This window comes from Marinitoga sp. 1155 (genome assembly GCF_001021175.1).
In the GTDB taxonomy this organism is placed as follows: Bacteria; Thermotogota; Thermotogae; order Petrotogales; family Petrotogaceae; genus Marinitoga.
The window spans coordinates 57,672-115,342 of the sequence record NZ_AZAX01000015.1; the positions used below are offsets into that span (position 1 = coordinate 57,672).

Consider the following 57,671-nt stretch of genomic DNA (forward strand, 5'->3'; position numbering starts at 1 on the left):
AAAAGCTGATAAATACTCGGCTTCAATGGATAGAATAGTTGATGATGAAAGTTTAGATGCCGAGTCTTTAGAAAAATTAGAAAAAATTTATGGAAATGAAAATACATATAAAAAAATCAGGCAGCAATCAATTTTTGATAAGGTCGATCTTTATAAAAAATATGATAAAGGGAATTTTAATGAAGAATTAAAAGGGAAAAATAAGATCGAATTAGAAAAAATTGATTATGAAAATTTGGAAGAAATATTTCCAAAGTTTATTGAATCTGAAGAATTAATCCCTAAAGAAGGTAATTTATTAACAGATAAATATAATTATCTATGGAATGAATTTTTAAAAGAATATAAAGAAATAACTAAAATTGAAAATTTTGATACTTTTTATAATCAACTTTCCTACTTATTACAAAAGTATACTTCCAATATACCTAGCTCTACAATTAATTATCCTGATATCTCCCTTTATGATCATCTTAGGACTACTGCCGCAATTGCTTCTTGCTTAACTAATAAAAACGATAAATTTATATTACTAGAAGGCGATATTTCGGGTATTCAAAAATTTATATTTAAAATAACCGATTCTGAAGATAAAAGTAAAGTTGCAAAGAGATTAAGAGGAAGAAGTTTCTATATTTGGTTACTTACTGAGGTAATAGCGAAATATATTATAAGTTATTTTGATTTAACAATATCAAATATTCTATATTCTGGTGGCGGTAAATTTCAAATACTCTTACCAAAGAAACTAAATAGAAATGATAAAGAAATAGATATTTCAAAGGAATTGAAAGTTTTGGAATATTCTATAAACAAATGGCTATCAGAAAAATTCGATGGATTAATCTCTATTGTTTTTGGTATTTTAGTTGAAGATTTTAATATATTAGATAAAAGAACAGAACGAAGTTATTCGGATTTGTTATATAGAATGAATAATAAACTTCAAGAAAAAAAGCTCCAAAAATATGCAAATGAAATAATTTCTGAAGAAGATTTTTTTGTTAACCAAAAAGAAAAAAAAGAGCCAATAAAAAAATGTAGGATTTGTGGAATTAAATTAAAAGATAACGAAGAATATATTTGTAAAGAATGTCAAATCCATGAGAAATTAGGAACTCATTTAGCTAAGGATAATAAAATAATAATTTTTTCAAAATCAGATATAAAAATTGATAATAAAGAAATTAAAAATTTGGTAAAAGTTGATTTTGATGAATTTGGAAAAGTATATATAGCCAGAAATGAAGATCTTGAAAAAAATATTATTAAAGTAATGAGTGATGAAAACTTACTAGATATTTTAAAAGTAAATAATACTAAAAATGAAATAATAAAAGGATTTAAATTTATTGGAGATACTGTTCCTAAAGCAAAAGAAAAGATTTCTAAAGAAAATCTTGAAGATTTAGAATTTGAAATTGAAAAAGAATCACCTTTAACCTTTGAAGCTATATCAAAATTATCTATAGGAGATAAAAAACTTGGGGTATTAAAGATGGATGTTGATAATCTTGGAATGATATTTGCTATGGGTTTTGAAAAAAATAAAAATAACTCTGAAAAATCTATTTCAAGGATAGCTTCTTTAAGTAGAAATTTTGATTTATTTTTTGGAGGATATTTAAATAAAATATGTGATAAAGTTTTTGAGAATTGGAAAAAAGAAGTAAAAAAGTTAGAAGATCAGAAATTGATAAATATCGTTTCGAAAATAACCAATATTTTTTACATTACATATTCAGGTGGAGATGATTTGTTTATAGTTGGACCATGGGATTATACAATTGAATTAGCTCTTAAAATAAGGAATGAATTAAAAAGATTTACCGGATATAATCCAAATATTGAAATTTCTGGAGGTATTGCTATAGTAAAAAATAAGTATCCAATATCAAATGCTGCTGAAATTGCAGAAGAATATCTTGAAAAGTCTAAAAATCTTTCAACACAAAAAGGAATGATAAATGTCTTTAATACTTCTTTGAGTTGGGAGGAAAAAGAAATAAATGGAGTAAAATATAAAAAATTTGAGGATGTATTAAATAAAGCTAAAGAATATACAGAATTAGTAAGAAATGATTCTATAAATAGAGGATTAATTTATTATATTTATATGCTGAATAAAGAATATTGTGATGAAAGGAAAAATGTTAATCCATTATATATACCAAAATTATTTTATAAAGTATATAGAACAACTGAAAAATCTTTAGCAGATAAGATAATTGAAGATTTAGTTACAAATGAATATTTTAAAGAATTTAAATTCATAGGTAGTTATATATTAGAAAAAACTAGAGGAGGGATGTAATATGCCGGGAAGAAATAACTCTAATAATTTTGATATTGTATCAGAACTTAAAAAAATTGAAGGTAATGAAAAAAGAAATTTATCAGATTTCTTAAAACCAGAGAAATATGCGACAACAGAAGGTATTGCTTACAAATATGCTAATTTTTTAAAGAATAAGATAAAAACTGTTCAAATTAGAAATGTGTTTGCAACATTGAAAGAATTCGAACAGGCAAATAGAGGGAAAGCAGGAAATGAATTTGATGATTCAAAGAAATATATTTTATTAACTCAGACTGCTTATGCTGTAGGAAGAAAAGTAGTACCAAAAAACTTTTATAAGTTTATGGAATATTGTATAGAAAGAATAAATAGTCCAGAAGATTTGGAAGTTTTTGTTAAGTTTTTTGAAACGATAATAGCATATTTCAAATATTTAGAAATTAAAAATCAGGAGGGATAAAAATGGATAATATGACTTTTGAATTTATAGGAAAACATATAATAAAAGGAAAGATAAAATTATTAACAGGATTACATATAGGTGGAACAAATGAAGGTTTTCAAATTGGCGGAATTGATAATGTGGTTATAAAAAATCCATTGACAGATGAACCTATAATACCAGGGTCAACATTGAAAGGAAAAATGAGAAGTTTATTAGAATGGAAATATGCAAAAATAGAAATAGATGAGATAGAAAGAGATGAAAAAGAGAATATAAAAAAACTAAAAAGCAAAGTACAAAATGATGAAAATAGTGAATTTATTCTAAAATTATTTGGAAAATCTAATGATTTGGAATCGAAAGAATTTTCAGGTCCTGTAAGATTGATATTCAGAGATGCAACTTTAACAGATGAAAGTAAAAAAGAATTAGAAAGATATTTAGGTAAAAATATTTATACTGAAGTAAAAGCGGAAAATTCTATTGATAGATTGACCTCTGTCGCAAATCCAAGATTTATGGAAAGGGTTATTGCTGGTAGTGAATTTGAATTTGAAATAGTTATGGATAATTATACAGAAGAAGATTATAAAAACCTCAAATATTTATTTGAGGGATTATTAATGTTAGAAGATAGTTATCTTGGTGGTGGGGGAAGTAGAGGAAATGGTAAAGTTGAAATAGAAATAGAAAAAATTATAAAAAGAAAAAAAGAATATTATGAGTCTGGGGAAGAAGAAATAGTAGATAAAAATTTTGAAGAAAAAGAATTAAAAAAACCTCTTGATTTTCTTAAAAATTTTAATAATATTAAATATAGATTTATTCTTAATAAAAACAGATAATTTAGGATGTGATATAGTGAAATATTATCTAATAAAGTTAAAACCAAAAGATTTTTTTTCAAAAATACCATCGTCTTATACACTTTTTGGAGCATTTTGTTGGGCTATTAAGGATTTATATAATCTGGATATAAAAGATTATATAAAAAAGTTTTCTAAAAATCCAGATTTTTTTATTTCAGATGTTTTTTTATATGATGAAATAAATGAAGAATATTTATTACCAAAGCCTCTTTCAATGAACATTGATGTAAAAAAACATATGGAAAAATTTGAGGATAAATCAATTAAGAAAATTTTTGAAGAAGAATTTCAAAATTCATATGATAAAGATTTATACGAAAAATCGTTTAAGCTTTTTTTAGTTAATAAATTTAAGAAGTTCAAAAAAATAAAATATATTAATAGTAAAGATTTTTTTGATTTTATAAATGGAGAAAAAACAAAAATTGATATATTTAAAGAATACATAAAAAAAGAAAAAGAGAAAAATTTTGATAGAAATAAACCAAAATTGGTAAATTTTCCAATACAAAGAAACAATATTGATAGACTAACAATGAGTGTTAATGAAGAATCAGGTGGAACTTTTTATGAAAATGTTATTTCTTTAAAGGGTTATGATTTATATTTTATTTTAAAGACTAAAAAGATAGAATGGTTATTACCAATTTTAAAATTTTCTTTTGAAAAAGGTATAGGTAAGAAAAAAAGTATAGGAAGAGGTCAATTTAATTTAGAAATAATAGAAGATAATAATGCAAGGGAATTTTTGAAAAATATCGAAGGCAATGTAAAAAAAGATTCTGAATACAAAATAACATTAAGTAAATATATTCCATTAAAAAATGAATTTGATGTTGGAAATTCCTATTATCAAATAGAAGGGTTTAGAGGAATTACAGAAGATAGAGAATATTTTAGCGGGAAAAATATTTTTAAAGCAAAGGTTAGCTATATAAAAGAAGGTAGTGTTTTAAAAGTAAAAGAACAAAAGGAATTTTATGGTGATATCCCTATTGTGAAATACATTGATGATAAAGAAATTTATCATTATGGATATGGATTTTTTTTAAACTTTAAGAAGGTGAAAAAATGAATTATAATGCAAAATTAGAAATATTATCACCTCTTCACATTGGTGATGGGAATGAAATATTTCCTATAGAATATTTTAAATATAAAGGATTTACTTATTTTATTAATGATGAAATATTGATTAACTCTTTATCTAATATTGAACAAAAAGGATTTTTAGATTGGATAAAAAGTGATTCACTTAAAAATCTAAATAGTTTTTTAGATAATAAAAATATAAGTGACAAAACAATTGAACAATTGATTAAAAAATCTATTAGAATAACAAACGAAAATGTAGATAATAATGTTAAAACTATTATGAAAATTAAAGAAAAACCATATATACCTGGCAGTGAAATAAAAGGAGCTATTAGAACAGCTATAATTTTTTATATTTTAAAAAATAATGAAATGTTATATAATAAACTAAAATCTGAAATATTAGAATTGCAAAGGAAATTTGAGTTTCTTGTAGAGAAAACAAAAAATAAAAAGGGTAATTTAATTTTGAACAAAAAAGATATAGAAATAATAAAAAAAATATCTTTTTATTTATTTAAAAAAATAAAATATGATCATAGAAAAAAAACAAATATAATAAAAGTAACTACAATAAAGAATTTTCTTTCAAAAGAAGTTCAAAAAGTGTCTAAGTTTGTGGAAAAAGAGATATTAATTTTAGATACACAACGAGATGCAAAATATGATATTTTAAAAAATTTAATTATTTCAGATACTTCCCCAGGTAAAAGTGAAATTAAATATGGGAAAATCAATACGTTAAATATGAGTAGAAATGGAAGTGAATGGATAGAATATATAGATAATGGAATTTTTGAATTCAGTATAAATTTGAATAATGAATCTCATGAAAAATTATTGGATATTACTAATGATAATCAAAAAAAAGAAATATTAAGTTTAGATTTCATAAAAACTGCATTATATGAATATAGTAAAAGTATTTTAAATACAGAAAAAGAATATTTTATTAAAAATAAGAGTGAGATTATATCCAAAATACAAAATTATGAAAGACTAAATACTATAGAAAGTCCTTTAATAAGATTAGGAAAATATAAAGGATATTTATCAAATACAATTTCAATAATTATAAAAGAAAAAGATCCAGAATTATATGATAGTTTTTTGGTGCACTGCACAAAAAATACAAGTTATATAAAAAAAGAGGTTAATGAATATTTTCCAAAAACTCGAAGGATACTGAATAATGATATTATGGGATGGTGTAAATTAGAAATTAATTAAGAAGGTGATACTATTTTCTATAGTGTTGTTGTAGAATTAAAAGCTTTGGAAACAGGTGTTATACCTACTTATCCAGGGAAAAAAATTCATGGATTGTTTTTTAATGTATTAGAAAAAGCAAATGCAGAAACATCTAAAAAACTTCATCAAAACTTTAATAATAAAGCTTTTACTGTTTCATCTTTTTTAGGAAAAAAAGTAGACGAACCAGTCTCTATTATGAAAAACAAAAGATATTATATAAGATTGACGTTTTTGGATGAAAAGATTTTTAATTTATTTACAATTACAATGTTTAAAAATAAAATATTTAAAAAGGAAATCTATATAGAAAACATTAAGTTTTCTATATTAAGAGTGATTTTTGATGAAGAGCAAAGTAAATGGGCAGGAGTTTTGTCAATTGATGAATTATTAAGTAAAAAAGATTATTCAAACAAAATTAAACTTAAGTTTTATACCCCAACATTATTTAGAGTGGGAGACAAGCACTTAAGATATCCTGATGCAAAAAAAATATACACTGGATTATTAAATAAGTTTAATAAATATAGTGAATATAAATTTAATGAAAGTATAAAAGAAGAATTTTCAAACATAAAAATTATAAATAAGCGCATAAGAAAAAAGAGAGTTTTTATAAATAATTTCTACTTAGAAGGGTTTGTTGGTGATGTGGAATTTGAAATTTCTCGGGGAAATAATGAATTATTAAAAATAGTTAATATTTTATCAGAATTTTCATTTTATGCAGGAGTTGGATACAAAACCACAATGGGAATGGGTCAGGTAAGGAGGGAGCATAAAGAATGTATAGCAATATAGTATTAACAGGTGGTAAATCAGCAATTGTTGGTAAAAATGTTTGTGCAAATTATATAAAAGAAAATAACATAGAAAATATTAATAATATTGAGATAGAAAAAATAAATGAATGGGTAAATAAAGTAAAAGAAGCATTAAAGAATCATAATAAGGAATATACAAATATTAGTGTTGAATATTCTTTAATAAAAAGATTGAAGGATAATAATGAATTAAGCAATAATCCGAGAATATCTTTAATTCATACAAACACTAAAGAAGGAATTGCTGCAGCTAAAATTAATAAAATAGCTTTTGAAAGAGACTTTAATGCTGAAGTAACACTAAAAGATGTTGATTTTGATATTGATGATAGATTTAATTTAAACAAACAATTAGGGGAATTTATGGATATTCTTGTAACTGAGTTGCAAAAAGGTGCAGTATATGACACATTCTTTTCACCAACTCCGGGTTATAAAGTAATGTCGTATTTGGGATATGTGGCTGGATCATTTTATGGATATAGAATGGGATATTTGTATGAAGAGAAACCAGTATTACAAGAAATTCCACCAATGCCAATAAAATTTAACGTAGAGGAAATCATTGAATTTTTACCACTTATAAAAAAGATTGAGAATACAGAAATTAAATTAAACGATTTAACTTATTCAGAGAAAAACTTCATTGAAGAAAATATATATCTTTTTGATATTATTGATGATTTCATTGTTTTAAATGCATTTGGTGTGTTTTTATTAAAAGGAATATTAAAAATTGAAGTATATATTAGTGATTCTATTAAAGATATGTTAAACAAAAAACCTGATAAAATAAAATTTATAAAAGGTCAAATTCTTGAAATGATAAGAAAAATTCAAAAATTTAAATCAGATAACAATTCATACAAAGGTGAATTAATGCACAATAAATCATGGAAAATTGATAAACCTTATTTATATAAAGCATCAAGAGACCCATTTAGAACTATTTGGGACATTAGAGATAATAAAATATATTTATATTACATTTGGTTTGATCATGATAAATATGAAAGGGAATATACAAATAAAAATGAAAACATATTAAATAATACAAAATTCTCATTATTTGAATTATAGGAGGTAAAAATGAAAAAAATACTAATAGTTTCTTTTTTAGGTAAAGGCAGATATTATGAAACGTTCTATTATTCTATAGAACATTCTGAAAAAATGGTAAAAAAAAGATTAAGTCCTTTGGCGAATGCAATTTTAGAAAAAGAAAATGGAAATGATGTTGAAATAATATTTTTTGTAACAAATGAAGTGAAAAATGAATTTTTATATGATGAAAATAATGAATATGCTAAAAATATATTGAATGAATTAAATGAAATTAAAAATTATGGAATAAAAGTTTCTTATAGAGATATACCAAAAGGAAAAAATTATGAAGAATTAGAAATAATTATGGAAGAAATAGAAAAATTATTGTTAGATTTTAAAGGGAATAAAGTTATATTTGATTTAACGCATGGTTTAAGACATATGGCGATTTTTACATCCAGTACAGTTTTTTATTTTAAAAATTTAATGGAAAAAGCTAATAAACTAGAAATGAAAATAGTTTATGGTGCATATGAAATAGGTGAGGAGATAGAAAAAAATTTAAAAAAAGTTCCTATTTTGGACATTACTCAAACGCTTGAACTTTCAGATTTAACTATTGCTTTAGAAGAATTTGAAAGATATGGAATAACTGAAAGAATGATTATAGTTTTAAAAAATATTCAGAAAATAGTTGCTAAAAATAAGTTGTGCAATTTAAATGAATTGAAATTTTCATCATTATCAAGAGAATTGAAACTTTTTGAAGAATTATTAAAAATACCTTCACCTCCAGAAAAGATTGCTAATAGTATATATAAAATAAATGATATACTAGAAAGTAGTATTAGAGAATTTAAACTATGTTCTAAAAATTCAGAAAATCTTTTTTTTATAAAGCCAATTCAGAAATTCTTAGTAGATTTTCAAAAGATTGTTTTAGAGAAATTACCTTTAGACAAAAAAATAAACAAATATTCTAATATAGCAACTTTGGAAAAAGTTGAATTTATGAAAAATATAATAAAACTATTAATTAACTGGAAAATGTATTCTGAAGCTGTAATTCATTTGAGAGAACTTCTTATTGATATAAAATTAATTGAGAACGGAAAATATTTCTATTATAACAACAAAGATTTCAGGGAAAAATATTGGATGTATTCATACAATATAGTTGATACAAAAGATAAAGAATTACCGAAAAAAATTGAAGAATTATTGAAAAATGTTAAAGGTTGGAGGAATAGTGTAGCCCATGGAGGAAGAGCAAATACTTCCATAAATCAAAAAACTCTTGAAGAAAATTTAGAAAATGCTTTATCAATGATAGATGAAATACTTTTAAGTATGAAAGATTTAAAAGTAAATTCTAAAAAAATATATTTATTAAACTCTACAATAATGCCAATACCAAAAGATAATCAAGAAGGGAAATTTTATATATTGAAATTAACAAAAAATGAATTTAAAGTAATATTGGAAAATGCAATAAAAGATGATGTTTTAGATTCTGCAATTGGGCATGAGTCTGTAATAGAATTCATAAAAGATAAATTTGAATTGACTGTACCTTTGAAAAGAAAAGAAATATATTTTGAAAAAGGTGAAAGTGCATTAGTTATAAAATTAGAAAAAAGGCCTGAAGAAGGTAAAATATATACTAAAGAAGAAATGGATTTTATGGAAGAAAATAATTTGATTGGTTATTATTATATATATAGAGAAGGATGAGCATATAAAAATATGTATTTAATTTTAGAAGTTATATGAAATTTTTATATAGAGATGAAGAAGTTAGAAGATCTTTTATAAAGAAAGTTAAATGACTTAAATAAAAAAGGAGTGGGGGAATGGGTGCTACAACTGTACAAATAGATATTTTAAAGGATTACAAAATAAAATATAAAATTTATTAATAAGTAGTGCGAACATTCAAATAATCCCTATATATTCTGAACGCACAGAATGTATAGGGATTTATTGCAATTAAAATATAAACTATAAAATTATAAAAAAGATATGAAATAAAGAGGTGAGTAGAGAGTGGGACGAAAAAGAAATAAAACATCTATTATGAGAATTAATTGGTGATACTATGAATTATAAAAAATTAGCGTTAGAAGCAGAAGAAAATTTTGAATTTGAAAAAGCTTTGGAATATTTTGAAAAAGCAGAAGATGAACTATCTGTAAAAGATAACTCTTTAGTAAAATATGGAGAATTACTTTTTGAATTTCAAAATTATAAAAAAGCAAAAGAAATATTTGAGAAAATAGTTAATACAAAACCAGAAAAAGAATATTTATTAAAATTAGCACAAATATACGAAGAAATAAATGAAATACAAAAAGCATTTGAGTTGTATAAAAAATTAGAAATAAAAGAAAAAATACAAGAACTTCAAGATAAAACGAATTTGTTTTCACCATCTTCAAATTTAATAAGAAAATTTATAGAATTATTTTCGGGAAGAGAAGATGTATTTTCAATTCAATTTGAAAATGGATACAGGCCAATAAGGCGACCATTAAATTATAAAGATGTAAAAGAACATTTAAAAGGTGAAAAAACAATTGGAATATATCAATTAAAGAAAGATAATTCAATAAAATTTGCAGCATACGATATAGATATTAAAAAATCTTATCTACATGGTGATAACAGATACATTTATGAAGAAAATAGTAAAAAAGTAGCAAAAAAACTTATTACCGAACTTGAACAGGAAAATATATACAGTTATATAGAATATACAGGAAATAGAGGATATCATATTTGGATATTCTTTGATATACCAGTACTTAGTTATAAAGTAAAAATAATAATGGAAAAAATATTAGAGAGAATAGATTTAGAGGAAGGGATAGATGTGGAAATATTTCCAAAGCAAACAGAATTAAATGGAGGACTGGGAAATTTAATAAAAATTCCTCTTGGAATTCATAGAAAAACAGGGAAAAAATGCTTATTTGTAGATGAGAATTTTGAAATTATATCAAATCAAACAAAATTTTTGTTTTCAATAAAAGAGAATACTAAAGAGCAAATTGAAAGATTATTCAAAGATTTTACCGACGAAAATTATGAAGTGTATGAAGAAACACTTACATATAAACGTTCAAATAATAAAATAAAAAAATCAAATAAAATAAAAAAAGAAATTAGAAAACAAATAATAAAACAAATATCAGGCGAATTTGATACAATCATTAATGGTTGTAGTATTTTAAAACAAATAATAAACAAAATAGAAAAAGAAGCATATATATCAGAAGAGGAAGAGAATATACTAATTAAATCAACTATAAATTTAAAAAACGGAAAAAGGGAAATTTTAAATATTCTTAAAAAAACTATAAATTTTAATCTAAAAAGATTTGAAATGATTGAAAAACAAAGCAAAGGAGTTCCAATAACCTGTGAAGAAATAAGAAAAATAATATTAAACAAAAATTTATCGCTAAATTTAAAAAATTGCACGTGCAAATTCCCAGGCAATTACAACACACCTTATGCAATAATAACAAATGTAGAAGAAATCTTTATTGATAAAATAGATATAAACGATATTGCAAAAAAGATAGTGGAAAAAAATTCTGAAAAATTTGAAATAGAAAAAGAAATAAAAAATCTTAAAAATATGATAGCAAAAAAAATGGGTGAAAAAAAAGAGTTGCGAGTTGAAATAGGAACAATAAAACGAAATGGTGATGATATTGAAATTATATTATAGGTGATAAAATGGTAATTTATATAACGGAACAGGGCGCGGTACTTTCGAAAAAACAGGGGCGATTAATAATATCAAAAAACAAAAATATTATATCAGAAATACCATTAAATAAAATAGAAAAAGTAAATTTAATGGGAAATATTTCTTTGACAACACCTATAATAAACTATTTTTTAGATAAAAAAATAGAAGTAATTTTTATGACACAAACTGGAAAATATCGAGGAAAATTATATACAGATGAATATAGAAATGTATTGTTAAGATTAGAACAATACAAACGTTCTCAAGATGAAGAATTTAAATTAAAAATATCAAAATCTATTGTAATTGGCAAATTAAAAAATTCATATGATTTTTTATTAAGCAGAAGCAAATACCTTCCAAAAGGTGGATTGAGTAAAGAATTAGCTGCAATAAGGAAAACAATTGAGAAAGTAGAAAAAGGAAAAAACATTGATGAAGTGAGAGGTTTTGAAGGAATTGGAACAAAATATTATTTTCAAGGATATAAAAAGTTAATAAAAAATAAAGATTTTAAATTTGAAAAAAGGACACTTCATCCTCCTCGAGACCCGATTAGCGCAATGTTATCATTTGGTTATTATTTTCTATATAACGAAGTAATGGCAGCGATAAATATAGTGGGATTGGACCCATATTTTGGAAATCTTCATACAATAGATATTTCAAAAAAATCATTATTATTTGATTTAGTTGAAGAATTTAGAAATATAATAATAGATAATTTCGTTTTAAATTTAGTAAATAGAAATGAAATAACGATAAAAGATTTTAAGAAAAAGGAAAAAGAAATAATCCATTTTACAGATAATGGATTAAAAAAATTTATCTCAAAATATGAAACTGTGCTTTCACAAAAAATGAAATATCATTTAGACGATGAAGTAAATTATATAAGAACAATATTTCAAAAGCAAGCAAGGCATTATGCAAGAGTAGTTCTTGGAGATGAAAAAGAATATATACCTTTTTACAGGGTGGGGATATAATGTTTTATGTTGTTAGTTATGATATTACAAATGATAAAAGGAGAAGAAAAGTAGTAAAATATCTTGAAAGTTATGGAATAAGAGTTCAATATAGTGTTTTTGAAACAGAATTAAATCAAGACCAATTAAAATCGTTAATAAAAGGATTAAAAAAGCAGATAAACAAAAAGGAAGATACTATAAGAATATACCCTATTTCAAAAGAAAGCAGAAAATATATAGTTACTATTGGCATTGATAAAGGCAAATTTTACGATAAAGACTTTTTGATAATATAAAAAATGGGGGGATAAAAATGTATCTAAATCTTTATGAAATTAAAACACCATACAGAGTAAAAAGACTATATTATTTTAACAAAGATAATGATCCAAAAGAATTTGCCAGGAATTTGAGCAGAGTAAACAATATTAGATTTAATGATTCAAACGATTTAGTATGGCTGGAAATACCAGATATAGATTTTAAAATTACTCCACAACAAGCAGAAAAATATAGGATAGAAAAAAACGAAATAATAGAAGAAAAAAAAGATCCAAATCTTTTTATAAAGACAATATACAAATACTTAAAAAAGAAATTTATAGACAACAATTTTTATTATAAAAGAGGAAATAATTATATTTCAATAAATGACAAATTTCCGTTAGATAGTAATACTAATGTAAATGCACATTTGACTTATAAAATTAAACTCCATAAAATTGATGAAAAATATTATATATCAATACTTCCAAAATTCACATTTCTTTCTGATAAAGCAGCGTTAGAGTCTCCAATTAAAAGTGCCTACCTATTTAATATAAAATCCGGAAAAAGTTTCCCTTACATATCAGGATTAAATGGAATATTAAAAATAGATCTTGGGGACAATGGCGTAAGAGAAGTGTCCTTCCCGGGAAATTACTATTTTAATTTTACATCAAAAGAAGCAGAAAAATTTGGTTTTTCGAAAGAAATACATAATATATATAAAGAAAAATTACTTTCAGGATATAAAAAAATTAAGCAGAAATTATATTTTTTAGAAGACATCATAAATATCAATAATTACAACTTAACCATGGACAAAAAAACATATGTAAATATCGAATATGAGTTTAAAAAAGGTAAATCACGAAATATAAAAGATGTTTTTAAATACTCATTTTATAAAAACGATCAGAAAATCAAAATAGCATTCTTTTTTAGTTCTAAAAAACAAATATATGAAATCCAACATTCTTTAAAAATATTATTTCAGAATAAAAATTCAATCTTTTATCAAACAATATATGAAATGGGTTTTTCAAAAGTAATATTTTTAAGAGAACCAAAAACAAAAAGTTCTGCTTTTATGTATGATCCTGAAACATTTGAAATAAGCAACAAGGATTTTTTTGAAAATTTAGAAGGAAATATAATGGCTATAGTAATACTTGATAAATTTTTAGGAAATATAGATCCTCTTATACAAAAGTTTCCTGAAAATTTAATTTTACAACCAATTTTAAAAGAAAAATTAGAAAAAATACAGCCTTATATAATAAAAAGCTATGTATATAAAATGGGAAACTTTATACAGGAATGTCAGCCATATGTTATAAGAAACTTAAAAGATAAAAATAAAACACTTTATATTGGTATAGATTTAAGTCATGATAATTATTTAAAAAAAAGCAATTTAGCAATATCAGCAGTTAATAATTTTGGGGATATTATATATTTAAATAAATATAAAAATTTAGAATTAAATGAAAAAATGAATCTTGATATAGTTGAAAAAGAATATATCCAAATATTGAATGAATACTATGAAAGAAATAAAAATTATCCTGAAAATATTATTGTATTGAGAGATGGGAGATATTTGGAAGATATAGATATAATAAAAAATATTTTGAATATAGAAAACATAAAATATTCATTGATAGAAGTTAATAAAAGTGTAAATATCAATTCATATGAAGATTTAAAAGAGTGGATAATAAAACTTTCTGATAATAATTTTATTTATTACCCTAAAACATATTTCAATCAAAAAGGCGTGGAAATAAAAATAATAGAAAACAATACAGATTATGATAATGAAAAAATATTAGAACAAGTATATTCATTAACAAGGGTAGTCCACCCGACGCCATATGTTAATTATAGATTGCCCTATCCACTTCAGGTAGTAAATAAAGTAGCCTTAACAGAATTAGAATGGAAATTGTATATTCCGTATATGAAGTAACTAAAATTTAACAAAAACACACTTGATATATGTTATCATAGCGGAAAGAAGAAAAAAAGATTATTTCAAAAATTCTGGAGGGGAATAAAATGAAAAGTTACAAAGATCTAAAAAAAGAATTGTTAAAAAAAGAAGGAATAAAAGAAATATATTATAAGAAAGAAAAACTCTTTCATTTCTTAAACTCGATAATACAATTAAGAAAAGAAAAAGGATATTCATTAAGAGACCTTGCAGAAAAAACAGGAATTAAATACTCAAATCTTTCAAGAATAGAAAATAGAAAACAAAATATAAGTTTTGAAACTATGTGGAATTTAACAAGTGCATTAGGTGGTGAATTGTTTATAACAGCTAAAGGTAAAAATGTTATAGAGTTATCTGATGAAAGTGTTGAAAAATTAAAAAAATTATTGATTTAATTTGTTCAAATCAAGAACAAATTGAGAAAGTAAAAAATAATTTTGAAGTAACGTTTGATGAAGCAATAAAATTACTTTTAAATTCTGGAGTTAATACAGATATACTATAAAATTAAGAGAGAAAAATAAGATAATATATAAGCAAGAAACAGAATATATTATTGCACTTAATATAAAAAATATAGATAAAGTATCTGAAATTATAAAAAATAAAAAAATTTATACATTTTTTATAGAAAAACAATTAAATAAAATTGTTTGGCCATTTTTAAGAGTTGATTTTCATAATAACTTAGGACGAGTTGGAATTAGACCGGTGACTTTACCATTATTAAAATAAAGTAATTATATTATTTATGGTTCTAAATTATAAAAATATCTGAAGATAACTATTTGAAAGTTTTTTAATGAACAAGAAGCCTTATTAATAAAAAAGTAAGATTTAAGAAAAAATAATTTAATAATATTATAACTTTTAAAAATAGCTTAAATAAAGATTTTGATATCAAAAATCGCACGGAAAACATTAATGAAACATTACAACGTCTAAAACAGGCTTGACAAAAGAAAAAGAGAAGAGTATAATTATATTGAAAAAGATTCCGGACCTATGTTAAAAAATGCAAAATCTCGCAAAACCGCATGAATAAAGGAAAGTTAAAAAACAGGTCCGGAGGTTGATTATAAGCGGTTTTTAGAAAATTTTTTACAAAAAGCAAAGAAAAAATTGAAAATAAAAAATAGGTCCGGAAAAACGGCCTCTAAAAGCAGCTAATAATAACTATTCTAGAGACCAAGTCTCGGAAAGAAACTACTCTCTGAAAGAGATAGAAACTAATTCAATTTTAAATTTAGAGTATTTAAGTTCTTCTACTCGGAAAGAAACTACTCTCTGAAAGAGATAGAAACCATAGTTGTCAAATTCTTTTTTTATTGTTTCTAAATTTTTCTCGGAAAGAAACTACTCTCTGAAAGAGATAGAAACGCCGCCATTTTCGGTTAAGGAAAACCTTACTTTATCACTCGGAAAGAAACTACTCTCTGAAAGAGATAGAAACCATTTATAATGTTCCTCGGCTTCAACTAAAATTCTGCCTCTCGGAAAGAAACTACTCTCTGAAAGAGATAGAAACAAAAGAGACTAATTTACCTTTTAAAAAACCTGATTCATGTACTCGGAAAGAAACTACTCTCTGAAAGAGATAGAAACTAATTGTGATTTGATAGTTATTAAATCAATTATGCTTTCTCTCTCGGAAAGAAACTACTCTCTGAAAGAGATAGAAACGTTTTGGATTTTCAAAAGGATTATATTCACTCATTTTATGTCTCGGAAAGAAACTACTCTCTGAAAGAGATAGAAACTCTTGAAGCCCCCATTCGAGGGCTTCTTCAAAGAAATCCATCTCGGAAAGAAACTACTCTCTGAAAGAGATAGAAACTCATCATCAATTAACAATTCTAATTCAACGTTTACATCAACCTCGGAAAGAAACTACTCTCTGAAAGAGATAGAAACTGTTTTACATTATACATAAATATTCCTCCTTTAATCTCGGAAAGAAACTACTCTCTGAAAGAGATAGAAACGCAATAGCAAAAGGCTTCAATAATTCGATAAAATCATCTTTCTCGGAAAGAAACTACTCTCTGAAAGAGATAGAAACTCTACTTTTACATATCCAGGTTTTTTCCCATTCAATTTTAACTCGGAAAGAAACTACTCTCTGAAAGAGATAGAAACTATAATCCAGACTATTAAATCATCCGCTACTAAATCACTCTCTCGGAAAGAAACTACTCTCTGAAAGAGATAGAAACTTGCCTTGCAATAATTCAATATCTTTCCAAATTATCGGTATCTCGGAAAGAAACTACTCTCTGAAAGAGATAGAAACTATAATAATCTTTTCCATGTCTTGATTCAAAATCCTCTTCTCGGAAAGAAACTACTCTCTGAAAGAGATAGAAACTTATTTCGATTATTTCTTCTTTGGTATAATCTTTTTTAAAACTCGGAAAGAAACTACTCTCTGAAAGAGATAGAAACCCATAATTATTTTGTGGAAGATTATTTTTTCTTATAAAATCCTCGGAAAGAAACTACTCTCTGAAAGAGATAGAAACATAACCAATTGATATTGAGGCTGAGAACCACCGTATATTACTCGGAAAGAAACTACTCTCTGAAAGAGATAGAAACTATATTTTTATTATATATTTCCATAATCTCGGAAACCAAACCTCGGAAAGAAACTACTCTCTGAAAGAGATAGAAACTTGAAATATCTTTCGAATTCTTCATACTTGCTTCTTTTATCTCGGAAATGTATTTGTCAAGTGAACAGTGGACATGATTACAATTGAAAAATGGTCCAAAAAAATAAAATGTTTAATACATCAATGTTTTGAATAGTATTAAATTTTGGTTAAGAATTATACCTCCTTTCAATTGTTTGATTTTTACTTGTTTTTATTTGATTTTATTTGATTTAACTTAATTTTATTTGTTTTGAATTTATTTGATTTAGTTTGTTCTAACATGATATTATTATTATTGTTATTATTGTTATTATTGCAATTTTTAGTTTTTTATAGTTTAACATGTTTTTATTTTAACCGCTTTTGATTTTTGGTTTTATTTGTAGGTTATTATTATAATTGTTATTGCATTATAATTTCTTTCTAACAATTGATGTAAGTCAATTGATAAATATTTAATTTAAAGAATTAATGAATTCCTCTGTTTCTTTAAACCTATAACTATTACCATTCATATTAATCATATAAGCCTTATGAGTTAGCCTATCAATCATTGCTGCAGAGAGTACTGGATCATTAAATATTTCTTCCCATCTTTCAAAAGATAGATTTGTTGTTATTATTGTTGTTGATTTTCTTGATGCTCTTAATGACAATAATGAAAATAACAATTCTGCTCCTTCTTTGTCAAAAGATATATATCCCAATTCATCACATATTACAAGGTCATACTTTCCAAATTTATTCTGAAACGTTCTCAGCGTTTTTGAGGACCTCGATTCTTTTAATTGTATGATTAACTGTGGAACTGTTGTAAATAATACTTTATATCCCTCGATAGAGGCCTTCATTCCAATACCAATAGCTAGATGTGTTTTACCTGTACCTGGATTTCCATACAAAATTACATTTTGCTTTGTTTTTATGAATTCTAATGATGATATTAATTTTAATTTTTTTCTCGCATCTTGGGGTAAATATTCTATTTCTAAATCTTCTAAATATTTTTTTTGTGGAAAATTTGCTAATCTTATTCTGCTTTTTAATCGTGAATCTAGTAGTCTTTCATATTCTTTTTTTAATATTTCATGTAAAAAAGTTGTATAACTTATCTCTGTATTTTCTGCTTCTTTTATATATTCTTTAAAATGAACTTTCAGTCTGGATAGTTTTAATTCTTTTGAATATAATTCTATTTCTTCATATATTTTATTTATTTTATTTTTCATGAATTGATCATCTCTTTTAATTTAATGAGTTGTCTTCTTGAATAATCTTCAATTGCTCCATGATATTCTATTTTCTTATTTATTCTTTTATTTTCATATAATATTTTTACTTTTGCAAAACTTATATCTTTTGGACTTAATTGTTCTAATTTTTTTAATATTTCTTCTATTTCTCCAACATTTATTTTATTTTCATATATATATTCCAATAACATTATGAATTCTTTAGGTTTTGTGATAAAATAGTGTTGGTAAATAGTTTTTATTTTTTGTGGTGCCTGATGCAGTGCTAAGCTATTATGCAATGCACCAGGCTTTCTTTTCAATAATCCCAAATAGTGTTCTATTTTTATTTTCCATATATTATTTCCATATACCCTTTCATGTTCTTCTATAGCTCTTCCATCATATATTACTATCTTTTCAGGATATAATTTAACCTTTATCCATTTTCCCACATATGCTGTTGGTACTGAATAATGACAATTATTTATTGTTATTGTTGAATATTTATCAACATATGCATCTTTTATTATTGAATACGCATATCTTGGTGGTTTGTATATGAGTTTTGGTTTCTCATCATTCTCAAATATTTCTTTTGGGCTTACCCTATCTTTATTTTTCATATTTTCATTTAAATATTTTATTCTCATTTCTAAAAATTGCTTTGCTTCATCTAAAGTTTCAAATTCATCTTTAATTGAAAATACTCTTTTTTTTATTACATCTACGCTTTTTTCAACATGTCCTTTTTCATTTGGTTTTCTTACATTACAAAATCGAATATGAAACTTATAATGCATTGATAGTTTTGATAGATCATCTGTTATTTCTCGGTCATTCTTACCCACAAACTTTTTAATTGCAACTTTCATATTATCATATACAATTGTATGATTTACTCCTTTTATATATTCAAAAAATTTTATGTGTGCATCTATGAAACTTTCCATATTCTGTTTTTCATATAATATTGCATATCTGTAATTACTATATGCAAATGTAAATACCGCAACTTGAATTTTTTTGTTCGTTCCTTTAATTGCTATTTTTATTTCTCCCCAATCAAATTCAACAATTTCTCCAGGTTTATATTTTTGTTTAATATATCCTTCATTTTTTCTTCTTAATAATTCTTTCCTAACAACGTTATACACTGTTCCTATGCTAACGTCATATCCTTCTTCGTGTATTATTTCATACATTTGAGTTACTGGCATTATTTGTTTCCTTTTACCGTTTCGAATTTTTATTTCATTTGTTTCTATGAATCCTTTTATCCTATCAACTAACTCATTTGTTACTTTTCTTGGTTTTCTGTTTGAACTGTTATACTTTGGTTTTCCAACTATTTTTTCTACCAATTCTTCTTGTGTTCGTTTCGATCCCACTTTTTCATATTCTTCCATCGCTTCTTCATACATTTTGACGTATTTAGCCACTGTTTTTCGATTTACTCCCAATATCCTACTTATTTCTCTTTGTGACTTCCCTTCTCTAAAATACATTAATATTATTTCTTTTTTCTGGTCCATTCGTATCATCCTTTCTTCAACTCCTCTCTTTTCTTCTTGAGAAGAGTTTACCATATTTTTTTCACTATGGACCATTTTTCAATTCCAGACTGGTGTACTATTATTATATAATATACACGGAAAGGAACCACTCTCTGAAAGAGATAGAAACTTAACTTTTTCTTTGAGTTCATCTTCAATATCTTCATAAATCTCGGAAGGGAACTACTCTCTGAAAGAGATAGAAGTAATTTTATTTTTTGTATTATAAAAGAAAACGAGCGTTTTACCGCCCACTTCTTAATTCCTTCCTTTTTCTTCTTCTATATAATTCTAAGGCGTTTAGAAAAATTTCGTTTTCGACTTTAATAAACTCTATATCAAATTCTGACGTTATTAATGAAATCGACGAATTTATTTATGTATTTTTTGTTTGCTTTCCATTCGTTATCTATCCACTTGCCAAATACAAATACAATAGCTTTTACTTTAGCTAAGCTATGATTGTTCAACTTGATTTTTCCTGACATTTTTGATAGAATATACTCGCTGTGTTTTGCTTTTTCAATAAATATGCAACTGTATATTGAAAAGCCAACTTTTTATTTACCCTGATTTTTGTGTATAGGTTGAAAATAATTAAACCTTTGGAAATTACCACACTTGCTTTTTCTATATTCTTTATTTCTGTGAAAAGAGTGGTTATTTCTTTTTTTAATATATTCAAGTCCACTCTTTCTTCGTTACATTCTCTGAAAACTAATTTATTATCTAAGGTATGGGAGATAATCACCATCAAATTTCTTTGCTCTTGTGATATTGATTTTATCTCCATCATAGTCAGCGCTTAATCTTGATGCTAATGATTCTTTGATTCCAATTCCGAATATCCATTTGGATGAAACTAACCATGTTACTTTTGTATCGGTAGTCCATTTGATGTGAATCTCATTTATTGAAATTAGAGCGTTATTAGTTTCTTGTATAACTTTGTATTTAATACTGCCAATAACAATGTCTTTTTCAGTTTAGTATTTGTTTTTCAAACTTAACTATTTTATCAAAATTGATGATTGCTGAAGTATGTTTGTTATATGCTAATGATAAGAATTAAAAAATGAGTAAAAAGCTCTAAATAGTCAAATAGAATTATAGTTGTAAGAAAATTAGTTGTTCCTTGATAGTAGTGGAAAAAATTTAGATTAATTATAGCGTTATATATGGATTTTTAATCTATCTATTAGGTATGAGGATTAAAAATATATAATTTTATCTTATTTAATAAATTTATAAAATTAATAAAAAAATAACAATTTAATAAAAAAGTATAATGATGAAGTAAAAAAATATTTTATAAAAAATACTTTTTATGTTATAATAATTAGGAAAATTTATTAATTGGGGGATATTATGCTTAGATATAAAGAAATTTTAATGAATTTTGAAAATCATTTATATGATTTTTTATTTTACGAAAAAGAAAATAAATTATCTTTCGATTTTCTTCCAAATTTTCTTTTTAAAAATATCTTATATATTAATAAAAGTGTTCTTACTTTCTCACCTGTTTTTCAAAAAAAAATTTATGATTATATTTTTAGCGATAATTATATTTTTGTAAATATGTATGAAAATGTTGTAGGAAAATCTAACATAGGTTATGATTTTCTTTTTGGAATTTATTTGGATTTTCTAGGTGTAAAAATAGATTGTTTAGAAATTACGGATTTTGAATATGCATTTTTAATAAAAAAACTTTTAAACAATCTAGGATTTTGGGGTAAGTATTTAAAAGAAAATAAATATTTTTCTTTTATTTATTTTCTCATTAGCAATGAAAATCCATTAATTGAGTTTGATAATTTAGAAGAAGAAAAAAAAGCTGTTATTTTAAATAGTTTAAAGAATTTTTATAATAAATCGTTTATTGTGAATCCAACAATGTTTATATATAGTCAATTAAAAGAGAAAGATAAAGATGAAGATTATATTTATAAATTCCTTAGTAAAACATTAATTAATGTTAATTTAAGCAATTTAGACTATTATATATTATTTACTTTAATAACTATTATAAAAAATAAACATTTGAATAATTTAATAAATAAATACACAGAAGAAATAAAAGAAAATGAAGAATTAAACATTGATTATAATAGCTATTTAAAAGATATTTTTGAAATTGAGGAAAAATATAATTTTGATAAAATTTTAAAAAGCCGTTGGGATTTGTTATTTAAAAATCCACCTTTGCCACAAATAAAGAATAAGTATTTTAAAGAATTAATATCTTATAATCAGAAAGGAGTTAATTATGAATAAACTATTGAATTCTAAATTTATTCAATTTGTTGAAAAAATAAATGAAATGAAAAAAATTGTTATTTCTAAAGATGAAGTTATAGATACAATTGCAGCGGGATTTATTACTAATACGAATGTGTTACTTGTTGGAGAACCAGGAACAGCGAAAAGTTTTATAATAGGTGAATTTTGTAGAAGAATGGGTTTTGATAGTGAAAATGGCTATTTTCACTACTTACTAACGAAATTTACAGAACCATCTGAAATTTTAGGGGCTTTAGACATAAATGAATTGAAGAATGGAAGATATATTATTAATACTAAAAACAAACTCCCTGAAGCAAAAGTTGTTTTTTTGGATGAAGTGTTTAATGCCAATTCCGCGATTTTAAATTCGTTGTTAACTATTATTAATGAAAAAAAACTTTTAGTAGGAGATATGTATAAAAAATTGAATGACTTAATTGTAATATATGGAGCAACTAATCATACCCCTACAGATCCTTTTTTAAAAGCTTTTTATGATAGATTTCCAATAAGAGTATTAGTTGAGAATATTGAGAGGTCTCAATTTATGAATTTATTAGATAAAGAATTTATAATTGAAAAAGAATATTTTATTGAAAAAAAATCTGATAGTATAAAAAGTAATTCTAATAAAAAAGATTTAAACTTTGACAGCATAGAATTTTCTAAAGAAATAAACAAATATATTATTAATTATTATCCTAAATTAAGAAGATATAATAAAAATATGAAAATAATAAAAACTTTTTTGGATTATATACATATTTTAAGAAGTGATAAAGAAATATTTATTTCTGATAGAAATATCAAGTATTATATAAAAATGATGATCGCATATTCTATGATAAGGAGAGAATCATTGAAAATAGAACTAGATTTTGAAGATGCGAGTTTTATTTTAACAAAAATATTTGATCATGAGGAGCAAAAATATGAAATTGAAAGAGAATTTATTTATTGATTTAATAAAAAAAAATAAACTAATGAAAAAATATTTGATTAATATTTTTTCATTAATAACAATCAAAGCAGCAGAAAATGGGGCTGTTTATCTTGCTTATAATTTATATATATATATGATTTATGGAAATTATGATTTGAATATAAATAAATCAAATATTTTGATAAGACTATTTAATGATATTAACAGTATTAAACTTAATGAAAAAGTTGTTCCTAAAAAAACTTTTGTTGTTATTTCAAAGATTATCAATTATTTTTTTGGAGATTTAGGCGGAGATTTATTGATTGTAAATGAAAACAATATATCTAAAATAGTTAATATTTATGGAAATTACAAAAGTGATTATAAGGAAAAGATAGAAGAAACAATAATGAAAAAAAACAATTATTTAGACTATTTTATATTATTATTTGAAAAAGAAAACATTGGGTTAACAGAAAATATATTGATTAATTCTAATATGGAATTTTATGATATAAATCCGGATTTTAAATATTTAGAAATAAAAAAGGATATTAGTGAGACTTATTTAGATTCTGATAATAGAATGAATCAAAATGTAGAAGGGATTAGAAAAATTTCTAGTTTTGATGATTTAAAAAAATTATTACCATCATATTATGCTTTTTTCGAAAGAGGGAATGAAGAAATTTTTAATTATCTTTTGGCAAGGAATGAATTTTTGACTTTCAATTATTCAGGTCAATTGGAGGAAAACAAAAATATTAAAATTAATTTATATTTTGATGTTACCGAAGATAATTTTATTTCAATAGGTGAAAAAAAATTTTTTTCTATTACATTGTTTAAGGAAATATTTTTATTTATTGTTTATAATCTAATCAACGAATTTTTCTATAATAAATTGTTAATAAATAACAATGTGAAATTTGTTTTAAATATTCATTCTGGAAAGTTTGAAATAACTGAGTTTAATTATATGAAATCTTATGAAGATTTTAAAAATAATTTTTTGATTGAATATGTACCTGATTTTTTTGTTTTAGAAATAGATAAAGATATGATGTATTTTGATAACTCTAAATATAATATAAATATAAACATATTATTTACGGATTTAGAAAAGAAGAATATATATTATGAACAATTGATGATTAAAAAAGGATTTAATAATTATAATATGATGATTGCAGTAGAAAATAAAAAAAATATAGAAGTTAATATAGACAATTTTTTAAATCTTGAAATATATAGATTATTTAATTTCAAAAAAAAGTTATTTAATACAGGAGATTTAGTGAATTTAAAAGAGTTAATTTTAAGGGTGTTGAATTTTGTAACTTTAAATATTATAGAAAACAGGTGATAAAAATGAATGAAATAATTAATATAGAAGAGTTTTTAAATATGTATAAATATAATCAAGACAGTGATATATATGTATGTTTTACAAATGAAAAAAAAGGTATTATTGGATTTAATCTTTTTAAAAATTCTTTAGATGATAATTTTGAATATTTTTATTTATCTCAAAAAAAAGAAAACAACTGTTTAGAATTTAAGATAAATGAATTAATGAATAAATTAAAGCCTAAATTAATAAAGTCAAAATATGCAAAATACAAAAATAATTTAATTTTAAAAGTTATTATTTCAAACGAAAATTATGAAATAATAGAAAAAATTTTAAATAAAATTGTTATTTTAACAAATGAAAAAATAAAATTATCAAAATATGAAGATAAATATTATATATTAATAAATGAGTTGAATAATAATTTATCTTTGATACTCTTTTTAAATACTTTAAGGAATGAATATAGAGAATTTTATTACGTTATTTATAAGCAATATGATTTTGGTAAAAAGAATGCATGTAAGGTTTTTGTCGAAGAAGGTTATAAAGTTTATAATTATGATTTTTTAATGAATGATAAAATTATTTTGATAGAAAGTAATAATATGATTGTTGATAATTTTAAATTTGAAGACATATATAATTTTTTAGATTTTAATTTTTCAAAGAAAATTGAATTTGAAGAATTGAGCAATAATTTTATTAATGTAGAATTAGATATTCATCTTGTAAAAAGTAAAAGAATAAATTCAAATTATATAGAGTTAAAAAATAGAAAACGACAATTAGAAAAAGAATTAAGAATGATTAATAGAATTTTAAATAAAATCGAAAGAAATTTGGATTATACAAGCATGGGTGGATTTTTTATTGAAGAAGAGAAGTTTAGTGATATTTACTATTTATTTTTATTATATAATACTGAAGATATAAAAAAAATGAAAATTTATTTATTTAAAACAAAAGATGAATTTGAAGAGTATAAATATTATTATTTCTTTTATGGTCCTGAATATCTTATACCAAATTCAGTATTATATAGATTTTTTGAAGATGAAAATTATTCAACAGAAAAATTAAGAATATTAGTACCCCATAATTACCAATTAATTCCTGAGTTAAATCTTTCCGAAAATGAAGAACTTTTTGAGAAGTTTATAAGAAAAATATCAAATAAAAATTATATTTTAGATATGATAAGTGAAGATAATTATTTTTTAATTTTAGATAATAGGTATAAGTTTTTTCAAACTTTTGGATATTTTGTAAAAGAGGATTTGGGTATAGATGTAGAAGAATTTATTAAAAAATATGCAGAATTTGGAAATCCTAAAAATTTTGAAGCATATATAAAAGATATTATTAATGCTAAAGAACCTGTAAAATATGAAATGGAATTAGATAAAAATCTTGAAAGATTATTTAATGATATAGTTAATAATGTTGATTTTGAAATAAATAGCGCTATTGAAAAATGGGAACAGAGTAGAAACAAAATAAAAAATATGATGTTTGAAGCACAGAAAAAAATAGATTTGTTTATTAAAGATATATATTTAGTAGAAAAGAATATAAGAAACTATTTTGAAGATAGTAGTATGTTAGATTTAGTTAATTCGTTAGTTTTTAATATAGAAGATTTCAATAAACTTATTAATGAAAAAATTAATGAAGAAAAAATAGAGACATTATCAAAGAATGAATATAAGAAAGTTTTAAAAGATTATAAAGAGATAACAAAAAAATTAAACCAGATAAAAGAAGATGTGGAGAATAAGAAGAACGCTTATAATAATGAATTGAAAAAGTTGTCAAATGATTTAGAATTATTGATTTCAAATTTAATTAATATAGAGAAGTTATATAGAAATTTGGAAGATAATTTAAATAACAAATTAAAAGAGGGATAATATGATTAGTTTTGAAAAGTATTCTATAAAAATCGATAATAGTTTAAAAAAATTAGACAGTAGTAAATTAGATGATTTTCTTGAAATGAATAGAGAAAAGGTCAAAAAAAAATTAAATATAAAGTCTTTTGATAAAGAAAATTTGGAAGAATATTTTTTGTTTAATATTCATCAGAAAAAAGAAAAATTAGAATATATACTAAATTTATTTGACAATAATAAGAAACATTATATTACAGAGTTTGATAAAGTAGTGGATGATTTAAGGGAAATTATTGATATTTGTAATAAGGATATATCTAATTATGAACATACTTATAATGGGATAGTAAAAGAAGACAAAAAAATAGAATATAATATAAAAACTAGAAGAGAATATTACTTAAAAATCATTAAAGAATTCAATAATTTATTTGTTGAATATGAAAGTAATATAAAAGAATTCAATAATATCAAAGAAAAAATTTTGATTTTTATGGGGAGGAAAAGTTATTTTGATTCATTTAATGAATTTGAAAAATTATATGTAATTTATAATAAATTAAAAAATATAAAGTATATTAATAAAATTAATAATTCTATATTGTTAAATTCAACAGTTGAGATTTTAAATAGTTATAATAAATTAATATATAAGGAAATAGAATATTATTATAAAAAATTGGAAGAAGATATTAAAATCATTTTTAATAGAGAAATCAGAGAAAAGATGAATAAAATAAACATAAATTTAAAAGATGAAATTAAAATCAAAGAGAAAATTTTAGAAAAAATATTCGACCAAAATATTGAATCTATAGATTTAATAGAAGAAATTATATCAAATTTGGAAGAAATTATTGATTTATACAATTCTCAAATGTCTATAATTTACAATTATTTTAATGAATATGAGAAATATTCAGAATATATAAAAATGGGAGATTTAAATGATGTTGAAAATGAAATAAAAGTCATAAAAGATAGACTTTTAAGTGTTAAAAAAAATGTATTTAATAGATTTAAGAATATCGTTCTTTCTAAAATAAAATATATGGAAAGAAAAATGATAGAATTACCTGAAGAATATTTAAATAAACTTAATAATAGATCTCTTAAGACAGGATTTTATAATTATATAAGTTTTTACAATGAAAATATTTCAAAAAAAAGAACATTTGAAGTAGATTTAGAAAAGATAGTAGACAAGATCATAACTTTTGAAAAAAAGTATAATAATATAAATTCTAGATATTTAAAAACAATAACAAAAGAAATTCGAGTTATTCCATTATCCAATGATATTGAATATAAATTTTTAAAATATTATAAAATCCTTTTGGAAAGATATATAGATTATATTTTAGATGATCTATATTTAAAGATAAATGATTTGTTTAATGATAAATATAGGAATTTTTCAAAAAAAAGTTTAAACATAAAATTGAAAAAAATATTTGAATCTTATAAAAATGAATGGAAAGATGCTATAAAGAAATATAATAATGATCTTGAAAATGACTATATATTAGAGAATGAAAAAAGTTTGTTTAATAAAGAAAAAAAACAAAAAATTTTAGATTATATAAGGGGAAATTTAAAAAAAATATATGATTCAGAAAAAAATGAGATTTCATCAAAATATTATAAAAAGTTTAACTTAAAATTTGATGAATTTAATAAGAGAAGGCATAATTTAGAATTAAACGGATATTTGTCTTTTAGAAAAGAGTTTTTAGAATTAAAAGAAAAAGAAGATAAAGAGGTAAAAGAATATAATGTGTTATTAAGTGAAGTAAATGAAATTTTAAAATATATAACTGATAGTTTTTATTTGAAACTAACCAAACTCGATGAAACAATGATAGTATATGGAGAAAAATATATTAACCAATTTAATTCAATATTTAGAAGTTGGGTGAATTTGAAAATAGAAGAGGAATTTAATAAAACTGAGAAAAAAATAGAAGAATATTCTAATAATATGCTAGATAAAATTAAAAGAATTATAAAGAATAAAGAAGAAATTTTTTTAACAGAAATAGAAGAAATTAAACGAAATTTTTTTGGTCTAATAGAACAAGAAAAAATAAAGTTCTATCAGTTTTCTAACAAATATAAAAGTCATATTAGCACTAAAGATGTTTATGACAAAAAAATTAATTTTGATGAACAAAAAATAAAAAAAGATATAAATGAAATTATATTATTTAAAATAAACAACAACTTTAATATTAATGAGATTAAATCAAATCTTAAATTATTACAAAAAAGTAAATCAAAAATGTCACGTGAAGAATTTTATAAAATGGAAGTTTATTATAAAAAATTAAAGAATAAAGTGAAAAATTCAATGGATATTTTAAATGATATTGAAGAAAATTATAAAAAAAGAAAAATTAAAAATAAATTGCATAAAGTTGAAAAAATAATTGGTAAATTTGAGAAGTATATAAATAAATATGAAAATCCCAAAAAATTTAACCTTATTGAATTAGTTAAAAATAGGAGGAAAAAATGATAATAGAATTAATCGCCCTTATAGGAGTTAATTTAATATTTTTTACTTTAATTAATCTGGGATTTTATGACATTATTAGTAATTTTTACATTGTTAGTAGTAAAAGCGATTTTTTTAAGTTGAAAATATATATATTATTTTTTGAATTGATAATTGCTATTTTTCTTCTTTTTTTTAATAAGTATAAACTAAAAAAGTTAAAAATAAGGCCATATAAAAAATATATAAATTTTTATAGTTACAAAGGTTTTTTCCTAGGTGTATTAATTTTAATATTTTACAATTTTTTACCAATAATAATTTCGTTATGGTTTTCTAAATATATTAATTCTCATCCCAACTTTTATGATAATTATGTAGTTGTTTTATCTAATTTAATATATCCTTTTAGGTTTTTTTTCTACATAATTGTTAAATTTATATATTTTTCTACAGAATTTTTTTTATTTTACTATATGTTTAATGATAATTTGAAACCTGTATTAATGTATTACTTTATTAATTTTATAAAACCAAAAAGATTTAAAGAAGGCAGAAATTTTTATCTTGATTATTATTTATATAAGATATATATAAATAGAGAAAACCCTCAAAAGATAAATAAATATATTGATTCCTTATTAAAGAATATAGAAATATATAATGAAATAGAGTTAGCTGTTATATTTTCACTAATAAAATTATTATCTCTAAATATTGATATGGAAGAAAAATTAAATAAACTTTCTGGATTTTTAAATTTTAAGGAACATAAGGATTTGAAGAATTTTCTTCAATTTTTTAATGAGGAAAAAATAAAAAATTTTCATATATCTTTTGAAGCTTTAAAAGAATTCGTAGAATATGATGACAAATATTATGAACAAAAAATAGAAATTTTATTATCTAGTATATTATATTATATTTATAAACTAAAAGATGAAAAAAATTTTTCAACTATATATTTTATATTAAGTTTGATATATGAATATCTATATAATATGGATATTCCAGAAATATTATATAAAGTTTATCCATATAATTTCCTTTATATATTTAAAAAAGAAATTATAGAAGTATTAGAGTGTTTAAAAAAAATGACGTATTTAAAAAACTCATATCCAGAAATACTACTTTTTAATAATGTATATCTTAAAATTTTTGACAAATATGTGGAAAGGGGAACAGTATGAAGAAAAAATGGGTTTATACTTTTAGTAATTTTAAGAATCCAAAATTATATATTATTATATTTATAGTGTTATTAATTTCATTTGCTGTATCTTTTTTTGTAATAAAATATAATAAAAATTCAGAAATTTCAAGAATGGAAATAGATCCAAGGAAAAGTATAAATATTAATTATGATAATATAAATAAAATTGAAATAAATGAAGATTTAGATAATTTAAAAATTTATTTTAATGATGATAAATTTATACATATAAGAGATGAAAAAGATTTATCTTATAAATCTATTTCTAATAAAGATATAAAAGATTTTAGTGTATATAAAAACAAAAGTGTGATTCTTGATAGGAATAATAATGTTTTTATTGGCGATGACAATTTTAATCAAAAAGAAAAAATTTTGGAGATTAAAGACAATGGACCTGAAAAAATTAGTAAAAATATATATCAATATAATGACAAAATACTAGTTTTTGATGGGAATATTTATTCATATGATGCAATAAAAAATTATTGGACCAATCTATCTAAACTTAATAAGTTAAAGAAATTTGATAACATATATTTTAGAAAAAAATATTTTATTACCACAACAGCAACTGAAATTTATTTATTTACTGTGCCCGCATTTAATTTGAAAAGAATATTAAAATTTAATGAAAATATTCAGGATGTCTCTTTTGGTGAAAATGATTTAAACGAGAATAATCTTTATATTCTTTTAAAAGATAAAATATATATGTATGATAATAATAAAAATACATTAACAAAATATTTTGAAAAAACGGAATTTACAGGAGAAAAAATATTAGGAGCAAGATACTATGATGGAGATCTATATCTTTTGACTGATAAAGGAATAAATAAATATAATTTTTTAATTAGAAAGTGGGAATTTCAAGAAATAGAAGGTATAAAAAAAGATTTTTATATAAAAGAAAATGAATTATATGTTATAACTGATAAAAAAATATTTTCTATTAAAGATAAAAAGAAAATATTCTTTGATTATGATAAATATTACTCATTTAATGGAAACAATTTATTTTTTAAAAAAGATAGAAATATATATATGATAAAAAATGGAGAAAAGATAAAAGTTTATAGCGGTTATGAAGGAACTTTTTCTAATATTAATATTGATGATATTAAAGAAGTTCATTTTTTTGATAATAAAATAGTTTTAATTACAAATTATTCTGCTTATGTTTATGATTTTAAAGTAAAGAAGTATACCCTAATAGATAGTAATATAAGTAATATCGTATTTTATTTTAATGAGTTATATTATTTAAAAGATAAAAAATTAATAAAGTATAATTTTATAAAAAAAATAGAGATAGCAGATAATGTATTAAATTATGATGTTTATAGACAAAATATCTATTACGTTGATGTATATAATAGATTGTTTATATTATCTAATGGAAAGAAACAAGAATTATTTGATAAAAATTATAATTTTGATTTAAAGTCATTATATTATATAAATAAGTTTGAAAATGTATTATTTCTTATTAATGAAAAAGGTTCAATAAATATAAATTTAGAAAATTATAAAATTATAAATAGAGAAAATTTTTCTGATGATCTTCTAAGCTTTAAAAAATTTGATGAAGAATATGTAGCAGCAATAACAAGAAAATACATTTATTTTTTTGAAAAAAATGAGTTAATAAAAAAAGTAGAATCTAAAAACTTGAAATTGATAAATGATAGAGGAGATTATCTTACGTTTATATATAAAAATGACCCTTATAAATATAAATTTTATGCTAAAGATGGTATGGATTTCGAAACAAAAAAAATACAACCACCATTTAATTTTAATAGTATTTTACAAATGTTCGTCTTAGAAAACAAGATATTATTTCAATTAAATAATGGAAATGTTTATTTGCTTGATATTAAGAATTCTGAATATATTAAAATTCAGGTTCAGTATAAAAATAAGATAAATAATATTCAAAAAATAAATGGTGTTTATTATTGTTTAGAAGGAGATACTTTATATGAATTTTTTTCAAAGAAAGAAATTCAGACAGGTATAAAAGATTACATTTATTTAAATAATCAATTTTATTATCTAACAAATGATAATTATATAATTTCAAGTTCAAGTAAAAAATATTTTTTTAATACTAATAGTGTTGAGGGAGAATTTTTATATAGTTATTTAGATAATTATAATTTATATGTTTTTAAGAGTAAAGGTATTGAAAAAATAAATTTAAAAGATTTAAATATAAATGTTTTAAATATAAATATAGACAGTGTTTTTGTTGCTGAAAATAAAGCGCATGTTATTGATAGAAATAATTATAAAATTGTAGATTTAGATGAGTTAAAAATAAAAAAAATTATATATATTGACAGTTCAAATCTATCATTAAACAATGATAGATTTTTAGTAAAAGAACAGGATAAAATATATGAGTTTAAAGATGAGAAAAAAGTATTGTTTGATTTTAATACAAGAATATTTCAAAATAAAAAAACATCTCCTGTGAAAAAAATATATTTATATAACAATGATTTATATTTTATAGGAGATAATTTTTATGCTGTTTATTCCCCTGAGAAATTAAAATGGTTATATTTCAATAATGTAGATATTATTGATTCTAAATTTATTAATAATAAAATATATATACAAAAAACAAATGGTGAAATTTCTTATATATTTGATAATAAAATTGTCAATAGTGATATACCGGATTTTACAAGTTATAATAATGGTTATGACAACAATTTTGTTAGTGTCGACTCAACCTTGTCAGATATTAAAGCAATGTTTTTTAAAGATAAAAAATTAATATTATTAAATAATGATTATATTTATGAATATAACTTAAAAACATTTTCATGGAAAATTATAGAGAAAGTTAATAATATAATAGATTATTATTCAGAAAAAGAAAGTATGATTATATTTTATACAAATAAAATAATAAAATATTATATAGAAAATGAAGAATTAAAAAAGAAAATAGTTAATAGAGACTATTTTAAACATTGGTATTCTGATTATATATTTTTATATAATAATTATGAAAGAACATATTACATATATGATAAAAATCTTGATTTAGTAGCATCAAGAGAAATGCCTTATTATCCACAATATATTGATAAAATGTATTTTATAGATAATAATTTATACTTAATATATAAAAATAAAATTTATGGATATTCAGATAAAGCATGGTTGTTTTATTTCTATGATCCAGAATATTATTATATAGACGACACGTTATATGTAAAAGATGAAAATAATTTATATAAAATTTATGGAAATAATAAAATAAAAATTTTAGAAAATGTAAAAGACTTTTCTATAGTAAATAATTCTTATATATATTCTGATTTGCAAAATAATGTATTTATTAATAACAGAAAAATTATTGACTATGAAATATATGATGAAATAAAATATTTTTATCCATTTTCAGAAGAAAAATTACTATTATTAGATAATTCTTCAAATGTATATCTTTATAATATAAATACTCATAGTGTAATATCTTGGAAAAAAATTAATAATTCATTAACAAATTATTATATTTCTTATGATGAAGGTACAAAAGAAAAGTATTTATTTTGGGAAACAAATTATTATATATATTATATAAACCTATCAGAAAAAAGATTTAATGTTATTAAGATAAAAAAAGAATTGAATACTATTAGTACATATTTATATAATAAAAAGTTTTACGTTATGACTGAAACAAAAGTATTAGTTTATAATTCGAACAATTTAGAAAAGATTATAAACACAGAAGGTAAATTACCACAGTATGAATATATTTTTAAATATAAAAATAACATATATTTAAAAACAAATGATGATACTGATTATCTTGTAGAAAAAAATTTAACTATAACTCCAGTTAATAAGATAATTACTTATAAATATTTAATAGATAATAATGAAATTTTATTGAAGGATAATATATTAGTTTATGAGAACGGGGAAGAGTTGTCTAAACCAAGCTATAATGAATTATTTAATTATGACTATAAATTATCAGAATATCTTTTTTCATCGAAAAGCAATGAATTATTTAATTTGAAAACATTTGAAAAAATTAAGTATTCTTATTCTGAAATTCATAATAATTTTATAAGATTAAAACAAGGAACAAAAAGTATTTTAATTAAAAAAAATGGTGAAATTCTAAGCGATAATTTGCCGAAAATCTTTTTTTCTAATAATGAAATTGATAATAAATCTATAATAAAAAAAGTTCAGATCCCACTTTCTCAGGGAATTAAAATGATTGATAAGCTTAAGAAATTGAAGAAAAATAAGGAAGAAGAAATTAAGCAACTAAATAAATATAAATTAGAAAACATTGAAAATTTTAATACAGCTTTAGAAATTAAGGAAAACTTAATAAAGGAAAAAACAATAGAAGAATTGATTAATGAAAAAAAATATATAAAGAGTCGAATTGATGAATTAAATAATATAGCCTTATCAGTTGAAAAAAATAATAATATAATAGAAGAAAAAATTGTGAATTTAAAGAAAGAAATAAATAAACTTAAAAAGAAAATAGAAGCAAATAATAAAAAAAAGTTAATATTTTTTTATAATCCTCAGAAAATAGAAGATAATATAAATGAAAAAATGAGTCAAATTGATAAATTAGAAGATCAAAAAATATTAAACAATTTATCTATATCAAAGTATAATAAAGAAATAAAAAAATTAAAGTTTCAATTAAATAATATTATATATGGTTTAAATTTAAAATATGATGAAAAAATAAAATTGTTAGAATTAGAATTAGAAGATATAAACAATAAATTATATAATTTGAATTCGTATTATCCAGATTATTTTAAAGATATAAAAGTATATAAAATATCTGATAAAGAGGGTAAAAGTAATATTATTAATTTAAATAACATTGATTTAAATAACATTGATTTAAAGTATGTATATTATAAAAATATCAGTTATGAAGATTTTTATAATGAGTTTTTGGAATATTCATATGAAAAAAAGTATTTTCAAAAATTACAAAAAAATTCTTTAGTTATATTAAAAGAAGACCGCGATATTGAACTTGAAAAATCTGAATATGGAACTAAAAAGGTTCATTATTTAGATAATTATATATTATTTGAAAATGGGAAATATTTTATAAAAGGTGTTGATGAAATTCAATATGCAAAAAATATTTATTTATACAATAATAAAATATTATTAAGAAATAAATATGGATATGTTTTTTATGATGGGAAAAGAATTTTTCCTTATTATACTGGAGGAATTATTATTGATGAAAATGGTGAAATTCACTATGATAGAAATATAAATAAAATACATTTTAAAGATAAAGAGATTGATAAGCTTGTATTTTCTAATTTTACTAAACAAAATAATAAGTTGTTGTTTGAAGGAAATGTATTTATATATGATGAAAATAAAAATTTAGTTTCTAAATATGGAGTTTATAAAACTACACAAAAAAAAGTTAGAGAGTATTTTGATATAAATGTTGAAAATAAAATAAATTTAGTTCCTTCTAAAGTTTATAAAACAATTGAATTATTAAATAAAAAATTATTCTTTGATAATATAACTAAGGTTGGGATTGATGGAAATAATTACTATGGATATGTTCCAAATATAGGCATAATAAATCTTAACAATTTTGAATATATATATAGAAATAATATAAAAGATTTATTCAATTCAAATAAAAAACTATATGCAAATATAGACGATAAAAGGTATTTATATATAAAGGGAAATGAAATAACGAAAATTGAAGAAAAAGATGTAGAAAAAGTAGTACAAAAAATATATTTTAATGGAAAATTTAAAAATTCAAAAAGCAAGACTTCTGCATATTATTATTTTGGCGAAAGAATGAGTTTAAATGACTTTTATAATAAGATATATAGTATTTTTGCTTTACCAAAAGATATATGTTTTGTGAATAATGAATATATTTTTAGTAATCAAGAATTTTTATACAATATTTTAAATCCTAAATCTATAAAAATAGTTGAAAATAAGAAATATAAGAACTTAGTTGTTATAAATTCTCATTTAGTGGATTTAGATAAATTAGATAAAAAAGATTTTCCATATTATCTAAAGAAGTATAAAATTAATATTAACATTGATAGCATTAAGTTTGAACAAAAAAATGCTGCTTATAATGAAATATTTTTAGATGGTAATAAAGTTAAGAAAACAGAAACAGAGAAACTATTGAGGGTATTTACTTTAGGAGATATCAAATATTATTTTACAAGAAATTACATATTTAAGCAAGAAAATGGAGTTTTTGTGAAAATAAGAAAGATAAATAATATAAACAATATAAAACGAATTTTGAACAAAGTGGTATTCCAATCTTTTAATTCCAAGTTTATGTTTGATTTGCAAACAGAAGAAATAGAAAAATATAATAATGGACAATTATCTATAAATATTGATGAAAAGAAAATGTTTTTTGGAAATTATGATATTAAATTTGCTAATAAATATTTTTCTAAATCAGATATAGATTTTTCAAATGAATTGTATGGCCTTTTTAAAATAAATAAATTAATAATTAGTGATTCAGCAAATTATTATATAAATGGCAAAAGCGTAATATTAAAACATTCAAATAAAACATTTAATTTTATTGATATTTTTAAACCAGCAATGAGTATTGATTTAATAAAAAATAAAGTATTAATAAATAAAGAATATATTTTAGAAAATAACAAATTAAGGAAAATAACATTAAAAGAATTTATAAATTTATATGACTTAAAAGACATAATATATAAAGGTTCTAAATTACATGTTATAGATTCGAACGATAAATTATTTAATATATATTATCTTAATATAGTTAACAAGTCGAATAGAATGATTTTTGATAAAATTTATAATATAGATAAAAAAGATAAAAATTTGTATTTAATTTCAAATAAGGGAATTTTTGAATACAATTTCAACGGAAAAATATATTTAGAAAAAGAAATGATTATTAAGAAAAGCAATAAACTAATCAATGGAATATCTTTATATTCTGAAGATAGTAAATATCTTTTTAAAAATGGAAAATTAAGTGAATTAAAATTTGAACCAAAAATATCAATTTTGATTGATGAAAATTATAATATAAGAAATTATATAAGCAATAATTCAAAAATATATTTTGAGAAAAACAAAAAGTTAATAGATATAACTTTAAATGATTATTTTGAATTTATACCTATTGGAAATAACTATATCTCAATATATAAAAATAATCTTATGTTATTTAAAGACAAAGTATTTTATATAACATTTGAAAAAGACATAGATAAAGTTTTCTTTGAAAAAAATAAAATAATAGTTAATACTGGAAATATGGATTATGAAATTATTAATGAAGACGAATATGAAAATTATAAAACGGATGAATATATTCGTTATTCTTTTGAAATATTAAACAATAAATTATTTCAATCTGAAACCCCAAATTTATATTTAAATAATGATAAAATAAATTCATTAGAAGAATTAAAACCAGAAAATATTTTTGTGAATGAAGATTATTATATAGTTAATAAATTTGGTATTTATAAAAATGGATTAAACAATATTTTTTCAATGAGTGATCATATTTACAAAAAAAGAATAAATGATGCACTTTTAATAAAAACATCAAACGAAAGAATACGATTTAATATGCCAGATTTAAATGAATTAAATGTAAAAATTACATATAATGGAACAGAAATAAAAGAAAAACTAAATGAAACTTTTGAATTTGATTTTGAAGGATTTAGTCTAAAAGAAATAATAAAAAATGAAATTTTTGTGTTTGATGATTTTAATTATTTTAGTATTGATAGTGGGAATTTATATGTATCAACAAAATCTGGTATATGGAAAAATAAAACAATTCCAGTTTATTTCTATAAAAGTTCTTTAGAAAATAATTATATTGAAAAAGGTAAATTAATAGATAAATATAATGTTTCTAAAGTTAAAGTAAAATCTAATTTAATTCAAATTGATATTAATCCTCATTTGGAATTTAAAGAAAAAATTAGGGAAAATGCAGATTTTATTATAATTGAAGGAATGGATTTTCCTTTTATAAATAAAGTTTTTGTGTTTGATATTGTGGATAGAATATATGAAAAAGACAATGCGTTATGGACAATAAATAAATATGGTATTTTTAGCGATAATCAATATTTTTCTTTAAAAAACATGACTAAAACTATGAATTCGCATGAAGAATATTTATCAAACGGAGAAGATAAATTATACATAGAAAATGGAAAAATAAAAGAATACAAGACAAAAAAATTAGAAATTAAAGATAACAAATGGAGATGGATGCTTTATGAAGGTAAAATAGTTTTTATAAATTTGTTTGATTCAAATTTAAAAAGAGTATATCTAAATAATTTATTCCAAGATGATTTAATTGAAAATGTTTATATTAATTCTAGAAACTTACAGTTAAAAGATAAAACAGGGTATTTAATTACATATGAAAATAACAAACCGATAAATATGGAAATGTATAAAAATCAGAAATTAAGTGATTTTGATAATATCAATTATATTAAATTTTCATCCAAAAATTATAATTATTTGTTTAAAAGAGGTAAAAAATATTTATATGTTGAAAAAATCAAAAAATAATTAAATTATTTTTAAATGGTGATATAATGGAATATAAAGTCAAGGGAGTTTTATTGAATTTAATACATTATCCGATTTTAACATTAGGGCCTAGTAAAAGATTAGGTATTTGGTTTCAGGGATGTTCGATAAGATGTAATAAGTGTATATCTAAACACACGTGGGAATTTGAGGAGGATAAATTTATTGATTGGATAAAATTTAAGAATATAATTAAATCGTATAGTAAAAATGGAAGAGTAACTATAAGTGGTGGAGAGCCATTTGATCAACCAGATTCTTTAAATATAATGCTTGATATTTTGCGTGAAGCTGGTTATTATGATATTTTAATTTATACAGGTTACAGATATGAATATATCTATAATAACTATAAATATATTATAAATAAAATAGATGTTTTAATAGACGGATCTTTTATATATGGAAATCAGAGTGAGTCGATTTGGAAAGGGTCAGAAAATCAAAACATGTATATTTTAACTAAAAATAACGAATTAAAGAAAATTTATGAGGAATATAAAAAAATAAAAAAAAATAAAAATTTACAATTATTAAATGATGGAAAAAATTTTTATCTAATAGGAATACCTTATCATGATTTTATAGATGGGATTGATTAAGGAGGGATTTTATGAGCAGTTATACACGACTTAAACCTGATTATCGTGCTTTGGTGAGAAATCAAATAAACATTATAAACAATAAAATAATGAAGATGAAAAATATTAGAGAAAGTGAAAGAGAAAGTTTATCAAACGAGTTAGAAAAGATAAAAATGAAATATGATAAAAATAATAATGTTAGTAGTTTAAGAAGTGAATGTGAACTTTTATTATCAAAGGTTGTTAAAAAAGAAACAGAAATAAAAATTAGCGAGATGGAATCAAAAAAAATATCGCGCTCAATTTCCAATTTTATATCTGAAATGAAAAAAAATAAAAATTTTTTGAAAGAGGTAAAATATTTTCAACATGAGTTATTAAAATATAAAAATATAAAATATTACGATGAAAAGTTAAAAAGTTTAAAAAATTTAGAATCAGAAATTTTAAGAGTATATAATCAATATATTTACGCAATTAATAACATTAAAGAAGAGGATTTGGAATTTGATTTTATTGAAGAAACAGAAGATTTTGAGGAATTTAATGAAATAAGTCAATCGGAAGAAAAGATAAAATATATTTCTGAAATAAAGAGAGTCTTGGAAATGTTGGAATTAATAGATGAAGTAGAATATAAAAAAAACAATGAAAAATTAAAAGACTCATTGGAAAAATTACCAACACAGATTTTAAAAGATTATTATGAAGATTTAATGTTTAAATATTATGAGTTAAAGGATAAAAAAGAAGAAACTATAAGTTATAAAAATTTAATTAAAAATTTAATAGGTAATTTTTATGATGTTTTTGATAGCGAAATGAAAGCAAAAATAGAAAAATTTTATAATGAAGATTATATAGAATATGAAATGTATTTAGATTTAAAAGATGAAATAGAAGAAGTTTTAGAAACTTATGAAGATCTTTTGATACAAAAAATAAGCATTGAAGAAATTAAGGACAAACTTTCTAAGTTGGGTTACAACCTTGTAATGTTAGAAAATGATTTAAAAGAAAAAATAAATTTAATGAAAGAAGGAGAAAAAGTATATTTTGATTTAGAAAAAGATTATAAGGTTATGATAATTCAGGAAAATCGTATGATAGAGTTTAAATTAATTAGAGTAACAAATCAAAATAGAGATATATCTTTGGATTCTAAAATTACTGATATGTGGTGTAATAAAATTGATGAGCTGAATGAAGAATTGAAAAAAGATGGTTTGTTTTTTGAAATAAAAAATAGAGAAAGAATAGAGGTAGAATATTTTTCTTTAGAAGAATTTGAAAAAGTATATTCAAGTATAGGAAATATCTCTGACAAATCTTTAGAAGAAGAAATTCATGATGAGAAAATAATTGATGAATATAAAGTTAAAAATAAAAATAATCAAAGATATATGAGTATGGAGTGATAATATGAAAAAATATATATTCCCAAAATGGATAAAAGAAATTGAAGCGTTAACAGGCTCTTATCAACAATTTATGCTTTATGGAAATGTTAGAGATTATTATTTATACTCTGAAATTGAAAATGATAAAAGGATAATATTTGTAGATCTTATAAAAATGTTAAAAAAAATGTTAGAAGAAAAACAAAAATATTCTATTATCTTTAAGTTAATTCCAAATAAGAAAGAAGTTGAATTAGTAAAAATTAAAGATATAAAAAATGAAATAATTGACAAATCTTTTGGATATAAAATAAGCGAATTGAAAATGAGAAATATAAAAAAAGATGTAATTATATTAGAAGGTAATAATATATTGAATGCTCAAAAAAATTTTATAGAAACAATTTTAAATTTCAAACCAAGTGAAAAAAATAAAGAAATTGGTAATGTAGCAATAATCTATGATTTTTCTTCTAATTTAAAAAATATTTATAATGATATGGATAGGAATAAATTTCTTTTAGAATTATATCAATTAGGTTATTATAGTAGACCTATTTATTATAGCGATGTAAAAGAAAAATTTCATAATTTATTTTTTTGGATATTTGATAAAGATGTAGACCTAGAAAGATGGTATTTGAATAATAATCACTTTTTGAAATCTATTTCGATTCCAGCTCCTGATATTAGGATAAAAAGGGAATTTATAAAAAATAGCTTAATTGAAAGATTAAATGTTAATGAAAATCAAACTCTTAAATTTGATAAAATTTTAGATCTATTTGTTTCTCTTTCTTCAAATTTTTATTTAAAAGATATAGAAAATATAATAACATTAGCAAAAAAAAGAGAGGTTAATATTTTAGAAGAACTTGAAGATCTTGTAAAGTTTTACAAAATTGGTATAGAAGATAACCCGTGGAAAAATTTAGATAAAGAAAAAATAAAAAAAGCTCAAGAAATTTTATCTAAAGATATTATAGGGCAAGAATATGCTGTTAAAAGGGCTTCGGGGACGATAAAAAGAGCATTTTTTAATCTTTCTGGAATTCAATTTTCCATTAACAATATGAGACCGAAGGGGGTTTTATTTTTTGCAGGGCCAACAGGTGTAGGTAAAACAGAGCTTGCCAAATCAATGGCAAAATTAATTTTTGGTACTCAGGATAGCTACATAAGGTTTGATATGAGTGAATTTTCAAAAGAGCATTCAGATCAAAGATTAATAGGTTCACCTCCTGGATATGTTGGATATGAAGAAGGTGGTGAATTAGTTAATAAAATAAAAGAAAATCCTTTTTCTGTTGTTCTTTTTGATGAGATAGAGAAAGCTCATAGGAAAATATTTGATATATTTTTACAAATACTTGACGAGGGAAGATTGACATCTAGTAGAGGAGATACTGTTTATTTTTCTGAATCAATAATTATTTTTACAAGTAATTTAGGAGTATATAATAAAGATAAAAATGGAAAAAATTCCTCGTTAATTTCACCTGAAAGTTCTTATGAAAAAATAAAAAAAGAAGTGGAAGATAAAATAAAAGAATTTTTTATTGAAATAGGAAGACCTGAAATATTAAATAGGATTGGTGAAAATGTTATAGTGTTTGATTTTATAAGAGAAGAACATGGTAAGAGAATTCTTGAAGAAAAAATGTTGAAAAATTTAAAAGAAAAATTGAAAAAAACTTATGGAATTAGTTTTGAAATTTCTAACAAAGCCCTTAAAAAATTATATAAATATTGTTTGGAAGATTTAACTATGGGAGGAAGAGGTATTGGAAATAAATTAGAAAAATATTTAATAACACCTTTAAGTGAAAAGTTATTTGATTATGATAAGTATAAAAGTATTAAATTAGTAGATATTGATGAAAATAAAAATGACAAATATGAATTAATATTGGAGGGATTCAATGATTGAAGCAAATAAAGAAATATTGAAAATGTTTGAAAAAGTAAAAATATGCCCTTCATGCAATACAGTTTACGGAGAAGATGTTTATACTTGTAAAAAAGATGATGAGTCATTGATAGAAGAAGATTTAATTAAAGCAGTAAAAATATGTAAGAAATGTGGAGAGATAAATTCACCTTTATCAAAAGAATGTAGGAAATGTAAAGAAATTCTAGCGGAAGAAGATATATTTAAATATAAAGATTTAATATTACTAAAAACTAAAGAACTAACTATTTATATTTATAATAATATAATTGTTGGAAGGAAATATTTTCCAAAAAATTTCCAAGGGAGAGAATATATATCGCGAGAACATGGAAAATTTTTAAAAGAAACTGAAGATTGGTATTTAATTCGTTTGGAAAAATCAAAAAATCCTATATATGTAAATGAGAAAGAACTACAAAAAAATGAAAAAATAAAATTAGAAAAAGGTTTTAAGATCCGTTTTTCTAGAATGACTCAAGAATTTGAATTATATATATAATTTTAGGAGGATTTATGGATGTTCTAAGGGATAATGGAATTAATAATTGTATAAAAGCAATAGAGGAGGATTTTATTAAGTTTATAAATAATAATGAATTTACCCCTTCATATTTATGCGAATTTAATATTCAAAAATTTAATGATAGTTTTCAAAATGTAATATTTGAAATTTTTTCGATTTCTCCGTATATACAAAAATTTATGTTTGAATATGTTTTTAGGGATAATGAAAATTATTCAAATTTGTATTTTTCTTTAGATGGTGAAAACTATAAATGTGATTTTACAAAGGAATTAATGAAAAACATTTATGGATTTAAAAGCAATTTGAATGTAGAAATAAATAGTCTCGAATATGCTTTTTATAGTAAATTATTTGAAAATAAAAAAGATAATATAGTATTTATTTTAAAATCCAATCAATATTTTCGATTTATTTATAAGTTGTTAGGAGTAGATTATGAAAATTTAAATAGCGAAGATATTGAAAGTTTAAAAAAATTTTTTAAAAAATCAAAAATATTATTGCCTTCTATATTCATTATTGCTCAATTAAGAAAGAAAAAATATTCAAACAGGAAAATTTATAAATATTTTTTGGATTATATATTACCTAATTTAGAATATATTTCTGAAATTGATTTAAAAATTATTTTTTGGTTGAGTAAAATTTTAAATTATGAAAAAATTAGAAATGTTGTAAATGAATATATAGATAACTATAGAAATAAAAATTTAAATAAAGAAAAAATCAAAAATTATTTAGATAAAGTAGATATTAAAATTGAAAAGGAATTAGAAATACATTTGAAAAAATATCCAGAAATTATGTATGAGGATTATATTCTTCTAGACATTAAAGGAATGGAAAATATAAATTATTATTATTTCAAATCATTAACTGAAGATAAAAAAAACGATGATAATCCGGAAAATAAAGAGAAAATTACAATAAAAAATCCGATAAATAATGAAGTTTATAAGAAAGGAAGTCATATAACAATAAAATTATCTGATGATATAAATTTAAAAGATTTAAAATTAATTATACTATTTAACGAAAAAGTTAAATACGAAAAACATAAATTAAATTTAAAGAATTTAAGATTCAAGGTTAATTTTTCTGGGAAATATAAAATAATTTTAAAAAATAAAAATGATGATATTTTTGATCAAGTAATTTTTTATGTTGAATAAAGGAGGAACGCAAATGGATAATAAAAATAAATATTTAAAGAGCGAACTTAATAATAAGTTTTTTGACTATATAGAATTGATAGATGATTTAAAAGGGATTTTTATTGAACGTGACGAAGAAATAGAAACTATTGCATGTGGGTATATAACTGGAACAAATGTTTTGTTAATAGGAGAACCTGGAACAGGCAAAAGTTTGATTATTAAAAAATTTGCGAATTTACTTGGTATGGATTTCGGAAATGGATATTTTCATTATTTGTTAACTAAATATACTGAGCCTTCTGAAATTATAGGGCCATTAGATATAAATAAATTAAAGGAAGGTAAATATGAAGTAATTACAAATAATAAATTGCCTGAAGCTAATTTAATTTTTTTAGATGAAATATTTAATGCAAATTCTGCTATTTTGAATTCGCTATTGACTTTAATAAATGAAAAAAAGTTAATTTTAGGTAATATTTATAAAGACATAGAAGATCTTATAGTTGTTTATGGAGCTTCAAATCATATGCCATCAGATAATTTATTGAAAGCTTTTCTTGATAGATTTCCAATTAGATTATTAGTAAAAAGCATTTCCCCAGATGTTGATAATTATAAAAAGTTATTAAATAAAGAAATTAAGATAGAAAGTTCTGATGAAACTCAAGCAAAATTTAATAGAGAGGAATCTATTGAATTTGCTAAAAATATGAATAAATTTATTATTAATAGAGTAGAAGAGTTAATTGATTTTAGGTTTATAAGGTCGTTTTTCAGTAAGTTAAAATTATTAAAGTTAGATGGCGGTATTTTCATTTCTGATAGAAGTATAAAATCTTTAATAAAGATGATTATAGCTCATTCTATGATTAAATCAGAAAGATTAAATGCGGAACCAACTTTTGAGGATATAAGATTTGTGCTTTCTAAGATTTGGACTGATGAGGAGCAAAAATATGAAATTGAAAGAATACTTGTATAGCGAGTTAGAGGGATTTTTTAAAGAAAGAAAAGAGTTATTGAACAAAATCGACATAAGAAAATATTCTTTGAATTTAAGCAAAATACTATCTATTTATAATAATAATATTTCAAGTGTTGAGCTTAGATTTATTTTGGTTATATATAATTATATAATTTTTGAAGAATGTAATTATTCTGAATTAGTAGATGATATAGTATTATTATATGAAATAATTGATCTATATGTTTCTATAGAAGATTTTGATAAATTTGATATATACAAAAGAGCATATTTAATTATTACGAAATTGTTTGTATTTGTTTTTAACAATAAATATAATATTGAGGAAGAAATTTCGCCACTGTTTATTGAAAAGTCTTTGATTAATATAAAAAATGATAAGAAAATAAATAATTTAATCGTTGAGATAGATAATAATATAATAAAAAATAAAATAAATATGTTAATAAAAGAAGATATAAGAGCAATTTTATCAACTAATAGTGTTTTATATGATGGTTATTATGATTATTTTATTACTCTTCTTTTTGAAAAATATAATATAAAAAATAATATTGATGAATTTAGAGAAAATCCAAGTAGTGTTTATTATTCTTCTGATTCCAAATATAAAGAAGTGGTAGATGGAATTAGAAGAATAAAAAATTCATATGAATTAATTAAACTTATTCCTTCAAATTTGTTGTATTTAGAAGATGAAGATTTATTTTATTATCTTTTTAAGGAAAATTTTTTATATACATATAATCATCAAAAGCATATTGAAACAAATTTAAATATTGAAATAATTTATCTTTTTAATGAAGTTGATAAAAATCCTTTGTTAGAATTTAATGAGGGTGAAAAAAATTTAAAAATGTTTTTGAATACATATTTAAAAATATTATATTTAAAAATAATTTATAACTTTGCATTAAATGTTAAAAATAATCTCTATTTTAAATCGAATAACTATTCATTTATATTTATTTCGAATAATATTTATGAAACAATTGAATATGAAAAAATTAGTTTAAATAGTTTTAAGGATTTCTTATATTCAATTGTTGCGGAAAATCCTAAAATTTTTTTAAACAATCCTTTATCAGAAGAATTTGATTATAAAGATATAATTTCTAAAAAATTAAATGAATCTATGAAAGATACTAAAAAAGTTTGTATATCTGTTTCATATTATGATAAAGAACAAGAATTAATTTCTTTTTCTAAAAAATATGATAATTTTAAATACCTAATTTTTGAAATAAATACTAATTTAAAAAACGATAATTTTCACTTTACCTTAAATAAAAAAAACAAAATCTCTAATTTATCAGATTTTATAATAGAAACAGTTAAAACTATAGAAAAAATTATTTTTAATTCGGAGGGGTAAAATGATATTAAAAATTAATGAAATTTTTAAATATATTGATAATGATCCTGGGAAAAAGATATATTTATGTTATGTTAATGATTATAAGAAATTTGGATTTGTATTAAATGAAAATATATTTGAAAATAATGATATTAGTACAGATAAAAATTATTTTTTTGTTTCATCGGAGAAAATTGATAAAGATGGAGTATTTTGTAGAGAGAGTAATATTAGTTCAATAAGATATGCTTTTAAACCTAAATTGAAGAAAGGTTATAATTTAAATTATGGTAAAGATGTAATAATTAAAATAAGCTTTTTTGAAGATAATTATCATAAAAATTTAAATGAAATAATTGAAAAGAGTTTTTATTATATTGATGGTAAAATAAGAATTTCAAAATTAAAGAATGAAAGTACAATTTTTTTATATTTTGAAAAAGTAAAATTTTTATTAGGTATTATAGAAATAATAGATGAAAAAGCCAAAATGAGATTATTAGATTATAAAATATTTAAAGAATTTTTATTTAATAAAAAAATTAAAGGTAAAGTATTTGTTCCAGAAGGATATAAACCATATATATACGAATTTATTTATAATCATCCAGGAGCTATATCAATAATTGATGAAAAAGAATATTTACATACTTTTTTAAAATCAAAAAATTTTAAAGAAGTATATAACTTTTTAGAAGTAAGTCTTAAGAATAAGCCAATTGTATTTTCTGATAATGTAGTTGGTGATAAATTTGAAGTATTTATTGATGTGATTAAAGATAGAAACTATTTTATACCTATTGAAGAAATTAAGCAAAAGGAAATGCATTTGAAAAGAGAGCTTCGACGATTAGAAAAAATGAAAAGAGAAATTTTTTCTGATAAGATTAAAATGTCAGGTATTTTTCTCAAAAGTGATGAATTGAATGATTGGTATTATTATTTTTTATTAAACGAAAGCGAAGTTTTGAAGAAAATAAAAGTTTATAAATTTTTGAAAAAAGATGAATTTGATACATATACAACTCATTATCTCTTTTACGGTCCTGAATATTTGATGCCAGTTAATAATTATAATTCTTTTATTGAGGACATAAATTGGAGCACAGAAAAATTAAGAATATTAATCCCAAGAAGTCATAAAATAATTCCGGAAATACAAATTGAAAATTATCCGGAATTATTTGAAAGATTCATAAATTCGATATTTAATAAAGTTGATAAAGAGAGAATAGAAAAAAATAAAGTTTTTCTTATTATTGATAATACAAAAAAGTATTTTGGTACTTTTTCTGTACTTGTATACGAAAAAAATGGTATGACATTGAAAGAATTTTTTAAAAATTATGCTGAGCTAAAACTTCCTGTGTCAAGTGGAAAAGATTATTATTCAATTAATGAAAGTAATGTTATTGAAAAATCGAATTATTATTTAAACGTCAAAGATGAAATGGATAAATTTTTTAAAAATATAATTGATGATGTTCAGTATGAGTCTGAAAATGCTATAAATGCATGGTATGAATCTATCAAAAATATAAAATTAGAGTATAATGAAATAAATAAAAAAATAATGTTATTTAAAAATGACATTAATCTTTTAAAAAGAAAATTAAATTTATATTTTTCAGATAAAAGCGTTCTAAATTTACTTAATGATATATATAAAAATATAAAAGATTTTCATAGCGATTTGAATGATATGTTCAATGAAAAATTAATTCTAGATGTAAATGAAAAGTATGATAATTACAAAAAGGGATATGAAGATACAATAATAAGATTTGAAGAGATATTTGGTAGCATAGAAAAAGATTATAATGCTTATTTAAAAAAGTTTGATAATATTAAAAATAACTTTAAGGATCTAGAAAAAGAGTTAGATAAACAAATGAAATCTTTAGAAGAATTTTATAATAAATATTTATCAAAATACAAAAAGGAAGATGAATATGTTAAAGAAGATTAAATTTCCAAATGAGAAAATAAATAAGATTTTAAAATCTCAATATAACATAGGTTTAGAAATTGATTATGAAATAAACTCTATAAAAAAAGATATTGTTAGTAATCTGTCGAAAAATCTTTTGGATGAACAATATTCATTTAATAATATGGATGAATATTTTTTATTCATTGTTAATAATAAAATTTCTTTTTTGAAAAATACTCAGAATAAATTAGAAAAAGATTTTATTGATTATAAAGATAAATTTTATGAATACTTAAAAAAAATAGATAATAATATAAATCAAAAAAATGATATTAAAAGAAACATAGAGAAAGATATGAATTCAGTAAAAGCATCTGACGAAATGTTACTGAATGGTTTTAAAAATCGATTAATTTTTGGGGAAATTTATTTGAGTGATATAAGAATTTTAATAAAAAATTTTGAAGAATTTATTGATAAGACAAAAGAATATTTGAAATTAAGCGAATATGCTAAAAACTTAAACGACTTGTTATTTTTTTATTTTAATTATTTTGCCAAAATAAAATCTTTAATTTTTGAATATAGTGAACTAAAAAAAATGAATGAGAATTTGAAGCTAAAATATAATGATAAGGTTTTTTTTGATTTAATTAATTATATTAATAAAGAAATTTTAGAAAGTTTTTTTGAGGATTTAAAAATTGTAATTATGAATACATACATAAAATTCTTAAATAAACTAAAAGGATTTAATATGTTAGATAAAATAGAATATGGAAAATTTTTAAATATACAGGATGAAAATAGCATAGCTTTTTTAGAAAAAATGTTCAGATTATTTGAATCTAAAATGTCTAAATCAGAAGAAATAAAAGAAAACATATTAAAAATATGTGATTTTATTGAAGAAATTGAATTTTTAAATCCAAATGATATATATAAATATATAGAAAAATATGAGAAAAAGAAAGTTATTGAACTAAATAGATTATATGATGAAAGCTATGACTATATTTTTAAAATAAGTAAGATATATTTATCGAAAATCGAAAAATCTTTTAAAGATTTACAAGAAACAAAAGATATATATGAGTTAGAAAAAAGTATTTTTAATTTTTCTAATGATATAAAGAATTTGGAAATTTTGTATAATTTAATTTTAAAATGGGAAAAAGAATTTAAGAAACATAAAGGTATAGAACATAATGATATAGATAATAAAATAAACAACATTAATTATATAGTTAAAAACACACTAAAAAATTTAACACAATTGAATATTGTGTATAGAAATTTGTATATTGTAAATAGAGATGAATTTGAGGAGAAATTGAATTCAATAAAAAGTGAAACATCATTTATATTAAAAAGTATTGAGTTTGATAATATTCAAGATACTATAGAAAGATATAATTATTATAAAAAAGAATTTGATGAAACAATAAGAAAAGTAAATAAATTTTCAGATGCAATAAAAAGAATAGATGACATTCTTGAAAAAATAGAGAAAACATTAAGATTTTTTTATAATACTTCGTTTAATAAATATTCTGATGAATATAAAATAAAAAACTATCTGTTAATAAGTTCAAAAGATACAAAATATATTAGAGGAAGAATGCAAAATATTATAAATAATATAAAAAATAAAATAAACGAAAGAAAAGAGGAGTATATCCATAAGATTATTAATGAAGAATTATTGGATAATGATTTTCTGGAAAAAGAAATATACATATCTAAATTGATAAAATATAATGAAGAATTTTCTAATGAATTTTTACAATATGAAAAAATTATAGAAAAACTTGAATATGTATATGAACTAATTTTTAATGAAAAAAAACATTGGGCATTAGGTAATAGTTCAAAAGAAGAAATTTTTAATGTTGTAGAAAAAAATATTATTGATAAAATTCAATCTTTAAAATATCTTGATGAATATTTGAAAGATTTATCTGATGGTATTTCTAATATAAAGTTAAGTGAGATAAAGCGTTTTAAAAAAATAGCAAATGATGTAAAAATTGAAATTGGCGAAATAAAAAATTTATCTTCTTCAATTATAAATACAAATTCAAAGATTATTGATAAGTATTTAGATGAGATTTTGAGTGAGTTTTTTAATAATTTAAAGAAAAATATTTTAAATACGTTTGAAAAGAAACTTGATAACTTTTCCGAATTTATTGATTATTTGATTTTTGTTAATTTAGTTTTGAAAGAGTTAAATATAGATTTTAATAAACATTATAGAAATTATTATTCAGAATTGGTAAGGGATATTGATAATTATATAATAAATAACTTATCAATAGTTAGAATAAATTTAGATTATAATGAAATAATACATATTAAAACTAAAGTTATTAATGAGTTAAAAGACTTAAGATTTAAAGCTAATATAAAAGATATTCTTATTAAAGAAATAGATAAATATTTAAAGATAAGAATGGATAAACATATATATGAAATATTTGAGCGAGACTTAGAAAGAGACTTTAATAATAAAATTGAAATTTTGAACAATTTATATACAAAAAATAGTTTAAATAATAAATTAGATAAAATTTTTATAGTTGACACTATTGAAAAATTGAATAAAGTAAAAGAAATAAATGAAAAATTTGTAATTTCAATAAAAATAGAAAAAAATATTATTCATAAAATGAATATTTTTTCTAAAAAAAGAATATTGGATAAAGAAGAATTCAGGAAAAACATAGAAAATAAAATAAAAGCATATAATAATGATTTTGTAAAATTTATCAATTTAGATGAATTTTATAACTATTATTTAAAATACCAAATTAATTTTTTGACCAATGATTTTATTGAAAGTCTAAGCAATACAGAGACAGCATCTAAATATTTAAACAGTATGACAATAAATGATTTGAAACTAATATTAACAAATATATCAAATGAATATATTGAAAAGATAATTGATTTAATTATATATCTAAAAAAGCATAAAAACATTGAATCTAAAAAAGAAATTATACTTTTAGAATATATAGCTGAATGTATAGAAAATTACAATATTTCGTATAAATTAAAAGAAAAATTTCAATCAGTTTATGATAAAAATTATTTGTCTAATTTAGGTTTAAAGGAAGAAAATTATAAAAAATTAGAGAAAAAATTGTTGAAAAATAATATTATATCGAATATGAAAAAAATGTTCAAAAATTTTGGGAGTGAAATTTAATGAAAAAAAGTCAGTATAATATATATTTTTTATTTTTGTTGATTCTTAATATGATTTCGCTACTAAGTTTGAATTTAGGCTTTAATGATTTTTTATCAAATTATTATGTTTTTAATATTCAAAATAAAATAAATATATTTTTTGTCAAATATATAATAATTTTTTTTGAATTCTTTTTTGTAACTGTTATTTATTTATATGATTTGTATTATCAAAAAGAATTAAAGCTATTGGCCTATATAAATATATTTAATAAAAAGTTTAAATGGGAATTCAGAATAATTTTTGATGTATTAAAGATAGTTATTTTTCATGGGACATCATTAATAATTGTATATATAATTTCAAAATTCCTTTCTCAACCCACTTATTTTGATAAGTATATATATAGAATTATAATACTTTTAATCCCCGTTAAGAATATATATTATATTTTATCAAATCTCGCTTATTTTCTAAGTGAGATTGGTTTTTTCTTTTTTCTTACCGAAAGAGTATTCAGAGAAAAAATATATTTTATTTCGATTAATTTTTCAGATAAAATAGAAAAAACTTCAGAATATGGAAGGTTATTTGAATTTGATCATTTATCATCTAAAATTCAATTTAAAGATAAAAAATCACTAAATAAATTATTAATGTCAATAAAAAAAGCTTATAATATTGTATCTTTATCAAATGAATATGATAAAATACTTTTTTATACATTAATTAAATCTTTAAAACTATATTTTTCTGCAATTATAAATCTTGAGTTTGAAAATGATGATGTTATAGACTTTTTTATAGAATATGAAAAGAAAAGTAAGAGATTTTTTTTAGATATAAAAAATAATTTTTATAGAAATATTATTGAGTTAATGGAAGAAAATAATGTTATACAAAATATGGAAATTTTTTTAAAGCAAAATTCTATAGACGTTGACAAAGAAGTAGTATTAGATAGAACAGCAAGACATAAAGATTTACTTTATTCTGTTTTTGTTTATTTGATTATAAATTTTTATTTGGAGGAAAAATACGATATTTTAATTCAACTTTTTAGTCTTTTTAATAAATATTATTATAATCCTTTTGGACATAATAAAGTTTTTGTGGATAATTATCCATATTCTTTTTTTAGAGAGATAGTGAATCTAAATAATGATATTTTAAAAAATGATATTTTTAAAAAATTATATGAATTGGAAGATACATATCCTGAAATTAGAGTTTTTGTAAAATCATTTGAGAATACAATAGAACAATATGTATCTGGAGGGATTATATGAAAAAATTTAAAATTTATAGATTTATTAATCAAAAAAATCCTAAGATTAGGAAATTTTTATATACAGTGTTATTTTTGATATCAATTTTTATATCAATAATTTTAAGTAATTTTTTATTTAAATCTGATGAATTAATAGAAAATAAAAGAAAAGAAATTGATCCAAGAAAAACAATAAATATAGATTTTAATTCGTTAAGAAAAATAGAGACCAATGAGTTAATAGATAATTTTAAAATTTATTTTTTCGATAAAGATTATATTCATATTAGAAATGAAAAAAATCTTGAATATAAAAGTATTGTCGGAAATGATATAGTAGATTTTAGTGTTTTTAAAAATAAAAGCGCAATACTATATAACAATAGAGATTTATATTATGGAGATTCAGAATTAAAGAAAAATACTCCTATTTTATTAAATACAGGAAAAGGACCTGAAATACTAACGAACATGACATATCAATATGGAGAAAACATTATTATGTTTAGTAGAGGCATTTTATATTCATACAATATTATTACAAATTCGTGGAAAAATATCTCTAAATATTTAAATTTAGAATTAATTGATAATATCAAATTTTCTAAGAATTATTTTGTAGGTATTAAAGAAAATTTATTGTATGTTTTTGATTCAAAAGCATTTAAACCTAAAAAGTTTGACTTTGAAAATAAAATTTTTGATATTACCTATAATGAAAAAGAAATTTATGTTTTAACCCAAAATAAAAAAGTATATAAAATATCTGTTGATAATGATTTTAAGAAAAGTGAAATATTTTCTCAAACGGCATTTATAGGAGATAATATTATAGGAGCAAGATTGAATAATAATATTCTTTATTTACTTACTAATAGAGGAATAAATTTTTATTCTATTTCAGAGAGAAAATGGCAATCCATTAAAATCGAGAATGTTCCAATTGATTTTTATATTAATTCTGACTTATTAATCTTAATAACTAATGATTATATATATAAAATAAATTTAATTAAAAACAATTTTAAGGTTTTAGATAAATTAAAATATGAAAAATTTTATCATTTCAATGGCAAAGATTTTTATTATTTTAAAGAAGGGAAATTATATACTATTTCAGGAGAGAAAATATTTGAATTTCCCAAAAAAGGTTTTAAAGATTTTAATCCTCATAACATAAAAGAAGTTTATTATTCTAATAACAAGTTATTTCTTTTATCAGATAATACAATTTATGAATATTCTTTTAACAAAAGAGAATATAAAATTATTACTAATGATTATATGAAAACAATTTATTCAAATAATAATATTTATTATTTACTTAAAAACAAAGAATTATATAAATATGATTCAAAACTCGAAAAATCAAAACTTATTTCTAATAAAGTAAATGATTTTGATATTTTTCAGGATAAGATTGTTTATATAAGAAATGATTATGTTTTATCTAATGGTAAAAAATATTTTATGGGATTGGATGATTTTTATCTAGATGACTTAATGCTATTAAGAAAATTTGATAATAGAATAATTTTAATAAATGAAAATGGTTTTATTATTTTTAATGATGAAAATAAAAGTATTGAAAAAAAATTTGATTTTAATGAAAATCCTCAAAGGGTAAAGGTTTTTGATAATTCGAATTTTGCAGTTATTTTTGAATCAAAAATATTATTTATTAATATAAAGGGAGACTTAATAAAAACTATAAATATATTAGATAATCAAATTATTAATGATAAAGGTGATTATATTGTTTTAAAAACAAAATCTAATTATGAAGAAAATTATAAATTTTATGATAAATCTGGTAATGAAATTAGTTATAAAAACAAAATTTTACCAGAAAAAAGTATTATAAATTTTTTTGCTTTAAATGATTATATTGTTTTTCAATATGAAAATGGAGACGTTTATACTTTAAACCCAAAAACTTTTAAGGTGGAAGTATTGCCTGCAAAATATTTTGGAAAAATAACTAATATTAAAGAAGTTAATGGTAAGTATTATTGTATTTCTGAAAATAATTTAGTTGAATTTTATTCGAAAAAAATAGTTGAAAAAGATGTAAAAGATTTTACGTCATTTAATAATAATCTTTTAATATTAAAAAAATCTGGATATTTGTTATATAATGGAGACAAATTATTTTTGGGTAGTTTATCAAATGCATTTAATAATAAATATATTACTAGTTCATTATATGAAGAAAATGGTAAAAAATACTTTGTGATAATACATAATAAAGGAATTGAAAAAATAAACCTATCAAATTTTAATATTATAACTTTAAATAAAAATATTGTAAATGCAAGTTTTGTCAATGGAAAACAATCTTTTATATATGATGGAAATAGTTTGTTTTTATTTGATGCTAATAATATGAATATTATTAGATTAAAAGGTCTTAAAACAAATAATTATTCATTTAATAAAAATAAGATGTATTATAAAACTAATACTGAAATAAAAAGCATTGATTTTAATAAAAACGAAAAGGTTGAAAAAAGTTTTTATTCGAATAATGTAATTCCAAATTTGAAAGGTGATTTTAAAAAAGTTTATTACAATGATGGATTTATGTATATGTTTGGAGACGATTTTTATGCTATATATAATATAAATAAATTGAAATGGGTTTCAGTCAGAAATAATATTAAGATTAAAAAAGTTAATTATATAGAAAACAAAGTTTGTGCTGTGATAAATGATCAAAGTGGATATTTTATAAAAGAACATTTTGATATAGCAAATATTCCGGAATTTAATGAATACACTTCATATGATGAGTATTTTAAAAATACAAATACTTTTATTGATAACATTTATACAATCAATGTGTTAGGAGATTATGTTTTTGTAGTAAAAGATGATGGTTTGCTTTATTATTCCAATAAATTACATTCATGGAATTTTCAAAAAATTTCTGGAATTATTAATGCGTATAATTTTGAAAATGGTGTTTATATATTTACAAAATCAGGAGTTTATAAATTTAAAATAAATAATGATTATATTGATCAAAAGTTTCTAAATGAAACATTTGGCTCTTATTCGTTTTCTGATTTTATAGTATTAAAAAATAATAATTCATATAAGGTATTTAACAAAGAATTAGAACTTGTTTATAATAGAAATATTTATAAAAGAGAATTTAATGTGTTAAAAGATATTTATTATATATTTGGAAGATTGTATTTTATATCTACAAAAGGTATATATACAGAAAAAAATGAAAAAATTGTTGGAAGTATAAAAAAATATTTTTATGTAGATGATAAGCTTTATATTTTAATAAATGATGATTTGTATGAAACATCTGAAAGTGAAACTTTTAAATTAATTTATGAAAATGTAGAAGATTTTAATATTTATAAAGATAAATATATTGTTCTATTTAAAAATGGTAATGTAAAAACAAACATTTCTAATTTTGCTGATTATAAGATAGAAGGAAACATTATTTTTGCTTATAATGATGATAATAATATATATTTAATTTCCGAAAACGGTTATTTATACGAATATAGGATAAATATTCATAATATATCAAATTATAAAAAAATAATAAATGAAAATAAAATTTTTAATTTAAGGTTACAAAAAGATATTTATACAAAAGATGATTATATTGTATTAGAAAGTAATACAAAGTTTTATGTTTATAAACTAAACGAATTATTAAGAGGATTCTATGAAGAAGAAAAAAGATTTATTTTTGAGTTTGATAAGACAAATCAAAAAGATGCTTATGTAATTGTTTATAATAATAAAGTTTATTTGATGTCAAAAAACAAATTAATTTCTTATTCTGAAAATAAAGAAATTGATACTGATAAAATATTTATAAATAAATTAATTAATGAAAAGATAGAATTGATATATAAAATCAATAATATTTTTTACATTAGAACTAAATCTGGATTTTATGTAATGGATAAAAATTTTGATATAGATAATATTGAATTAAATGATTTCAAAATGTATGATTTTTTGAATAAAAAAATTCTTAAATTAGATGATAGATTATATTTTGATGAAAAAGAATTAAAAAAAGCAAATATTCCCTATAAGTCAAATGCATATAAATTAGGGAATAAAATAGTTTTTATGGATGATAAAGTAGTATATTATGATGGTATTTTTGAAAAATATGATAATTTTATTATGTTTGATAATTTTTTCGTAATTAGA

The 57,671-nt window shown here is 21.0% G+C and carries 34 protein-coding genes and 1 CRISPR repeat array (2 of these 35 cut by a window edge); of the genes, 31 read left to right on the top strand and 3 right to left on the bottom strand.

Translation table 11 applies throughout. The annotated features are described in order from the left end of the window. From cas10 to X274_RS06175, 13 genes are all read left to right on the top strand, one after another. A protein-coding gene (gene cas10, locus X274_RS06115; protein WP_047265931.1) for a type III-A CRISPR-associated protein Cas10/Csm1 crosses the window boundary here: on the top strand, window positions 1-2,314 show its 3' portion. It extends 287 nt beyond the left edge of the window; the window shows 2,314 of its 2,601 coding nt (coding positions 288-2,601); the start codon falls outside the window, past its left edge; its stop codon occupies window positions 2,312-2,314. 1 nt (window position 2,315) lies between these two features. After that, window positions 2,316-2,759 (top strand): type III-A CRISPR-associated protein Csm2, encoded by a 444-nt coding sequence (gene csm2, locus X274_RS06120; protein ID WP_047265932.1) that lies wholly within the window; start codon window positions 2,316-2,318, stop codon window positions 2,757-2,759. Between the two features lie 2 nt (window positions 2,760-2,761). After that, a complete protein-coding gene (csm3, locus tag X274_RS06125; protein WP_052913208.1) occupies window positions 2,762-3,589 on the top strand; it encodes a type III-A CRISPR-associated RAMP protein Csm3 in 828 nt (275 codons plus the stop codon). 16 nt (window positions 3,590-3,605) lie between these two features. Then, window positions 3,606-4,688, top strand: coding sequence for a type III-A CRISPR-associated RAMP protein Csm4 (csm4, locus tag X274_RS06130; RefSeq protein WP_156166150.1), 1,083 nt, complete (start codon window positions 3,606-3,608; stop codon window positions 4,686-4,688). Beyond that, window positions 4,685-5,938 carry a type III-A CRISPR-associated RAMP protein Csm5 gene (gene csm5, locus X274_RS06135; RefSeq protein WP_047265934.1) on the top strand — a complete coding sequence of 418 codons (1,254 nt, stop codon included), beginning with the start codon at window positions 4,685-4,687 and terminating at the stop codon, window positions 5,936-5,938. Before csm4 ends, csm5 begins: the two co-directional genes overlap by 4 nt. Before the next feature lie 12 nt (window positions 5,939-5,950). Then, window positions 5,951-6,763, top strand: a complete 813-nt coding sequence (gene cas6, locus X274_RS06140; RefSeq protein ID WP_084822658.1) for a CRISPR-associated endoribonuclease Cas6 — start codon at window positions 5,951-5,953, stop codon at window positions 6,761-6,763. Then, entirely contained in the window at window positions 6,748-7,866 is a 1,119-nt protein-coding gene (locus tag X274_RS06145; RefSeq protein ID WP_047265936.1) for a hypothetical protein, read from the top strand. The genes cas6 and X274_RS06145 overlap by 16 nt, the downstream gene beginning before the upstream one ends. Before the next feature lie 9 nt (window positions 7,867-7,875). Then, window positions 7,876-9,567, top strand: coding sequence for an STIV orfB116 family protein (locus X274_RS06150; RefSeq protein ID WP_047265937.1), 1,692 nt, complete (start codon window positions 7,876-7,878; stop codon window positions 9,565-9,567). A gap of 364 nt (window positions 9,568-9,931) precedes the next feature. Next, complete coding sequence (locus X274_RS11570) at window positions 9,932-11,569, top strand: CRISPR-associated primase-polymerase type A1 (protein ID WP_052913209.1); 1,638 nt, start codon at window positions 9,932-9,934, stop codon at window positions 11,567-11,569. Window positions 11,570-11,577: 8 nt separating this feature from the next. After that, window positions 11,578-12,582 carry a CRISPR-associated endonuclease Cas1 gene (cas1, locus tag X274_RS06160; protein ID WP_047265938.1) on the top strand — a complete coding sequence of 335 codons (1,005 nt, stop codon included), beginning with the start codon at window positions 11,578-11,580 and terminating at the stop codon, window positions 12,580-12,582. Then, window positions 12,582-12,860 (top strand): CRISPR-associated endonuclease Cas2, encoded by a 279-nt coding sequence (gene cas2, locus X274_RS06165; protein ID WP_047265939.1) that lies wholly within the window; start codon window positions 12,582-12,584, stop codon window positions 12,858-12,860. Before cas1 ends, cas2 begins: the two co-directional genes overlap by 1 nt. A 17-nt stretch (window positions 12,861-12,877) precedes the next feature. Further along, the gene (gene ago / locus X274_RS06170; protein ID WP_047265940.1) at window positions 12,878-14,800 is read left to right on the top strand and encodes a protein argonaute; all 1,923 of its coding nucleotides are present in this window, start codon (window positions 12,878-12,880) and stop codon (window positions 14,798-14,800) included. 89 nt (window positions 14,801-14,889) lie between these two features. Further along, complete coding sequence (locus X274_RS06175; RefSeq protein WP_047265941.1) at window positions 14,890-15,222, top strand: helix-turn-helix domain-containing protein; 333 nt, start codon at window positions 14,890-14,892, stop codon at window positions 15,220-15,222. A 799-nt stretch (window positions 15,223-16,021) separates the two neighbouring features. Further along, a CRISPR array of direct repeats spans window positions 16,022-17,502; the repeat unit is 36 nt; unit sequence CTCGGAAAGAAACTACTCTCTGAAAGAGATAGAAAC. Window positions 17,503-17,939: 437 nt separating this feature from the next. Here X274_RS06175 and istB read toward each other — a convergent pair. The 3 genes from istB to X274_RS06190 all read right to left on the bottom strand — a co-directional run bounded on the left by istB (window position 17,940) and on the right by X274_RS06190 (window position 21,068). Further along, complete coding sequence (istB, locus tag X274_RS06180) at window positions 17,940-18,713, bottom strand: IS21-like element helper ATPase IstB (protein ID WP_047265942.1); 774 nt, start codon at window positions 18,711-18,713, stop codon at window positions 17,940-17,942. Then, window positions 18,710-20,326, bottom strand: a complete 1,617-nt coding sequence (istA, locus tag X274_RS06185; RefSeq protein WP_052913210.1) for an IS21 family transposase — start codon at window positions 20,324-20,326, stop codon at window positions 18,710-18,712. Before istA ends, istB begins: the two co-directional genes overlap by 4 nt. 412 nt (window positions 20,327-20,738) lie before the next feature. Next, window positions 20,739-21,068 carry a hypothetical protein gene (locus X274_RS06190; RefSeq protein WP_197073329.1) on the bottom strand — a complete coding sequence of 110 codons (330 nt, stop codon included), beginning with the start codon at window positions 21,066-21,068 and terminating at the stop codon, window positions 20,739-20,741. Window positions 21,069-21,640: 572 nt separating this feature from the next. Between X274_RS06190 and X274_RS06195 the strand changes: the two genes are divergently transcribed. The 18 genes in view from X274_RS06195 to X274_RS06280 are tightly spaced (at most 53 nt apart) and all read left to right on the top strand, a layout consistent with a single transcriptional unit that may run on beyond the window. Beyond that, a complete protein-coding gene (locus X274_RS06195) occupies window positions 21,641-22,552 on the top strand; it encodes a hypothetical protein (protein WP_047265944.1) in 912 nt (303 codons plus the stop codon). Then, window positions 22,545-23,522: an AAA family ATPase gene (locus X274_RS06200; RefSeq protein ID WP_047265945.1), complete on the top strand. Its 978-nt coding sequence runs from the start codon at window positions 22,545-22,547 to the stop codon at window positions 23,520-23,522. The genes X274_RS06195 and X274_RS06200 overlap by 8 nt, the downstream gene beginning before the upstream one ends. Beyond that, complete coding sequence (locus X274_RS06205) at window positions 23,494-24,852, top strand: hypothetical protein (protein ID WP_047265946.1); 1,359 nt, start codon at window positions 23,494-23,496, stop codon at window positions 24,850-24,852. Before X274_RS06200 ends, X274_RS06205 begins: the two co-directional genes overlap by 29 nt. Before the next feature lie 5 nt (window positions 24,853-24,857). Then, a complete protein-coding gene (locus X274_RS06210) occupies window positions 24,858-26,753 on the top strand; it encodes a hypothetical protein (RefSeq protein ID WP_047265947.1) in 1,896 nt (631 codons plus the stop codon). A gap of 1 nt (window position 26,754) precedes the next feature. After that, window positions 26,755-29,253, top strand: a complete 2,499-nt coding sequence (locus tag X274_RS06215) for a hypothetical protein (RefSeq protein ID WP_047265948.1) — start codon at window positions 26,755-26,757, stop codon at window positions 29,251-29,253. Then, window positions 29,250-30,425: a hypothetical protein gene (locus tag X274_RS06220; protein ID WP_047265949.1), complete on the top strand. Its 1,176-nt coding sequence runs from the start codon at window positions 29,250-29,252 to the stop codon at window positions 30,423-30,425. Before X274_RS06215 ends, X274_RS06220 begins: the two co-directional genes overlap by 4 nt. Continuing rightward, window positions 30,422-39,088 (top strand): hypothetical protein, encoded by an 8,667-nt coding sequence (locus X274_RS06225; protein ID WP_047265950.1) that lies wholly within the window; start codon window positions 30,422-30,424, stop codon window positions 39,086-39,088. The genes X274_RS06220 and X274_RS06225 overlap by 4 nt, the downstream gene beginning before the upstream one ends. Window positions 39,089-39,141: 53 nt before the next feature. Beyond that, window positions 39,142-39,711 (top strand): 4Fe-4S cluster-binding domain-containing protein, encoded by a 570-nt coding sequence (locus tag X274_RS06230; RefSeq protein WP_197073330.1) that lies wholly within the window; start codon window positions 39,142-39,144, stop codon window positions 39,709-39,711. 11 nt (window positions 39,712-39,722) lie between these two features. Continuing rightward, window positions 39,723-41,111, top strand: a complete 1,389-nt coding sequence (locus X274_RS06235) for a hypothetical protein (RefSeq protein ID WP_047265952.1) — start codon at window positions 39,723-39,725, stop codon at window positions 41,109-41,111. 4 nt (window positions 41,112-41,115) lie between these two features. Beyond that, window positions 41,116-43,023: an AAA family ATPase gene (locus X274_RS06240; protein WP_052913211.1), complete on the top strand. Its 1,908-nt coding sequence runs from the start codon at window positions 41,116-41,118 to the stop codon at window positions 43,021-43,023. Continuing rightward, window positions 43,016-43,546: an FHA domain-containing protein gene (locus X274_RS06245; protein WP_047265953.1), complete on the top strand. Its 531-nt coding sequence runs from the start codon at window positions 43,016-43,018 to the stop codon at window positions 43,544-43,546. Before X274_RS06240 ends, X274_RS06245 begins: the two co-directional genes overlap by 8 nt. 14 nt (window positions 43,547-43,560) lie before the next feature. After that, window positions 43,561-44,745, top strand: coding sequence for a hypothetical protein (locus X274_RS06250; RefSeq protein ID WP_047265954.1), 1,185 nt, complete (start codon window positions 43,561-43,563; stop codon window positions 44,743-44,745). Window positions 44,746-44,758: 13 nt separating this feature from the next. Continuing rightward, window positions 44,759-45,715: an AAA family ATPase gene (locus X274_RS06255; protein ID WP_047265955.1), complete on the top strand. Its 957-nt coding sequence runs from the start codon at window positions 44,759-44,761 to the stop codon at window positions 45,713-45,715. After that, on the top strand, window positions 45,690-47,093 hold the full coding sequence (locus X274_RS06260) for a hypothetical protein (protein WP_047265956.1): 1,404 nt from the start codon (window positions 45,690-45,692) through the stop codon (window positions 47,091-47,093). Before X274_RS06255 ends, X274_RS06260 begins: the two co-directional genes overlap by 26 nt. A 1-nt stretch (window position 47,094) precedes the next feature. Continuing rightward, a complete protein-coding gene (locus tag X274_RS06265) occupies window positions 47,095-49,044 on the top strand; it encodes a hypothetical protein (RefSeq protein WP_047265957.1) in 1,950 nt (649 codons plus the stop codon). Continuing rightward, entirely contained in the window at window positions 49,028-52,222 is a 3,195-nt protein-coding gene (locus tag X274_RS06270) for a hypothetical protein (protein ID WP_047265958.1), read from the top strand. Before X274_RS06265 ends, X274_RS06270 begins: the two co-directional genes overlap by 17 nt. Then, complete coding sequence (locus tag X274_RS06275) at window positions 52,222-53,493, top strand: hypothetical protein (protein ID WP_047265959.1); 1,272 nt, start codon at window positions 52,222-52,224, stop codon at window positions 53,491-53,493. The genes X274_RS06270 and X274_RS06275 overlap by 1 nt, the downstream gene beginning before the upstream one ends. Further along, a protein-coding gene (locus X274_RS06280) for a hypothetical protein (protein ID WP_047265960.1) crosses the window boundary here: on the top strand, window positions 53,490-57,671 show its 5' portion. 3,978 nt of this gene lie beyond the right edge of the window; the window shows 4,182 of its 8,160 coding nt (coding positions 1-4,182); it begins with the start codon at window positions 53,490-53,492; the stop codon falls past the right edge of the window. Before X274_RS06275 ends, X274_RS06280 begins: the two co-directional genes overlap by 4 nt.

Excerpts from the sequence above, each read along its gene's own strand:
- csm2 (WP_047265932.1), top strand. The coding sequence starts at position 2,316 with ATGCCGGGAAGAAATAACTCTAATAATTTTGATATTGTATCAGAACTT.
- csm3 (WP_052913208.1), top strand. The coding sequence starts at position 2,762 with ATGGATAATATGACTTTTGAATTTATAGGAAAACATATAATAAAAGGA.
- csm5 (WP_047265934.1), top strand. The coding sequence starts at position 4,685 with ATGAATTATAATGCAAAATTAGAAATATTATCACCTCTTCACATTGGT.
- X274_RS06145 (WP_047265936.1), top strand. The coding sequence starts at position 6,748 with ATGTATAGCAATATAGTATTAACAGGTGGTAAATCAGCAATTGTTGGT.
- X274_RS06150 (WP_047265937.1), top strand. The coding sequence starts at position 7,876 with ATGAAAAAAATACTAATAGTTTCTTTTTTAGGTAAAGGCAGATATTAT.
- X274_RS11570 (WP_052913209.1), top strand. The coding sequence starts at position 9,932 with ATGAATTATAAAAAATTAGCGTTAGAAGCAGAAGAAAATTTTGAATTT.
- cas1 (WP_047265938.1), top strand. The coding sequence starts at position 11,578 with ATGGTAATTTATATAACGGAACAGGGCGCGGTACTTTCGAAAAAACAG.
- cas2 (WP_047265939.1), top strand. The coding sequence starts at position 12,582 with ATGTTTTATGTTGTTAGTTATGATATTACAAATGATAAAAGGAGAAGA.
- ago (WP_047265940.1), top strand. The coding sequence starts at position 12,878 with ATGTATCTAAATCTTTATGAAATTAAAACACCATACAGAGTAAAAAGA.
- X274_RS06175 (WP_047265941.1), top strand. The coding sequence starts at position 14,890 with ATGAAAAGTTACAAAGATCTAAAAAAAGAATTGTTAAAAAAAGAAGGA.
- istB (WP_047265942.1), bottom strand. The coding sequence starts at position 18,713 with ATGAAAAATAAAATAAATAAAATATATGAAGAAATAGAATTATATTCA.
- istA (WP_052913210.1), bottom strand. The coding sequence starts at position 20,326 with ATGGTCCATAGTGAAAAAAATATGGTAAACTCTTCTCAAGAAGAAAAG.
- X274_RS06190 (WP_197073329.1), bottom strand. The coding sequence starts at position 21,068 with ATGATGGAGATAAAATCAATATCACAAGAGCAAAGAAATTTGATGGTG.
- X274_RS06195 (WP_047265944.1), top strand. The coding sequence starts at position 21,641 with ATGCTTAGATATAAAGAAATTTTAATGAATTTTGAAAATCATTTATAT.
- X274_RS06200 (WP_047265945.1), top strand. The coding sequence starts at position 22,545 with ATGAATAAACTATTGAATTCTAAATTTATTCAATTTGTTGAAAAAATA.
- X274_RS06205 (WP_047265946.1), top strand. The coding sequence starts at position 23,494 with ATGAAATTGAAAGAGAATTTATTTATTGATTTAATAAAAAAAAATAAA.
- X274_RS06210 (WP_047265947.1), top strand. The coding sequence starts at position 24,858 with ATGAATGAAATAATTAATATAGAAGAGTTTTTAAATATGTATAAATAT.
- X274_RS06215 (WP_047265948.1), top strand. The coding sequence starts at position 26,755 with ATGATTAGTTTTGAAAAGTATTCTATAAAAATCGATAATAGTTTAAAA.
- X274_RS06220 (WP_047265949.1), top strand. The coding sequence starts at position 29,250 with ATGATAATAGAATTAATCGCCCTTATAGGAGTTAATTTAATATTTTTT.
- X274_RS06225 (WP_047265950.1), top strand. The coding sequence starts at position 30,422 with ATGAAGAAAAAATGGGTTTATACTTTTAGTAATTTTAAGAATCCAAAA.
- X274_RS06235 (WP_047265952.1), top strand. The coding sequence starts at position 39,723 with ATGAGCAGTTATACACGACTTAAACCTGATTATCGTGCTTTGGTGAGA.
- X274_RS06240 (WP_052913211.1), top strand. The coding sequence starts at position 41,116 with ATGAAAAAATATATATTCCCAAAATGGATAAAAGAAATTGAAGCGTTA.
- X274_RS06245 (WP_047265953.1), top strand. The coding sequence starts at position 43,016 with ATGATTGAAGCAAATAAAGAAATATTGAAAATGTTTGAAAAAGTAAAA.
- X274_RS06250 (WP_047265954.1), top strand. The coding sequence starts at position 43,561 with ATGGATGTTCTAAGGGATAATGGAATTAATAATTGTATAAAAGCAATA.
- X274_RS06255 (WP_047265955.1), top strand. The coding sequence starts at position 44,759 with ATGGATAATAAAAATAAATATTTAAAGAGCGAACTTAATAATAAGTTT.
- X274_RS06260 (WP_047265956.1), top strand. The coding sequence starts at position 45,690 with ATGAAATTGAAAGAATACTTGTATAGCGAGTTAGAGGGATTTTTTAAA.
- X274_RS06265 (WP_047265957.1), top strand. The coding sequence starts at position 47,095 with ATGATATTAAAAATTAATGAAATTTTTAAATATATTGATAATGATCCT.
- X274_RS06270 (WP_047265958.1), top strand. The coding sequence starts at position 49,028 with ATGTTAAAGAAGATTAAATTTCCAAATGAGAAAATAAATAAGATTTTA.
- X274_RS06275 (WP_047265959.1), top strand. The coding sequence starts at position 52,222 with ATGAAAAAAAGTCAGTATAATATATATTTTTTATTTTTGTTGATTCTT.